56 protein-coding genes and 2 pseudogenes are annotated in these 55,642 nt (G+C 63.2%); 32 read left to right on the top strand and 26 right to left on the bottom strand.

All coding sequences use genetic code 11. The annotated features are described in order from the left end of the window. The first annotated feature begins 42 nt into the window (after positions 1 to 42). On the top strand, positions 43 to 1,320 hold the full coding sequence (gene sbmA, locus NKI25_RS29225) for a peptide antibiotic transporter SbmA (RefSeq protein WP_352449943.1): 1,278 nt from the start codon (positions 43 to 45) through the stop codon (positions 1,318 to 1,320). A 26-nt stretch (positions 1,321 to 1,346) separates the two neighbouring features. Here the strand turns inward: sbmA and NKI25_RS29220 are convergent, their stop codons facing one another. Further along, positions 1,347 to 2,339 carry a polysaccharide deacetylase family protein gene (locus tag NKI25_RS29220; protein WP_352593213.1) on the bottom strand — a complete coding sequence of 331 codons (993 nt, stop codon included), beginning with the start codon at positions 2,337 to 2,339 and terminating at the stop codon, positions 1,347 to 1,349. Positions 2,340 to 2,543: 204 nt separating this feature from the next. Here NKI25_RS29220 and NKI25_RS29215 point away from each other — a divergent pair, with 204 nt between their 5' ends. Continuing rightward, entirely contained in the window at positions 2,544 to 3,209 is a 666-nt protein-coding gene (locus tag NKI25_RS29215; RefSeq protein ID WP_352593216.1) for a tetratricopeptide repeat protein, read from the top strand. A 6-nt stretch (positions 3,210 to 3,215) separates the two neighbouring features. Further along, positions 3,216 to 4,649 carry a ribosome biogenesis GTPase Der gene (gene der, locus NKI25_RS29210; protein ID WP_352708727.1) on the top strand — a complete coding sequence of 478 codons (1,434 nt, stop codon included), beginning with the start codon at positions 3,216 to 3,218 and terminating at the stop codon, positions 4,647 to 4,649. 14 nt (positions 4,650 to 4,663) lie between these two features. On the opposite strand, the gene NKI25_RS29205 is transcribed toward der, so the two are convergent. Continuing rightward, on the bottom strand, positions 4,664 to 4,879 hold the full coding sequence (locus NKI25_RS29205) for a hypothetical protein (RefSeq protein ID WP_352593222.1): 216 nt from the start codon (positions 4,877 to 4,879) through the stop codon (positions 4,664 to 4,666). After that, complete coding sequence (locus NKI25_RS29200) at positions 4,880 to 5,635, bottom strand: SDR family NAD(P)-dependent oxidoreductase (protein WP_352476622.1); 756 nt, start codon at positions 5,633 to 5,635, stop codon at positions 4,880 to 4,882. 188 nt (positions 5,636 to 5,823) lie between these two features. Between NKI25_RS29200 and NKI25_RS29195 the strand changes: the two genes are divergently transcribed. The 6 genes from NKI25_RS29195 (at position 5,824) to NKI25_RS29170 (ending at position 9,921) form a co-directional block, all read left to right on the top strand. Next, positions 5,824 to 6,420 (top strand): L,D-transpeptidase, encoded by a 597-nt coding sequence (locus NKI25_RS29195; RefSeq protein ID WP_352593225.1) that lies wholly within the window; start codon positions 5,824 to 5,826, stop codon positions 6,418 to 6,420. 199 nt (positions 6,421 to 6,619) lie between these two features. Beyond that, on the top strand, positions 6,620 to 6,760 hold the full coding sequence (locus NKI25_RS29190) for a hypothetical protein (RefSeq protein WP_023722423.1): 141 nt from the start codon (positions 6,620 to 6,622) through the stop codon (positions 6,758 to 6,760). A gap of 137 nt (positions 6,761 to 6,897) precedes the next feature. Beyond that, positions 6,898 to 7,497, top strand: coding sequence for a hypothetical protein (locus NKI25_RS29185; RefSeq protein ID WP_031195118.1), 600 nt, complete (start codon positions 6,898 to 6,900; stop codon positions 7,495 to 7,497). A 159-nt stretch (positions 7,498 to 7,656) separates the two neighbouring features. Further along, entirely contained in the window at positions 7,657 to 8,244 is a 588-nt protein-coding gene (locus NKI25_RS29180) for a protein-S-isoprenylcysteine O-methyltransferase (protein ID WP_031195116.1), read from the top strand. Positions 8,245 to 8,254: 10 nt separating this feature from the next. After that, the gene (locus NKI25_RS29175; RefSeq protein ID WP_352593418.1) at positions 8,255 to 9,034 is read left to right on the top strand and encodes a hypothetical protein; all 780 of its coding nucleotides are present in this window, start codon (positions 8,255 to 8,257) and stop codon (positions 9,032 to 9,034) included. Beyond that, on the top strand, positions 9,031 to 9,921 hold the full coding sequence (locus NKI25_RS29170) for an SDR family NAD(P)-dependent oxidoreductase (RefSeq protein WP_352593228.1): 891 nt from the start codon (positions 9,031 to 9,033) through the stop codon (positions 9,919 to 9,921). Before NKI25_RS29175 ends, NKI25_RS29170 begins: the two co-directional genes overlap by 4 nt. A 402-nt stretch (positions 9,922 to 10,323) precedes the next feature. Here NKI25_RS29170 and NKI25_RS29165 read toward each other — a convergent pair whose 3' ends face one another. Next, positions 10,324 to 11,241 carry a LysR substrate-binding domain-containing protein gene (locus NKI25_RS29165; RefSeq protein ID WP_352593231.1) on the bottom strand — a complete coding sequence of 306 codons (918 nt, stop codon included), beginning with the start codon at positions 11,239 to 11,241 and terminating at the stop codon, positions 10,324 to 10,326. 120 nt (positions 11,242 to 11,361) lie between these two features. Here NKI25_RS29165 and NKI25_RS29160 point away from each other — a divergent pair, with 120 nt between their 5' ends. From NKI25_RS29160 to NKI25_RS29130, 7 genes are all read left to right on the top strand, one after another. Next, on the top strand, positions 11,362 to 12,681 hold the full coding sequence (locus NKI25_RS29160; protein ID WP_352593234.1) for an MFS transporter: 1,320 nt from the start codon (positions 11,362 to 11,364) through the stop codon (positions 12,679 to 12,681). Positions 12,682 to 12,788: 107 nt separating this feature from the next. After that, entirely contained in the window at positions 12,789 to 13,973 is a 1,185-nt protein-coding gene (locus NKI25_RS29155) for a cell wall hydrolase (RefSeq protein WP_352593237.1), read from the top strand. A gap of 257 nt (positions 13,974 to 14,230) precedes the next feature. Continuing rightward, a complete protein-coding gene (locus NKI25_RS29150) occupies positions 14,231 to 14,629 on the top strand; it encodes an AtpZ/AtpI family protein (RefSeq protein WP_023716852.1) in 399 nt (132 codons plus the stop codon). Between the two features lie 70 nt (positions 14,630 to 14,699). Continuing rightward, positions 14,700 to 15,458 carry a F0F1 ATP synthase subunit A gene (locus NKI25_RS29145; RefSeq protein WP_352579870.1) on the top strand — a complete coding sequence of 253 codons (759 nt, stop codon included), beginning with the start codon at positions 14,700 to 14,702 and terminating at the stop codon, positions 15,456 to 15,458. 67 nt (positions 15,459 to 15,525) lie between these two features. Further along, on the top strand, positions 15,526 to 15,750 hold the full coding sequence (locus tag NKI25_RS29140) for a F0F1 ATP synthase subunit C (RefSeq protein WP_006206606.1): 225 nt from the start codon (positions 15,526 to 15,528) through the stop codon (positions 15,748 to 15,750). A gap of 81 nt (positions 15,751 to 15,831) precedes the next feature. Beyond that, positions 15,832 to 16,407, top strand: a complete 576-nt coding sequence (locus tag NKI25_RS29135) for a F0F1 ATP synthase subunit B (RefSeq protein ID WP_352622998.1) — start codon at positions 15,832 to 15,834, stop codon at positions 16,405 to 16,407. A gap of 10 nt (positions 16,408 to 16,417) precedes the next feature. Next, entirely contained in the window at positions 16,418 to 16,909 is a 492-nt protein-coding gene (locus NKI25_RS29130) for a F0F1 ATP synthase subunit B (RefSeq protein ID WP_352593243.1), read from the top strand. Positions 16,910 to 17,089: 180 nt separating this feature from the next. Here the strand turns inward: NKI25_RS29130 and rnhB are convergent, their stop codons facing one another. Both rnhB and NKI25_RS29120 read right to left on the bottom strand, forming a co-directional pair. Next, entirely contained in the window at positions 17,090 to 17,785 is a 696-nt protein-coding gene (gene rnhB / locus NKI25_RS29125; RefSeq protein WP_352593246.1) for a ribonuclease HII, read from the bottom strand. 165 nt (positions 17,786 to 17,950) lie between these two features. Beyond that, positions 17,951 to 19,105: a PA0069 family radical SAM protein gene (locus tag NKI25_RS29120; RefSeq protein ID WP_254818651.1), complete on the bottom strand. Its 1,155-nt coding sequence runs from the start codon at positions 19,103 to 19,105 to the stop codon at positions 17,951 to 17,953. 151 nt (positions 19,106 to 19,256) lie between these two features. Between NKI25_RS29120 and NKI25_RS29115 the strand changes: the two genes are divergently transcribed. Continuing rightward, positions 19,257 to 19,760 carry a glycosyltransferase gene (locus NKI25_RS29115; protein ID WP_352593249.1) on the top strand — a complete coding sequence of 168 codons (504 nt, stop codon included), beginning with the start codon at positions 19,257 to 19,259 and terminating at the stop codon, positions 19,758 to 19,760. A gap of 189 nt (positions 19,761 to 19,949) precedes the next feature. Beyond that, positions 19,950 to 20,924, top strand: a complete 975-nt coding sequence (locus NKI25_RS29110; protein WP_352449928.1) for a phytanoyl-CoA dioxygenase family protein — start codon at positions 19,950 to 19,952, stop codon at positions 20,922 to 20,924. Between the two features lie 33 nt (positions 20,925 to 20,957). Here NKI25_RS29110 and moaB read toward each other — a convergent pair whose 3' ends face one another. The 6 genes from moaB to NKI25_RS29080 form a co-directional block, all read right to left on the bottom strand. Continuing rightward, positions 20,958 to 21,500, bottom strand: a complete 543-nt coding sequence (moaB, locus tag NKI25_RS29105) for a molybdenum cofactor biosynthesis protein B (RefSeq protein WP_353000112.1) — start codon at positions 21,498 to 21,500, stop codon at positions 20,958 to 20,960. Next, a complete protein-coding gene (locus tag NKI25_RS29100) occupies positions 21,487 to 22,389 on the bottom strand; it encodes a 4-(cytidine 5'-diphospho)-2-C-methyl-D-erythritol kinase (RefSeq protein ID WP_352593421.1) in 903 nt (300 codons plus the stop codon). The genes moaB and NKI25_RS29100 overlap by 14 nt, the downstream gene beginning before the upstream one ends. 26 nt (positions 22,390 to 22,415) lie before the next feature. Beyond that, positions 22,416 to 22,601, bottom strand: coding sequence for a membrane protein (locus NKI25_RS29095; RefSeq protein ID WP_023674078.1), 186 nt, complete (start codon positions 22,599 to 22,601; stop codon positions 22,416 to 22,418). Between the two features lie 81 nt (positions 22,602 to 22,682). After that, a complete protein-coding gene (locus tag NKI25_RS29090) occupies positions 22,683 to 23,540 on the bottom strand; it encodes a S49 family peptidase (RefSeq protein WP_352456850.1) in 858 nt (285 codons plus the stop codon). 87 nt (positions 23,541 to 23,627) lie between these two features. After that, positions 23,628 to 24,428 (bottom strand): tRNA1(Val) (adenine(37)-N6)-methyltransferase, encoded by an 801-nt coding sequence (locus NKI25_RS29085; protein WP_352593253.1) that lies wholly within the window; start codon positions 24,426 to 24,428, stop codon positions 23,628 to 23,630. Further along, complete coding sequence (locus tag NKI25_RS29080; RefSeq protein WP_023674082.1) at positions 24,428 to 24,652, bottom strand: putative signal transducing protein; 225 nt, start codon at positions 24,650 to 24,652, stop codon at positions 24,428 to 24,430. Before NKI25_RS29080 ends, NKI25_RS29085 begins: the two co-directional genes overlap by 1 nt. Before the next feature lie 160 nt (positions 24,653 to 24,812). Here NKI25_RS29080 and NKI25_RS29075 point away from each other — a divergent pair, with 160 nt between their 5' ends. Next, positions 24,813 to 25,829 carry a polyprenyl synthetase family protein gene (locus tag NKI25_RS29075; RefSeq protein ID WP_352593256.1) on the top strand — a complete coding sequence of 339 codons (1,017 nt, stop codon included), beginning with the start codon at positions 24,813 to 24,815 and terminating at the stop codon, positions 25,827 to 25,829. A gap of 26 nt (positions 25,830 to 25,855) precedes the next feature. Here NKI25_RS29075 and NKI25_RS29070 read toward each other — a convergent pair whose 3' ends face one another. Beyond that, the gene (locus tag NKI25_RS29070; protein ID WP_352593258.1) at positions 25,856 to 27,289 is read right to left on the bottom strand and encodes an MFS transporter; all 1,434 of its coding nucleotides are present in this window, start codon (positions 27,287 to 27,289) and stop codon (positions 25,856 to 25,858) included. A gap of 104 nt (positions 27,290 to 27,393) precedes the next feature. Here NKI25_RS29070 and NKI25_RS29065 point away from each other — a divergent pair, with 104 nt between their 5' ends. The 4 genes and pseudogenes from NKI25_RS29065 to NKI25_RS29050 all read left to right on the top strand — a co-directional run. Beyond that, positions 27,394 to 27,999: a TetR/AcrR family transcriptional regulator gene (locus NKI25_RS29065; protein WP_352593260.1), complete on the top strand. Its 606-nt coding sequence runs from the start codon at positions 27,394 to 27,396 to the stop codon at positions 27,997 to 27,999. 209 nt (positions 28,000 to 28,208) lie between these two features. After that, complete coding sequence (locus NKI25_RS29060; RefSeq protein ID WP_031211039.1) at positions 28,209 to 29,984, top strand: tetratricopeptide repeat protein; 1,776 nt, start codon at positions 28,209 to 28,211, stop codon at positions 29,982 to 29,984. A 267-nt stretch (positions 29,985 to 30,251) separates the two neighbouring features. Then, positions 30,252 to 30,965: pseudogene (locus NKI25_RS29055) on the top strand (glycine--tRNA ligase subunit alpha); the annotation flags it as partial. A 147-nt stretch (positions 30,966 to 31,112) separates the two neighbouring features. After that, a pseudogene (locus tag NKI25_RS29050) lies at positions 31,113 to 31,295 on the top strand (glycine--tRNA ligase subunit alpha); the annotation flags it as partial. Here NKI25_RS29050 and NKI25_RS29045 read toward each other — a convergent pair. Continuing rightward, on the bottom strand, positions 31,292 to 31,465 hold the full coding sequence (locus NKI25_RS29045; protein ID WP_352593262.1) for a hypothetical protein: 174 nt from the start codon (positions 31,463 to 31,465) through the stop codon (positions 31,292 to 31,294). The pseudogene NKI25_RS29050 and the gene NKI25_RS29045 sit on opposite strands and share 4 nt — an antisense overlap. Before the next feature lie 277 nt (positions 31,466 to 31,742). Here NKI25_RS29045 and NKI25_RS29040 point away from each other — a divergent pair, with 277 nt between their 5' ends. Further along, positions 31,743 to 34,505 (top strand): glycine--tRNA ligase subunit beta, encoded by a 2,763-nt coding sequence (locus NKI25_RS29040; protein WP_352784163.1) that lies wholly within the window; start codon positions 31,743 to 31,745, stop codon positions 34,503 to 34,505. A gap of 29 nt (positions 34,506 to 34,534) precedes the next feature. Here NKI25_RS29040 and NKI25_RS29035 read toward each other — a convergent pair whose 3' ends face one another. Beyond that, positions 34,535 to 34,966: a hypothetical protein gene (locus NKI25_RS29035; RefSeq protein WP_352593267.1), complete on the bottom strand. Its 432-nt coding sequence runs from the start codon at positions 34,964 to 34,966 to the stop codon at positions 34,535 to 34,537. A 159-nt stretch (positions 34,967 to 35,125) separates the two neighbouring features. On the opposite strand from NKI25_RS29035, the gene NKI25_RS29030 reads away from it, so the two are divergent. From NKI25_RS29030 to NKI25_RS29020, 3 genes are all read left to right on the top strand, one after another. Beyond that, positions 35,126 to 36,115 carry an L-threonylcarbamoyladenylate synthase gene (locus NKI25_RS29030; protein WP_352593270.1) on the top strand — a complete coding sequence of 330 codons (990 nt, stop codon included), beginning with the start codon at positions 35,126 to 35,128 and terminating at the stop codon, positions 36,113 to 36,115. A gap of 9 nt (positions 36,116 to 36,124) precedes the next feature. Then, positions 36,125 to 37,555 (top strand): FAD-binding oxidoreductase, encoded by a 1,431-nt coding sequence (locus NKI25_RS29025; protein WP_352593273.1) that lies wholly within the window; start codon positions 36,125 to 36,127, stop codon positions 37,553 to 37,555. 186 nt (positions 37,556 to 37,741) lie between these two features. Beyond that, positions 37,742 to 38,308 (top strand): DUF6101 family protein, encoded by a 567-nt coding sequence (locus NKI25_RS29020; RefSeq protein WP_352593276.1) that lies wholly within the window; start codon positions 37,742 to 37,744, stop codon positions 38,306 to 38,308. Positions 38,309 to 38,566: 258 nt separating this feature from the next. Here the strand turns inward: NKI25_RS29020 and ubiA are convergent, their stop codons facing one another. Beyond that, positions 38,567 to 39,550: a 4-hydroxybenzoate octaprenyltransferase gene (gene ubiA, locus NKI25_RS29015; protein WP_352593279.1), complete on the bottom strand. Its 984-nt coding sequence runs from the start codon at positions 39,548 to 39,550 to the stop codon at positions 38,567 to 38,569. Between the two features lie 155 nt (positions 39,551 to 39,705). Between ubiA and purD the strand changes: the two genes are divergently transcribed. Beyond that, positions 39,706 to 40,983, top strand: coding sequence for a phosphoribosylamine--glycine ligase (purD, locus tag NKI25_RS29010; RefSeq protein WP_352593281.1), 1,278 nt, complete (start codon positions 39,706 to 39,708; stop codon positions 40,981 to 40,983). Positions 40,984 to 41,004: 21 nt separating this feature from the next. Here purD and NKI25_RS29005 read toward each other — a convergent pair whose 3' ends face one another. The 3 genes from NKI25_RS29005 to NKI25_RS28995 all read right to left on the bottom strand — a co-directional run bounded on the left by NKI25_RS29005 (position 41,005) and on the right by NKI25_RS28995 (position 43,088). Further along, on the bottom strand, positions 41,005 to 42,105 hold the full coding sequence (locus NKI25_RS29005; protein ID WP_352593424.1) for a glycoside hydrolase family 25 protein: 1,101 nt from the start codon (positions 42,103 to 42,105) through the stop codon (positions 41,005 to 41,007). Between the two features lie 195 nt (positions 42,106 to 42,300). Continuing rightward, a complete protein-coding gene (locus NKI25_RS29000; protein ID WP_352593284.1) occupies positions 42,301 to 42,804 on the bottom strand; it encodes a GNAT family N-acetyltransferase in 504 nt (167 codons plus the stop codon). Continuing rightward, complete coding sequence (locus NKI25_RS28995) at positions 42,801 to 43,088, bottom strand: type II toxin-antitoxin system TacA family antitoxin (protein WP_352593287.1); 288 nt, start codon at positions 43,086 to 43,088, stop codon at positions 42,801 to 42,803. Before NKI25_RS28995 ends, NKI25_RS29000 begins: the two co-directional genes overlap by 4 nt. Positions 43,089 to 43,299: 211 nt before the next feature. Between NKI25_RS28995 and NKI25_RS28990 the strand changes: the two genes are divergently transcribed. Together NKI25_RS28990 and NKI25_RS28985 are read left to right on the top strand one after the other, a co-directional pair. Continuing rightward, positions 43,300 to 45,057, top strand: coding sequence for an acyl-CoA dehydrogenase family protein (locus NKI25_RS28990; protein ID WP_352593289.1), 1,758 nt, complete (start codon positions 43,300 to 43,302; stop codon positions 45,055 to 45,057). 59 nt (positions 45,058 to 45,116) lie between these two features. Further along, positions 45,117 to 45,869, top strand: a complete 753-nt coding sequence (locus NKI25_RS28985) for a crotonase/enoyl-CoA hydratase family protein (RefSeq protein ID WP_352593291.1) — start codon at positions 45,117 to 45,119, stop codon at positions 45,867 to 45,869. Between the two features lie 72 nt (positions 45,870 to 45,941). Here the strand turns inward: NKI25_RS28985 and NKI25_RS28980 are convergent, their stop codons facing one another. From NKI25_RS28980 to pdxH, 3 genes are all read right to left on the bottom strand, one after another. Beyond that, positions 45,942 to 46,217, bottom strand: coding sequence for a hypothetical protein (locus tag NKI25_RS28980; RefSeq protein ID WP_352593294.1), 276 nt, complete (start codon positions 46,215 to 46,217; stop codon positions 45,942 to 45,944). A 282-nt stretch (positions 46,218 to 46,499) separates the two neighbouring features. After that, positions 46,500 to 47,630 carry an IS481 family transposase gene (locus NKI25_RS28975; protein WP_502897457.1) on the bottom strand — a complete coding sequence of 377 codons (1,131 nt, stop codon included), beginning with the start codon at positions 47,628 to 47,630 and terminating at the stop codon, positions 46,500 to 46,502. 275 nt (positions 47,631 to 47,905) lie between these two features. Beyond that, on the bottom strand, positions 47,906 to 48,523 hold the full coding sequence (gene pdxH, locus NKI25_RS28970; protein WP_352593300.1) for a pyridoxamine 5'-phosphate oxidase: 618 nt from the start codon (positions 48,521 to 48,523) through the stop codon (positions 47,906 to 47,908). A gap of 39 nt (positions 48,524 to 48,562) precedes the next feature. Here pdxH and NKI25_RS28965 point away from each other — a divergent pair, with 39 nt between their 5' ends. Beyond that, positions 48,563 to 49,024: an RT0821/Lpp0805 family surface protein gene (locus tag NKI25_RS28965; RefSeq protein WP_352830121.1), complete on the top strand. Its 462-nt coding sequence runs from the start codon at positions 48,563 to 48,565 to the stop codon at positions 49,022 to 49,024. A gap of 100 nt (positions 49,025 to 49,124) precedes the next feature. Next, on the top strand, positions 49,125 to 50,054 hold the full coding sequence (locus NKI25_RS28960) for a DnaJ C-terminal domain-containing protein (protein ID WP_353000108.1): 930 nt from the start codon (positions 49,125 to 49,127) through the stop codon (positions 50,052 to 50,054). Between the two features lie 133 nt (positions 50,055 to 50,187). Here the strand turns inward: NKI25_RS28960 and NKI25_RS28955 are convergent, their stop codons facing one another. The 4 genes from NKI25_RS28955 to NKI25_RS28940 all read right to left on the bottom strand — a co-directional run bounded on the left by NKI25_RS28955 (position 50,188) and on the right by NKI25_RS28940 (position 55,301). Next, positions 50,188 to 50,889, bottom strand: coding sequence for an adenylate/guanylate cyclase domain-containing protein (locus tag NKI25_RS28955; RefSeq protein WP_353000106.1), 702 nt, complete (start codon positions 50,887 to 50,889; stop codon positions 50,188 to 50,190). Positions 50,890 to 51,056: 167 nt separating this feature from the next. Next, positions 51,057 to 52,604 carry a S8 family peptidase gene (locus tag NKI25_RS28950; RefSeq protein WP_353000104.1) on the bottom strand — a complete coding sequence of 516 codons (1,548 nt, stop codon included), beginning with the start codon at positions 52,602 to 52,604 and terminating at the stop codon, positions 51,057 to 51,059. Between the two features lie 9 nt (positions 52,605 to 52,613). Then, positions 52,614 to 53,636, bottom strand: a complete 1,023-nt coding sequence (locus NKI25_RS28945) for a phosphatase PAP2 family protein (protein ID WP_352449905.1) — start codon at positions 53,634 to 53,636, stop codon at positions 52,614 to 52,616. Positions 53,637 to 53,720: 84 nt separating this feature from the next. Then, entirely contained in the window at positions 53,721 to 55,301 is a 1,581-nt protein-coding gene (locus NKI25_RS28940) for a hypothetical protein (RefSeq protein ID WP_352830456.1), read from the bottom strand. Positions 55,302 to 55,642 lie beyond the last annotated feature (341 nt).

Below are 55,642 nucleotides of genomic sequence, written 5' to 3'. Positions count from 1 at the left end.
TGAACCCCGCTGATTTGCGCATCGACCGAGGATTTTCCCACAGTGTTCGTATCCTTCTTCCCGCAGCCGAAGCTCTTTTTCACCTCGGCCGCCGTCTGGAGTGCGGTCATGGTGGCCGTGTGGTTTCTCGGCGGCGACCAGCTAGGCGCTTTGGTCGGATTTCCCCTCCCTGCAGCGGACGCGGCGCCGATCATTGGCGTTTCCGTTTTCTGGTCGCCTCCGTTCCTTTGGTTCTACATCTATTTTACACTTGGTGTGCTGCTCTTTTACGCCTTCTGGCATTGGTATTCCCCGCACCCGTGGGACCGCTGGTCGATCCTTGGCAGCTCGCTGATCTTGTTCACGACCTATTTTCAGGTTCAGGTGAGTGTAGCGATCAATGCCTGGTACGGGCCGTTCTGGGATCTGATTCAGGGCATTGTGAGCAAAAGTGTGAAGGCGACAGAGTATGATGTTTATGCGCAGTTAATAACTTTCCTCGGCATCGCTCTGGTGGCTGTTACTGTTTACGTTCTGACAAATTTCTTTGTAAGCCATTGGGTGTTTCGCTGGCGGACAGCGATGAACGACTACTACATGTCCTATTGGCCTAGGGTGCGGAGCATCGAGGGAGCTTCCCAGCGCGTGCAGGAAGACACGATGCGCTTTTCAAAGATCATGGAAGATCTTGGGACCAGCTTTATTGATTCGATAATGACTTTGATCGCCTTCATGCCGATTTTGCTTGCCTACTCAAAGCACATTACGGCATTGCCTTTCATCGGTCAGGTGCCGCAGCCGTTGGTTTTGGCTGCGATCTTCTGGGCGATGTTTGGGACGGTATGCATTGCCACCGCCGGCATAAAGCTGCCCGGCTTGCAGTTTCGCAACCAGCGCGTCGAAGCCGCTTACCGCAAGGAACTTGTTTATGGTGAGGACGATCAGTCCCGAGCGCAGCCGCCGACCGTTTCCGAATTGTTCGGAAATGTGCGCCAGAACTACTTCCGGCTCTATTTCCACTACGTCTATTTCAATGTGGTCCGCTATCTCTACTTGCAACTAAATACCATATTCCCTCTTTTTTTGATGACTCCTTCGTTGGTCGCCGGAACCTTAACGTTGGGTCTCGTCAACCAGGTCAATTCCGCGTTCAGCCAAGTGACCAGCTCGTTCCAATATCTTGTTAATTCCTGGTCAACGATCGTTGAGCTCTTGTCAGTCCACAAGCGGCTGCGAGCGTTCGAAGCCACGATCAAGGGCGAGCCGCTGCCGGTGATCGATCAGCACTATCTAGAACGGGAACAAGCCGGGCTGCGTCCTGAGGATCAGCCGGCAAGCTAAGACTGGCGGGCGGCGGCGCTTGCGGCTCAGCCGCCCACCGCCGCCTGCCTTTCGCCTCGCCGCGATACATAGTCGCGAAAACTAATGCACTCGACGTCCGCTTTGACGCAGACCTCGCCGGCAAAGCGTTCCAGCGCGTTCCAGTAGGCGCCGTCATTCATCAGCGTGAAGTGGAAGCCGAGCTCAAGCGGAATGCGCTTGCCCTGGTATTGCGCATCGAAGGCGGCGCGGAACGCGTTATAGGTCCGGTCAGCGAACTCTTCTGCCATGCTCGGCCGCTCGAAGCCGCCGGAATGTCTGACATAGAGATTGTAATCCATGGCGATCACGCGCCTTGAGCTCGGCCCTTCCGGGATCTGCGGCAGCGAAAAGCGCGTGATGCCGTTGACGGTCGGCGGCTCGACCGGCCCACGGGAAACGCCGCTTGCGTCGAGCAGGAAGCCGGCCGCGGGCAGCGCCTCATAGAGCGCCTTGTTTGCCGACAGATAAGGCGCGCGAAACCCGACCACCGATTTGCGGGCGAAATCGCGCCAGCCCTTCGGTTCAGGAGCGATGCCGTTGATCGAATACGCGTTTTCGAGAATATGCTTGAATGAGCCGAACTCGCTCAGCCAGTCGGCTTTGCTCCAGTCCTTGCCGTCGAAATGACCGCAGCCATGGCTGCCGATGTCGTGGCCTTCCGAGGCCGCAAGGTTGATCTGCTCGAGCCGCTCGGCAACTTCCTGTTTGGAGGCGGCAAAGCCGATGTTCGATTTGCCTTCTGTCTTGCCGGGCGCGGTGTATTCCTTGCGTGTCTCGGGCGACAACAGAAACACGCAGGAGACGAAATAGGTGAAATGCGCGCCTGTGCGCCGGGCCAGCGCCCGGCTGCGCTGCCATTGCGAAATGTCGCGGGCGCTGTCGAACGAGATGATCACGATCTGCTTCGGCTTTGCCGGCGCCGCCAGCGGGTCGGCAAAAGCCGCGCCGGCAGCAAGCGCGGCAATGGAAAACGCAATAACGCGGGACAAACGGGGCAAAGGCATCTGACTTGATTAGGGAATGTAGAAGCACCGCCTACCGGTGAAATATGGCACGGGTGCGATCGACCTGTGCGGCCGCCGTTGGCGGTGACTGCCTCGTGAATAGGCGATTTTCCTGCCGAACCCCTTCCATGCCGGCAAAATTTCGCTAAAACGCGGGCTCATCAACCGCCCCGCCCGGGGCATGAATGGTTTTGATCCATGTCGGACGACAGTTTTATCCGCGAAGTCAACGAAGAGATTCGTCGCGACCAGGCGCATGCGCTGTGGGATCGTTTCGGTCCCGCCTTGCTCGTGCTGGCCGTGCTGGTGGTGCTTGGCACTGGCGCTGTCGTCGGCTACCGCTATTGGGACGAGACCCGCGCCAACCGCTCGGGCGATGCTTTTTCGCAGGCGCTCAAGCTCGCCAATGACGGCAAGAACGACGAGGCGCTTGCCGCTCTGGAGGCGTTGGAGAAGGACGGCTACGGCGCCTATCCGCTGCTCGCCCGCATGCGCGCGGCAACCGTCAAGGCGGACAAGGGCGACGTCGACGCCGCCGTCAAGGATTTCGACGAGGTCGCCGCCGACACCAAGATCCCCTCCGGCATTCGCGACATGGCTCGTCTCAGGGCAGCGCTGCTTCTGGTCGACCACGGCTCTTTCGCCGATGTCTCCAGCCGCGTCGAGGCGCTCACCGCCGACACCAACACATTGCGCCATACGGCGCGCGAGGCGCTTGGCCTTGCCGCCTGGAAGGAAGGCAAGGCGGCGGATGCATTGAAGCTGTTCGACCAGATCGCCGCGGATGATGGCGCCCCGCACAACACGCGCGAGCGGGCGACTTTGATGTCCGAGCTGATCCGCGGCTCGGGCGGCGTGTCGTGATAGTCCATGACCTTCAAAGTCGCCATCATCGGCCGGCCTAACGTCGGCAAATCGACCCTTTTCAATCGGCTGGTGGGAAGGAAGCTGGCGCTTGTCGATGATACGCCCGGCGTCACTCGCGATCGCCGCGTCCATGCCGCAAAGCTCTACGACCTGCATTTCGACGTCATCGACACCGCCGGCTTCGAGGATGCGGCTGCCTCGACGCTGCCCGGCCGCATGCGCGCCCAGACCGAGATCGCCATCCGCGAGGCTGACCTGATCTTTTTTACGATCGATGCCAAGTCCGGGCTGATGCCCGACGACAAGACCTTCGCCGAGATCGTGCGCAAATCCGGCAAGCCGGTTGTCGTCGTTGCCAACAAGGCCGAGGCGCGCAGCGCCCAGGGCGGCATGCTGGAGGCCTGGGAGCTCGGCCTTGGCGAACCGATCCCGGTCTCGGCCGAACACGGCCAGGGCCTGCCCGATTTGCGCGATGCGGTAATCGCGGCACTGGGCGAGGCGCGTGCCTTCGGCGAGGACGAAGAGGCCGGCGAGGAGGAGGTCGCCGCCAGCGAGGTGCTGATCGGCGAGGACATCAGCGACCCGGACGCCGAGCCGAGCTATGACGACACCAAGCCGATGCGCATCGCCGTCGTCGGCCGCCCCAACGCCGGCAAGTCAACGCTGATCAACGCGCTGATCGGCGAGGAGCGGCTGTTGACCGGCCCCGAGGCCGGCATCACTCGCGATTCCATCTCGGTCGACTGGGACTGGCATGGCCGCCGCTTAAAATTGTTCGACACCGCCGGCATGCGCCGCAAGGCCAGGATCCACGAAAAGCTCGAAGTGATGTCGGTGCAGGACGGCTTGCGCGCCATCCGCTTTGCCGAGATCGTCATCATCGTGCTCGACGCCACCATTCCCTTCGAGAAGCAGGATCTGCAGATCGCCGACCTGATCATCCGCGAGGGCCGTGCCCCGGTGATCGCCTTCAACAAATGGGATCTTGTCGACCATCCCCAGGAGTTGCTGGCCGAGCTGCGCGAAAAAACCGAGCGGCTGCTGCCGCAGGCGCGCGGCATGCAGGCGGTGCCGGTGTCGGCCGAGACCGGGCGTGGCCTCGACAAGCTGATGGATGCCGTCATCCGGACGCATCGAGTTTGGAACAGCCGTGTGTCGACCGGCAAGCTCAACCGCTGGCTGGAAGGCATTTTGGCGCATCATCCGCCGCCGGCCGTCGCCGGACGTCGGCTGAAGATCAAATATGTCACCCAGGCCAAGACGCGGCCGCCGGGCTTCGTCGTCTCCTGCTCACGGCCGGACGCGATGCCGCAATCCTATGTCCGCTATCTCTCGAACAGCCTGCGCGAGGCTTTCGACATGCCCGGCGTGCCGATCCGCATCGCCTTGCGCACCTCGGACAATCCTTTCGCCAGCAAGGCAAAGAAGCGCCGCTGAGCGCCACTGTCCCTTTACGCTACGTTGCGCAGAACGGGCGCCGGTTGCGTCTGCGGCAACGCTTCCAGCGCCGCCTGCAACAGGATGTCGCCAAGCCGCGCCGCTACCGGGTCGGGCTCGGCCTCCTTGCGATGCAGGAACAGCGCCATCTTGGGCAAGGCGGGCACCCCGGCGATCTCCGGCGTCATCGCCCTGACGGTGGCCGGCGTGAGTGGGGGCAGCCTCTGCACCTAATGGGCGGTGTAAGCTCCGTCCACCAGATGGTAGCTCCCAGTGATAAAGCTGGCCTGGTCGGACAACAGGAAGCATACAAGAGCCGCTACCTCTTCCGGTTTCCCGCGCCTGCCCATCGGCTGAAGACCTGCCATGCGCCGGCTGGCTAATGCCTCCATTTGCTCCGATAAAAGAGGCGTTTCGATCCAGCCGGGGCCGACGACATTGATCCGGATGCCCATCCTCGCATATTCAATCGCCGCAACCTTGGTTAATCCAACGACCCCGTGTTTCGCTGCCGTGTATGCGGACGCAGTTGGCAAGCCGACGGAACCGAGAACGGAGGACATGTTCACGATGGCGCCTCCGCCCCGATCCAGCATCGCGGCGATTTCGTACTTCATGCTGTAGAAAACGCCATTTAGATTGACGTTTATCAGTTTGTGCCAGTTGTCGAGCGGATAGTCTGCCGTTGCTTTTCGAATGCCGTCGATACCTGCATTGTTTACCGCCATATCCAGTCCGCCGCATTTCTGGACAGTGAACTCGATCAGCTTTTCCACGGCTGCGGCATCCGTGACATCTACCGCAAAGTCGTAGGCCCTGCCGCCTTGCGAGCTTATTTCGGCGGCTCTGCAGTGCGCTGCCTCGGCATCAAGGTCGGCGACAACAATCTCGGCTCCTTCTTGCGCGAGTTGCCGTGAAACAGCCGCACCTATTCCGGATCCTGCGCCGGTCACAATCGCGACTTTACCATGGAAGTCAGGCTTCATCGTCTCTGTCCTATGCCAATTTTGACATAACCGAACAGAGGCAGACGGTTATCGCAAGAAGTTTCGCTCCAATTCGCTTGTCAATCCTGTGAATTCATTTTGCCACCACAAAGCGAGACTTGGCCCGCAGGCCTTGGAATGGTAGAGACGAAGGCGGCGGTAGATGACCAGTTTCCTAGCAGGTAGAAATGGAAGAACACCACATTGCGCGCCGGGGGCTCGTGCTGGGTAGTCTGGCTCTGATGGTCTCCGGATGTACGTCGACGTTACAACAGGTGGCGGAGCCGATTTCATCCGCGTTCGGACCAAGGCGTGGCCTGAATCCTCGTTACCGACGGCAGCATGTGCGGTACGACGGAAACGAGCCGGCCGGAACGATCGTCGTCGATACTTCGCAACGTTTTCTCTATGCCGTCGAGACGGACGGGTGGGCGACGCGCTACGGCGTCGGCGTCGGCGAGCAGGGACTTTCGTTCAAGGGTACAGCGACCGTCGGCCGCAAGGCGGACTGGCCGTCGTGGACACCCACCGCCAGCATGATGAAGCGCAAGCCGCGCCTGGTGAAGTATGCAGGGGGGGTCCCTGGCGGACCAAACAACCCGCTTGGTGCGCGTGCCCTTTATCTCTATCGCGACGGGCGCGACACCCACTTCCGGATACATGGTACAAACGAGCCGTGGACGATAGGCACAGCAGTATCGAACGGGTGCATCCGTATGATCGATGACGACGTCATTGACCTCTACGACCGTACTCCTTTGGGCACGACGGTGGTGGTTGTTTGATGGTGGGCAGGCCTGATCTCCGTTGGATGGTGAACCTGCCAGCACGTCACCGCAAAGGTGCCGCCTGGAACCGGGTGCCAACTGTGTCATTTCTGCACTAGGCGTTGATGTAGATCGCGGGTAGCTTGGCGGGGCTGCATATTGTTTTTATTTGTGGCGATTCCATAGGCTGTTCCGCCCTCGGGGAAAGGATTGCTTGATGAACAGGATGTTGATTGTAATGGTTGCCACCCTCGCCGTTGCCAGCCTGAGCGGCTGCGCGAATGGCATGATCGGCAAAGGAAAGGGGAAGGCTCCTCCGCCGGAACCCGCTGCCGTAGAGGAGCCCGTGATTAAATAAGGACCGGCTTTCGGTTATTCGGGAAGGGCCGCCAGGCCCTTCCCAATCGATATGCAGGGGCCAGCCGGATTCGTAGCCTACGTGCGTTAGCGGGCATAGGTTGGCGCTAGGCCTGCGGTTCTCGGAGTTCTGGATAGATGACGCTAGTAAGTGGCCGTTCAACAATTGTGGCCCTGCTCGCACTTGTCGCAGCGTCATGTCAGTCGCAGGACAGCAAGCCCCAGCCGACTTTTGTGTCCAATGATAAGGCACTGAGAACCGCGGCGATGCCGGCGCGCGCGGCGGCGTCAACTCAAGCCCAGCGGTATTTCATCGAGTTCCGCTCCCGGTACGCCCTTACCTACGGCCATTCCTACGTGATTTTTGGACGATTGAACCAGGCCGGACGGATGGTCAACCCCGAAGTGGCGGGCCTCGCTCCGAAGTCCGGTGATCCCAATGTCTATGTTCTCGGCCATTTGGCGCCCGTGCCAGCCTCGACCGGGTGGACGGACGGCGACCTGGAAGATGCTTACCGGTCGGCAAGCTGGCGTGTATTACTTACCGAAGCCGAATATAGGAAAGTCGTCGCGAGCATACGAAGGCTGCAGGCCAGTTCTCCGCTTTGGCACGCGTCGCTCTACAACTGCAACGCATTCGTAGCGGACATCGCTAGATCCATGGGGTATAAGACCCCCGGTATCTGGCTCCGGCCGCAACAATTCATAACCAAGCTTCGGGAGATGAACGCGGGTTGAAATGCGATTGGCAAAACCCGCTTTCGCGCCCATTCGCCCGGTTAAGTGCGAAGGGAACGCGCTCTGAATGTCTACGGTCGACAACTCGGACGGTGACATCGTTGCGACGGCTTATCATCGTCCCAGATCGAGAAAAGGCTCCGGTGACGTGACGTGACCATTGCTGTAGCCTCAGTTGGCGAGATCATATGGGTGATCGGCATCGTTGCTTGGTACGTGATCCGGTATCCGTTCGAGCGCCGGGCAAGGCGCGTGCGAATTGTAGCTGGCGGCAGCTCAAGTTCCGACACCGTCGGGCTTGTATCGGCTCTCCTTGGCCTGGCAATCCTGCCTGGCTTCTATGTCGCTACCGGCATCCCCGGAGCGGCTGATCATCCGGCCAGCGTGTGGTCGGTGGCGCTCGGAACCATCATCTTCTGCTCAGCGCTGTGGATTTTTCGCTTATCCCACAAGGAACTTGGCCGTAACTGGTCGATTACGCTCGAGATTCGCGAACGGCATGAACTGGTCAGCGCCGGGCCATACGCCTTGGTCCGTCACCCTATGTACACCTCTTTCCTGCTTATGGGGCTCGGCCAGCTCTTTCTGCTGCCGAACTGGGTTGCGGGCATATCGGGTTTGATTGGTTTCGCAGTCCTTTTCCTGCTGAGAGTGGATAAGGAAGAGCGTATGATGCTGGAGAATTTAGGCTCGCAATACCGTGTCTATATGGAAAGGACCAAGCGGATATTCCCTTATCTTTATTAGAGGTCGTTTTATGCGAGGCCGAGCCCTCAAGCTTTCCGCGCCCCGGCGCCTTGTTGGCGATCTGATGAGGTTTTCGATCGGCGTGCCACGGGTCGCGGTGCAGCGTCAGATGAATCTCGGCCCACTCGTAAGGGCTAGAATGGCGCAGCAGACCAGGCCCTCGTGGACCGCTATCTTCCTGAAAGGGTATGCGCTTCTTGCCCTAGAGATGCCGGAGCTGCGGCGCGCCTATGTCAAGTTGCCTTGGCCGCAGCTTTACGAGTATCCGGCAAGCGTAGCCTCGATTGCCCACGAGCGCGAATATGATGGCGAGCCGGCCGTTCTGCTGAGCCGCATCAAATGCCCGGAGCGCTACTCCATCACGGAACTTGAGGGATCCATCCACGCGGCTCGATCACGGCCGATCCAGGAGGTCCCGGAGTTTCGGCGTGCCTTGCGGGTGGCAGGTGCGCCCGCGCCAGTCAGGTGGCTGCTTATGTGGCTAGGGTTGAACATCGCCCGGCAAAGGGCAAATTACTTCGGTACCTTCCAACTGTCCGTCTATTCTGGCCTCGGTGCGGAATCACTCAACCCGCTGACACCACTGACCACCCTTCTCAACTACGGTCCGATCGGCAAAGACGGATCGGTGAATGTCCGCATCCACTACGATCACCGGGTCATGGATGGAGCGAACGTCGCACGAGCACTGGAGAGATTCGAAAAGATTCTGAACGGCACTGTCGCCAATGAAGTGGTGCTGCTCGGTCAAGATGTTTCCGCTCCTGCAAGACAGAGGAACGCGACGTGATTTCGCACTGTGAATTCCGGCCAGCTATCGTCGTGATTGGCGGCTCGGGTGGAATTGGCCGGGCGATTGCGTGCGTCGCTGCAAGGGAGCGCGGTGCGGTTGTGCTGGTTGCCCGCTCGCCTGAGGGTTTGGCCGGCGCGGCGTCTGAGGTTAGGGAGGCGGGCGGCGAGGCATTCACGCTCGAGTTGGATCTCGTGGCAGGCGATGCGCCAACGCGCCTGGAGGGCTTTCTGTCCGCACACGGCCTGGTCTGTGATGTCCTGGTCAACAGCGCCGGCTATGGCCTGCGGGGCGCGACGACGGCGCTGCCTATTGATGGTCAACTCGGCATCATCGATCTCAATATACATTCCCTCACAGAACTGACCCTTCATTTTCTGCCGGGAATGGTGGCGCGCCGACGGGGCGGGGTGCTCAATCTCAGTTCCGTGGCCGGGTTCGTTCCCGGGCCTTATATGGCTGTGTACTTCGCTAGCAAAGCTTTCGTGCGCTTCTTCTCAGAGGCGCTTCACCAGGAATTGCGCCGAACCGGCGTGACGGTCACATGCGTTGCACCAGGCCCGGTGCCGACGGAGTTTCTCGCAAGGTCAGGCGCCAATCAGACGGTGCTCTTCAACATCTTGCCCAAGGTGGATCCGGAGTATGTAGCCGAACGGGCGTGGCGAGGGTTCAAATCGGGTCGTCGCCTAGTCGTACCGGGAATCTCGGCCAAGTTGGCTGCCCTTGCGGCAGCGCTCCTGCCTTCCGCAGCGCTGCTGCCCCTGGTTGGCCGTCTGCAACGCCGCGGCAATGATCAATGTCCTTGCGGTTCAGGTATAAAGTTCAAGAAATGCTGCGGTACCCGCCAGATTCAGCTACGCCGGGGCCCTCGGGGAATTATCCCCTGACCGGACCAGCGTGCACCGAAAAACCTCATTGAAGCGAGAGACCGCTCGCCGATGACGGGTGTTAAGCATGTTGGTAGCATAGAGGCGAGGCTTTCGACATGCCCGGCGTGCCGATCCGCATCGCCTTGCGCACGTCGGACCACCCGTTCGCCAGCAGGGCGAAGAAGCGCCGTTAGATCATCATTCGCGGAACCTTGCGAGACGTCGGCGGGACAGCGCCCCCTCTGCCCTGCCGGGCATCTCCCCCATTTGGGGGAGATTGGCCGTCCTCTCCGCTTTAGCCAATCTCCAGCGCCGAAAGACGGGTGGGACGGCGAAGCTGCTAGTCTAATCTCCCCCCTCGTGGGGGAGATGTCCGGCAGGACAGAGGGGGGCGCGAGGGATCGCGAGCGCTCGTCTGCGCTAAGCCGCTTTCCTCAGACCATCCGCGTCGCCACTTCCCGGCAACGCTTCCAGCGCCGCCTGCAGCAGGATGTCGCCAAGCCGCGCCGCTACCGGGTCGGGCTCGGCCTCCTTGCGATGCAGGAACAGCGCCATCTTGGGCAAAGCGGGCAGCCCGGCGATCTCCGGCGTCATCGCCCTGACGGTGGCCGGCAGGCCGATATCGGTGCGGATCGTCAGTCCGAGCCCGGCGGCGACGGCTGCCCAGATGCCGCCAAGGCTCGGGCTGGAGAAGGCCATCCGCCATGCCAGGCCGGCGCGGTCGAGCGTTTCGGTCGCCACGCTGCGCAGCAGGCACGGCGCTTCGAGCGCCACCAGCGGCAACGCCTCGCCATCGCGCAGGCTGGTCTCGATCTGTTTTGCCGGGCCGATCCAGCGCATCTGGACGTCGGCTACATGCCGGCTGTAGGGCAGCGTCGCGCCATTGTGCCAGGCAAGCGCGATATCGAGGCTGCCCGAAATGATCCGTTCGGCAAGCTCATGGCTGCGTGCGATCCTGGCCTCGATCTTGACCTTGGGATGGGCGCGGGTGAAGCGCCCGAGCACCTCCGGCAGCACCGCCTCGCCGAAATCCTCCTGTAGCCCAAGCCGCACCCAACCCTCCAGCTCGACATCGTGGATGGCGGAGGCGGCCTCGTCATTGAGCTCGATCAGCCGCCGCGCGTAGCCGAGCATGGTCTCGCCCGCGTCCGTCAGCACCAGACCACGCCCAGATTTACGGAAGATCGGCGTCGCCGCCTGCTCCTCCAGCTTCTTCAATTGCGCACTGATTGCCGAGGTCGAGCGGCCGAGCCGGTCGGCGGCCTTGGCGAAGCTGCCCAGCTCCATGCCGGTGACGAAGCTGCGCAGGACTTCGAGATCGAATGTCACGCGTCGCATGCCAATAATCCTGATATTCGGGACCTTACGTCAAAAACTTCCTGATATTCAGTACGAAGCTATGGCGGTAGAGAGAGCGCGTCAAGACCGAATGCAGCCGACCCATGCAGGAGCTGAACCATGTCCGCTGTCGCCACACGAGCAGATTGCAAACCGCTTCGCCCGGCCGCCGTTGCCGCCCCGTCAGAAGCGGCGGCACTTCGACCCAATCATCGCTGGAAGGTGCTGGGCATCGGCGTCGCCGCCAATGCCTGCTTTTCCGCGACCTTCTCCGGCATTCCGGCGACGGCGGTGTTCCTGCGCTCGGGCTACCATCTCTCCAATGGCGAACTCGGCCTGGCGCTTGGCCTTCTCGGCCTGGGCGTGGCGCTGAGCGAATTGCCGTGGGGGCTGCTGACCGATCGCTGGGGCGACCGCCGCGTTCTGCTGACGGGGCTCGGCGCAACCGCGGTTTGGCTGCTTGTCATGGCCGCGCTGGTCGTGCCGTCACCGGCCCATATTCCCGGCATCGCGCTTCTCGCCGCTGCCCTGCTGGTCACCGGATTGCTCGGCGGCAGCGTCAACGGCTCCAGCGGCCGCGCCATCATGGCCTGGTTCGGCGAAGGCGAGCGCGGCTTTGCCATGAGCATCAGGCAGACGGCGGTGCCGCTTGGCGGCGGGCTTGGCGCGCTCGTGCTGCCATCGCTCGCTTCAGCCCATGGCTTCACGGCAGTCTTCGGACTTCTGGCGGCTGCATCCGCGGTCTCGACCTCGCTCGCCTGGCGCTGGCTGCATCAGCCGCCGGCGCATGACGATGCCAATTCGGGCAGCATGGCATTGTCGGCCGGCCCGGCGCCGCTGCGCAACCCGGCCGTCTGGCGCATCGCAACAGCCATCGGCCTGCTTTGCTTTCCGCAGGTGGCGGTGCTTACATTTGCTTCCGTGTTCCTGCATGATTTCGCCGGCATGGGAACAGCCGTGATCAGCGCCAGCCTGGCTGCCGTGCAGGTCGGCGCCATGGTCATGCGCGTCTGGAGCGGCCGCTACACCGACCGTCACGGCAACCGCCGGTCGTTCCTGCGTCTGTGCAGCATGCTGAGCGTGGCCGCCTTCACCGTGCTTGCGGCGCTCGTCTTGTTTTCGGCCCAATTCTTGTCAGGCCAAGCGCCGATGCTGTCGCCGGCGATGGTCGCGATGCTGGTCGTGGCCGGCATCTGCGTCTCCTCCTGGCATGGCGTCGCCTACACCGAGCTTGCGACGCTGGCCGGCGCGAGCCAGGCCGGAACGGCGCTCGGCCTTGCCAACAGCCTGGTCTTCATTGCCTTCTTCCTGGTGCCGATCGCCATTCCCGGACTTCTCGTGCTCTGCTCGTGGGCAGGCGTCTGGCTGGGTGCGGCTATTTGCGCGCTGATCGCCTGGCCGATCTTTCTTCCGTCAAGCGATGGCCGCAAAAGCGCCTGACTTCGACACGAGATGGGAAAACAACGTTCTAAGCTGTTAACGCCCCATCAAGGTTAATGCATCATTGTAGCTCTCCAGTGGGGTCCGTTGCGTTTCTGGAGAGTTCCGTGCATCGACGTGTTTTGACGCGGCTTGTCGCCGCCGCCGGTGAGAAAAAGCGTTCCTTCCTGTCTCCGTTTATTATTGGCCTTGGCATCTGGATCGGCTTTCCGACGGTCGCTGCCTATCAGGACATGACCAGCCTGGTCTCCGGCCTGGAGGCGCCGAGCGTCCGCTGGAACGCCTATGTCGAGAAATCCGTCGCCGGCTCCGTTCACGCCGCCGAAATGCCCTTCCTCGATTCCAGCAGCACCGGCTCGCTCTCCGGCTCCGGCGTCCAACTGCCCGGCATCGGCTCCGTCTCGTTTCGCGGCAAGGGCGGCATCGCCGGCACGACGCCGGACGAGAACCGCATCACGCGTGCCGACAAGAAGGGCCGCATCATCCAGGTCTCGCCCGTCTCGCCGCCGAAGAACTTCAACGCCGGCTCGATCTTCGAGCGCACCTCTTCGCTGCTCCGCCCAAGCATGGACAGCGGCCTGAGGATGGCTTTCGCCAAGCCCGAGATCAAAGGCAAGGAAATCCAGATCGCCGCCGCCTTCCACACGCGCATCGACAAGAAGCCGGATTCCGGCGTGCCGGCGATGCTTGCCGCGCTGGTCAACAATGATCATCCTGACGTGCTGGCGACCGCTTACGCCTCGTCGGTCCCCGATTACGCCAAGGCGTCGCCTTTCGAGGCCTTGCTGCAGGACGAGGACGCGAACGATGGCCGCTTCATTCCGCCGCTGAGCAAGGGCGATCATTCTTGGATGCAGACGCCGCTGCCGGCGAGCGTCTTTTCCAAACCGGAGCAGGCCTGTCTCGCCAACGGCATCTATTTCGAGGCGCGCGGCGAAGCCGTGCGTGGCCAGGCCGCCGTCGCCCAGGTCATCCTCAACCGCGTCCGCAACCCGGCCTATCCGAACTCGATCTGCGGCGTCGTCTACCAGAACGACAACTGGTTCAACCGCTGCCAGTTTTCCTTCGCCTGCGACGGCAGGAAGAAGCGCATCGACAACCCCGCTGCCTACCAGACCGCACAGGATGTCGCCATGGCCGTCACAGCCGGCAAGATCTTCATTCCGGAAGTCGGCTCGTCGACCCATTATTACGCCAACTACGTCCATCCGGGCTGGGCGCGGACGATGCAGAAAATGACCAGGATCGGCCTGCACATCTTCTACCGCACCTATGGCGGCGGCTGGAGCTGAGCGCTCGGGCAGCCCTTGCATCTTTCCCGCGAGAGCGGCCGATCGAAGACGCATCGCCGTAGGGATTCGGCCGCAGCCCGCCAGAGGCCGCGTCGGGCACGATGTCGCACCCGAGCAAGTAGCTGATTTATAACAAAAAAATACTTGAGCTTGAACGTCCGCCCGTGGCTTGACGGGCGCGGACCCTCTAACTATGTTGCCGGCGACTTTAAGAAGCGGACGGACGGCGACGGTCTGACCGGGCAGGAGGGGGTTGCGTGGCCGACAAGAATGGGCCAGACGGAACCGGCAAAACCGGCCGCGGCAAGCAGCATGAAGCCGACATCCGCGACGACGATCTTGAGCGCCGCCGGCGCGACCTTGAAGCATCGCTTGCGACAAGGCGGCCTGATCGGCTCGAGGGGAAAGACGACGCGAAAGCGGGCAGTGTGGCCGGGTACGGCCAGGCGCTCAAGCTGTCCAGCGAGTTCATCGCCGGGATAGTGGTCGGCGCGGCTCTCGGCTGGTTTATCGATCGCGTGGCGGGGACATCGCCATGGGGTCTGATAGTCGGGCTGCTGCTGGGTTTTGGCGCCGGCGTGCTCAATGTCCTGCGTTCAGCCGGGCTTGTGTCGGAATTCGGAACGGGCGACAAGCCGCGCGATCCGAAAGAATGAATTGAGGCGCCGCATGCCGGCGCATTGAACAGGATACTGAAGCCGTCTGCGGCTTTGATGGGGATTTAAAGTGGCTGCTGACAAGGTCGATCCGATCCACCAATTCCAGATCCATCCGATCATTCCGATTCACATCGGCGGCTACGACCTGTCTTTCACCAATTCGGCACTGTTCATGCTTGCCACGGTCGCTGTCGCATCGGCGTTTCTCTACCTCAGCACGTCGAGCCGCAGCCTGGTTCCGGGCCGCCTTCAGTCGGTCTCGGAAATGGCCTATGAATTTGTCGGCAATATGCTGAGGGACGCGGCGGGCACGCAAGGCATGAAGTTCTTCCCCTTTGTGTTCTCGCTGTTCATGTTCGTGCTTGTCGCCAACCTGCTTGGCCTGTTCCCGTATTTCTTCACCATCACCAGCCACATCATCGTCACTTTCGGCCTCGCTGCGCTGGTGATCGGAACGGTCGTTGTCTACGGCTTCACCAAGCACGGCCTTGGCTTCCTGAAGCTGTTCGTCCCGCACGGCGTGCCGGTTTACCTGCTGCCGTTGGTGGTGCTGATTGAGGTGATTTCCTTCGTCTCGCGTCCGGTCAGCCTCTCGGTTCGTCTGTTCGCCAACATGCTCGCCGGTCACATCACGCTGAAAGTGTTCTCGGGGTTTGTCGTCAGCCTGAGCGCGCTCGGCGCGGTCGGCGTGGCGGGTTCGGTTTTGCCGCTGGCGATGGCCGTGGCGCTGACGGCGCTGGAGCTGCTGGTCGCGTTCCTGCAGGCCTACGTCTTTGCCGTGCTGACCTGCATGTATCTCAACGACGCCCTGCATCCCGGGCACTGACAAGGTTTCCGGCATTGCCGCCGGATCGAATTTGCAACGGAATTTTAGATCCAAAGGAGTTGAATAAATGGACGCAGAAGCAGCAAAGTACATCGGCGCCGGCATCGCATGCCTCGGCATGGGCGGCGCGGGCATTGGCCTCGGCAACATTTTCGGCAGCTATCTGGCGGGCGCGCTGCGCAACCCGTCGGCCGCCGACGGCCAGTTCGGCCGTCTGATCTTCGGCTTCGCCGTGACCGAAGCGCTGGGTATTTTCTCGCTTCTCATCGCGCTTCTCGCCCTGTTCGGCTGAATGCTTGTTCGGCTGAACATTGGGAAGAATTGAACAGGCCGGCCGCGATCCTGCGGCGGGCCTGAATTTCGGGGATAGTCCATGTTCGTGACATCTGCCTTTGCGCAAGAGCCCGCGCCCGCCGTCGAAGGTGGCAGCGCTGGCACCGGTGTGCCTGCCGAGGCGCACGGCACGTTCCCGCCATTCAATCCGGCGACGTACCCCTCGCAGCTTCTATGGCTGGCAATCACCTTCGGGCTGTTTTATCTCTTCTTGAAACGGGTGGTGATGCCGCGCGTTGGTGGCATCATCGACGTGCGCAACGACCGCATTACCCAGGATCTCGACCATGCTGCCCGGCTGAAAAGCGAGGCCGATGCCGCCGTTGCCGCCTATGAGCAGGAATTGGCGGAAGCCAAGGGCAAGGCCAATGCGATCGGCCAGCAGGCCAACGATGCGGCCAAGGCGGAAGCCGAAGCTGCCCGCAAGACGATCGAAGCCGCCCTCGACCAGAAGCTTGGCGAGGCCGAGGCGCGTATTTCTTCCATCAAGGCCAATGCCATGAAGGAAGTCGGCACGATCGCCGAGGATACCGCTTCAGCCATCGTCGAGGCGCTTGTCGGCGGCAAGGCCAGCAAGGCCGAAATCGCGGCCGCGGTCAAATCCGTGGCCGGGTGAGGAGCGCATCATGGACGCCACATCTCTCGCGACGCTTTGGGCAACGGTTGCTCTCGTAATCTTCCTCGGCATCGCCATCTACATCAAGGTGCCGGGCATGATCGCCAAGGCGCTCGATGCGCGTGCCGACAAGATCAGCTCCGAGCTCGAGGAAGCGCGGCGGTTGCGCGAAGAGGCCCAGCAACTGCTCGGCCAATACCAGCGCAAGCGCAAGGAAGCCGAGCAGGAGGCCGCGGCCATCGTCGCCGCCGCCAAGCGTGAAGCCGACATGCTTGCCGCCGAGGCGCACAAGAAGACCGAGGACTATGTCGCCCGGCGCACCGCCTTGGCCGAGCAGAAGATCGGCCAGGCCGAGCGCGAAGCGATCGGCGAAGTGCGCACCAGCGCCGTCGATATCGCGGTCGAAGCCGCGCGCGCGCTGCTGGCCGGCAAGATCGACGCCAAGGCCGGCGCCGACCTGTTCAACGCCTCGCTGCAGGATTTGAAGTCGAAGCTGAACTGAGCGGAGCGTAATCTCCCCCCTCGAGGGGGAGATGGCCGGCAGGCCAGAGGGGGTCGCCGCGCGTGAAGCGCCAGCCTTCTCTTTCGTCCCGCATGGCGTCGCGCCAGGACGTACCGACCCCCTCTGTCGCCTTTGGCGACATCTCCCCCTCGAGGGGGAGATCACACCATGCCGAATCGCTCAATCCAAACCCGAAAAACCCTCTTCCTCCAGCACCTCGGTGCCGCCGAACCGGAACGGCGCGAAGGAGGCGCGGTGCAGCCGCGCCACTGGTCCATGCAGATCGATCGCCGTGCGATGGCGCACAGTGGCGTAGCCCATATGGAGTTCGAAGCCGTAACGCGCATGATGGCTGCCGCAGCCGCACATCATGCGGTCGCGCATCACCTTGGCGACGATCGAGGCTGCGGCGATCGACTGCGAGCGCTGGTCGCCCTTGATCAGTGCTTTGCCCTCGCAGGGCAGGCCGGGCGGCACGTCGCGGCCGTCGGCCAGTGCCAGCTTCGGCCGGATTGACAGGCCGGCCACGGCACGGCGCATCGCCTCCAGGCTGGCCTTGAGGATGTTGGAGGCATCGATGCCTTCGGCGCTGACCGACGCCATCGATACGGCGAGTGCGGAGCCAAGGATTTTCAGGAACAGCGCCTCACGCTGCAAATGCGTCAGCCGCTTGGAATCGTCGAGGCCGTCGGGGATGTTGGCGGGATCGAGCACCACCGCTGCCGCTACCACCGGCCCGGCGAGCGGGCCGCGGCCGGCCTCGTCCATCCCCGCCACCGGCCACAGGCCTTCGGCCACCGCCTTCGTCTCGAACGAGAAGTCGGGTTTCTCGACGATTTCGAAGAGAAGCGGAGAATCGGAACGCGGGCGAGCCATGGTGCGGCGAGGTTCGCATCGGCTCCGATTCTCCGCAAGTCCCTCCGGGTCGGGCGGGGCACCGGACCAGGAGGGGCTACCGTCTGCAAGCCCGGGGACAGGACAGGCCGGACGGGATGTTTCGCCTGCTGCGGCCGCTTCAAGCGGCTGGCGCGAGACGCTTTGTCACAGCAGCATCAGCTGCTCGGTTGCCTTGGCAGCGGGGACGAACTGGTCGGTCCTGAGCGAGCGCCGCTCGGCGTTGAGGCCGAGCCGTTTGGCGGCGATCTCGAAACGCCGGCCGATCTGCCAGGCATACGGGCCGGAGCCTTTCATGCGCTTGCCCCATTCCGAATCGTAGTCCTTGCCGTCGCGCATCGAACGGATCAGCGACATGACGTGGCGATAGCGGTCGGGATAGTGGCGCAGCAGCCAGTCCTTGAAGATAGGCGCGACCTCCAGCGGTAGGCGCAGCAGCACATAACCGGCCTCGCGTGCGCCAGCTGCCTGCGCCGAATCGAGGATGCGCTCCATTTCCGGGTCGGTCAGTCCGGGGATGATCGGCGCGACCATCACCGAGGCCGGAATGCCGGCGTCCGAAAGCTGCCTGATCGCCTCCAGCCGCTTGGTCGGCGTCGACGCGCGTGGCTCCATGGTGCGCGCCAGCATGCGGTCGAGCGTCGTCACCGACAATGCCACCTTGGCCAGCCCGCGTTCGGCCATGCGTGACAGAATGTCGATGTCACGCGTCACCAGTGCCGATTTGGTGACGATGCCGACCGGATGGCCGCGCGCCTCCAGCACTTCGAGGATCTCGCGCATGATCCGGTATTGCTTCTCTATCGGCTGGTAAGGATCGGTGTTGGTGCCTATGGCGATGGTGCGCGGCTGGTAATTATCCCTGGACAATTCCTTGTCGAGCAGCCGCGCCGCATCCGGCTTGGCAAACAGCTTCGATTCGAAATCCAGCCCCGGCGACAGGCCCATGAAGCTGTGCGTCGGCCGCGCGAAACAATAGACGCAGCCATGTTCGCAGCCGCGATAGGGGTTGATCGAGCGGTCGAAGGAGATGTCGGGCGATTCGTTGCGCGTGATGATGGTGCGCGGCTTCTCGACCTGTACCTCGGTCTTGAACGGCGGCAGCTCCTCCAGCGAATTCCAGCCATCGTCGAACACATGCCTGCTGACCGGCTCGAAACGGCCGGACGGATTGATGCCCGCCGACCTGCCGCGATTGCGGTCCGGACGGACGCGCATGCCGCTCTGCTCGATCATAGCATTCGCCATTTCGGCCCTGCCAGCGCCGAAGGCTGCAATGTCGGCACGCACGATCTGTTCCATCTTGGCCCTTTCCCAGGGACTGTCCGCCCGCTGTCGAATCGCTCTGCTCATGAATGTATTCCTATCGTATTGATGAGAACAAAGCAAGAACTTTCTCGCGGCGCGCCGCAAAAACTGGCGCTGCCCACCGCTTTCCGCTATTCGGCTAAACATGCTCAGCGTCCTGATCGAAACCCTGAATGACGAGGAGGGCCTTGCCCGCACGCTCGCCTCGCTGATCGGCGGCGCGGTCGAAGGCGTGGTGCGCGACGTTCTCGTCTGCGACACCGGCTCGACCGATCAGACGCACCGCGTCGCCGAACATGCCGGCTGCCACTATGTCAGCGGCGGCATCGCCGCCGGCATCAGGCAGGCCAAGGGCGACTGGCTGCTCTTGCTGGAACCGGGCGCGCGGCTGGGAGAGGGCTGGATCGACGAGGTCGTCGCCCATACCGCCAGGCAAACCATGGCGGCGCGGTTCTCGCGGGCACGCGGCAGCCGCGCGCCGTTCCTGTCGCGCGTCTTTGCCGGAAATCGCGCTCTCGCCGAAGGCTTGGTGATCAGCAAGCGTCAGGCCGCGGCGCTGTCGAAGAACGCCCGCAGCGCCGAAGCGATCGCCCGCGGCCTGGCGACCAGGAGGCTCCACGCCGAGATCTGGGTCGCGCCGCGGAATTGACGGCTTACCGTCCCGGTCCGGGGAACCCGCCCCAAAGCAAATTTTCTGGCGGGTCGTCGTTTATTGTGCATTGCACAAAATCTGGCCGGGGGTTACCATTCCCGGCGATATGGGCGAATAGGGTTTGGGGTGTGCCGGAGCGGCGACGACTAACGTCGATGCTGTTCCCTCGATATTGTGAGGACCCCGATGACCCTTTCAAGCCCTGACAAGTCCGGCGCTGCAAGCCTCGAGGCGATCGCACGCAACGGCGGTACGCTGCGCCGCATCGCCGCCCGCATCCCGACCTATCTTTCCGACCTTCGCGAGAATCCGGCATGGCTGCCGATGTTCATGCTGGCGCGCACCATGCCGGCGCGGCGCCTGCACTGGCGCGGCGCGAAGCCGGTTCCGCCGGCGCGCAATGTCGGTGAAACGATGTTCGCCGGCGTCGATCGCGATGCCGTCGTCGGCGCGCTGCGGACGGAGGGGCTCTATTCGGGCCTGATGCTGCCGGCCGCCATCCATGAGGAGATCGCCCGCTTCGCCGAGCGCACGCCATGCTTCGGCAATTTCGACCGCCGGCTGGAATTCCTGCCCGAAAAACACGCCGATGCCGAAAAGCATTTCGGCCGCCCGCTGCTCAGCGGTCACTATTTCGAACGGGTCCTCGACTGCAACGCTGCGGTCGCCGTGCAGCGCGATCCGCTGCTTCTCGATATCGCAGCGCACTATCTCGGCAGCCAGGCCAAGCTGATCACGACCCGCGTCTGGTGGAGCTTTCCGACCGGTGGCGTCTCGGACGCCGACAAGAACATGGCCTCGCTCGGCAAATACCATTTCGACCTCGACGACTGGCGCATGCTGAAGTTCTTTTTCTACCTGGTGCCGGTCGACGCCGACACTGGGCCGCATGTCTATGTCCGCGGCTCCCATAACCGCCGCATCCTGAAGCATCAGCTGACGCTGCTGGTCGGCCATTCGGCGGAAGAGGTGCTGGGCGTCTACGGCGAGCAGAGCCCGGTCACGCTGACCGGGCCGGCCGGCCTCGGCTTTGTCGAGGATCCGTTCGGCTTCCATATGGGCACCGTGCCGACGCGCACGCCGCGGCTGATGATGGAGGTTGGCTTCGGCGTGTCGCCGCCGTCGCGCCGGCGTTTTCACGGCGAGCCGGTCATTCGCTAAACCGAGGTCGCTTGGCTGATACCTCGGTTCGTCTCAGCCGCGCCGCAAATGCTCGTCCAGCCGCGGCATGATCTCGACGATGTTGCAGGGCATATGCCGATAATCGAGCTGCGGCTTCAAGATGCCGTCCCAGGCGTCCTTGCAGGCGCCGGGCGAGCCCGGCAGCACGAAAACGAAGGTGGCGTTGACGACGCCGCCGGTTGCCCGGCTCTGGATCGTCGAAGTGCCGATCTTGTCGTAGGAGATGCGGTGGAACACTTCGGAAAAGCCGTCCATGCGCTTTTCGAAGATCGGCTCCAGCGCTTCCGGCGTCACGTCGCGGCCGGTGAAGCCGGTGCCGCCGGTGGTGATGACGACATCAATCGCTTCGTCCCTTGACCAACCCAGGACCTTGTCGCGGATCTTGTCGCGGTCGTCGGTGACGATGTCGCGGGCGGCCAGGACATGGCCAGCCTCGGCAATGCGGTCGGCCAGCGTCTGCCCGGATTTGTCGTCGGCGAGGCTGCGCGTATCGGAAACGGTCAGTACCGCGATGCGCACGGGAACGAAGGGGCGGCTCTCGTCAATCCTGGCCATGGGCATCAACCTCCGATGTCACGCTTCGCGTCGCCGCGACAAACCAGTCGGGATGGCGGCTGCGAATATCGACGGCCGCGCGCTTGGCCACATTGCCGGTCTCGAACAGCCCGAAGCAGGTGGCGCCTGAACCGGACATCCTGGCAAAACCGGCTCCGGCCTTGTTGAGCACGGAAAGCGCCTTGCCGATCGCGGGCTGGATTGCGCGCGCCGCAGGCTCGAGATCATTGCGGGTGATCTCCAGCCAGTTGCGGATGCTGTGGAAGTCGAGGTTGCGCGGCAGCGGCGGCAGCCCCGCATTGTCGCGGCGGCCAAGCGCCTCGAACACGTCGGCCGTCGAGACGGCAGTGCCGGGATTGACGAGCACCAGACCCAGCGCCGGGAAACCCGGCACGAGCGTCAGCTCGTCGCCGATGCCGCGGGCTATCAGCGGCTTGGCTGCGAGGCACATCGGCACGTCGGCGCCGAGTGACAGGCCGATCCGCGCCAGTTCGGCATCGCCGACATCAAGTCCCCAGGTCTGGACCAGGGCGCGCAGCACAGCCGCCGCATCGCTCGACCCGCCGCCGACACCGGACGCGACCGGCAGGTTCTTTTCGAGCCTGATGGCGACAGCAGGTGCGTGCTGGGGACCGGCCTCGCGCCGCAGTGCATCGCGCGCTCTCACCACCAGATTATTGTCGTCGACCGGCACCGCGGAGGCGTATTTGCCGGACACGGAAAACCCATCGCTGTCGGCAAGTTCCGTCTCGATGCGGTCGCCGAAGCGCGTGAACACAGCCAGGCTTTCGATCGTGTGATAACCGTCGGCGCGCCGGCCGGTGACGTGCAGCGCGAGATTTATCTTGGCGTGCGCGTGCGACGCCCGGATGCTGGCCTCGGAGTTCACTGGCTCGGCCGCGTGGGGGACGACGGTCAATCCTTGGCCAGACGGTATTCGCCGGTCTTCGGGTCCTTGACCAATGTTCCCATCGTGCCGTTGGCGGCCTGCTTTTCGGTACGCCGCACCTTGGCGGTCACACGCTCGGCTTCCCTGACGAAGGAGCGGTAGCCGAAATAGGCGGCAATGCCGACGACGGCGAAGAAAATGATCTGCGGCATGTCAAACTCCTCCCTCGCAAGGCCGGCAAGGCGGCCGGTCGGGTCGGTTGATGATTTATGCTAGACGCTTTCACCAGCTTTTCAAAGCCCGAAGCGCGCCCACAGCGCGCGCTCTTCCGCCGCATCGATGACGCCGCTTGCCGCGGCGGCGGCAATATCGGGCGCCGAAAAGCTCGAGCCGAACAGGCCGAAGCGGCCGAACAGGCCGCGCGGCGCGGTGATCAGCTTGAGCTGGGTTTTCGGCCCGAAACGGCTCTTCAGCACGCTGCGCATGTCGCCGAGCGCATCGACCAGCCCGAGCTCCAGCCCCTTTTTGGCCGTCCAGAAAAGTCCGGTGAACAGGTCGGGATCGTCCTTGAGCTTGCTGCCGCGCCTGTCCTTGACGAGATCGATGAAGGTCTCGTGGACCTCGAGCTGCAGCGCCTTCAGGCGCTCGACGTCTTCCTTCTTTTCCGGCTTGAACGGGTCGAGCACCGCCTTGTTCTGGCCGGCGGTGTGGACGCGGCGCTCGACGCCGATCTTCTTCAACAGCTCCGGAAAGCCGAACGAGGCCGACACCACGCCGATCGAGCCGACGATGGAGGACGGGTCGGCAAAGATCTCGTCGCCGGCGACCGCGATCATGTAGCCGCCCGAGGCCGCCACGTCCTCGACGAAAACCAGGACTTTCTTGTTCTTCTCGCTCGCCAGGTCGCGGATGCGCCTGAAGATCAGCCGCGACTGCACCGGCGAGCCACCTGGCGAATTGATCGAGATGGCGACCGCCGGCGCGTCGAAGGAAAACAGCTTTTCGAGAAGGCCGGCGGTGGAAGCGAGCGACAGGCTCGGCCGGAACTGGCCGCCGCCGGGCATGATCGTGCCGTGCAGCCGGATGACCGGAATGGTGACGACGGTGGAGCGCCAGGATTTCGGCAGCAGGCGGTTGAAAAGGCGTTTCACGAGGGGGCTGTCTCCGGTCGATATGCTTGAGGCATGTAGGAATTCGCCGGCCAACGGCAATGCCGTCACCCCGGCAATCAAAATGGATCAATCTCCGAACAGCGACGCCAGCCCGTTATTGATCAGCTCCGCCCGTTCCGAGGGGCCATTGCCTGAGTAGGCATGCAGCATCAGCGGCGGCCGGATCGACAGTTTGCCGCGTGCGCCGAGAATTGCCCGGACGACGATGCGGATCGCTGCCGCCTCGGGGCGAGGGTGGACGGCCAGCATCTCGGCATCGCCGAAGCGGCCGGCGATGGCATCGAGGATGGCGCCGAGCTGTTCCGGCCTGGCGATGACGGCCAGCCCGCCGCCCGGCCTGACCACCGCGGCCGCGCTGCGGATCCAGCTGTCGAACTGCCCATCCTCCGAGACATGCGCGGCCTTTCTCAGCGGATCGGGCGTCGCGCGATCCTCGGCGGCATTGAACGGCGGGTTCATGATGACGAAATCGAAGCTGTTGTCCTCGAGGCCGGCGGCCGTTCGCGCCCGGCCCGACAGCGCGACATCGGCGACGAGCACCGAGGCGCGGTCGCTGAGATGCGCATTGCGGGGATGGGCAAGCGTGGTGGTGGCGAAGGCCGCCATTTCCGGGGAACGCTCGACAAGCACGGCCTCTGCAGCGGGGCAGCGCGACAGTACCGCCAGGCCGGCGGCACCGGCACCCGCGCCAAAGTCGGCAAGCCGCCCGGCGAACGAGGACGGCACGGCAGCCGCCAGCATCATCGCATCCATGCCGGCGCGGTGGCCCGCCTTTCTCGGCTGCACCAGCCAGAAGCGACCGCGATGGAAGGCGTCGACCGTATGAGCCGGCATGTCCGGGACAAGGGCAGCGGGCGACGCGGACATTATTTTTGGCGGATCTCGTTGGCGATGCCGGCATCCGTCAGGATGCGCCGCGCCGCATCGGCCTTGTCGGCATCCACCATGACACGGCGGGGCAGGATGCCGATCGAGCCGTCGAGGACGCTCATGTTCTGGTCGGCGACGAAACAGCCGATGCCGGCATCGCGCATCAGCGATTCGACAAACGAAATGATGACGGCGTCGTTGGTGCGGATGAGCTCTATCATCGGATGAAACTCGCAGTTTGCGGCGTTGATGTAAACGTAGGCGTGATCATGTACCAGAGCCGGCGCGCCAATTCGCCTCTTGCCGCGCCGGTGGGTGACACCCTAGAGTCTGTCCAGGGACCATGTTGCCGTCGTGCATATCGAGGTTGGGAGTTTTGCCGTGGGTGTCGTTCTCAACATTGAAAACGGGAAGCGCGAAGCCGCCTCGATAAAGGACCTCATCGACCTGACCGTGGCCGACATGGGGCGCGTCAACAAATTGATCCTGTCGAAGGCCGGCTCCGATGTCGAGATGATCCCGGAGATTGCCAACCATCTGATCTCGTCCGGCGGCAAACGGCTGCGGCCGATGCTGACGCTCGCCGCGGCCCAGATGTTCGGCTATTCCGGCGACGGCCATGTCAAGCTCGCCACATCGGTCGAATTCATGCATACCGCGACACTTCTCCACGACGACGTCGTCGACGAAAGCGGCATGCGGCGCGGCAAGAAGACGGCGCGTATGATCTGGGGCAACCAGGCCAGTGTTCTGGTCGGTGATTTCCTGCTCGGCCAAGCCTTTCGCATGATGGTCGATGTCGGCTCGCTTGAAGCGCTCGATATCCTGTCGAGCGCGGCCTCGGTCATCGCCGAAGGCGAGGTGATGCAGCTCGCTGCCGCAAAAAACCTCGAGACCACCGAGGATGAGCATTTCGCGGTGATCAAGGCCAAGACCGCGGCGCTGTTTTCGGCCGCCGCCGAGGTCGGCCCCGTCATCGCTCAGGCGACGCGCAATGATCGCGCAGCACTCCGCTCCTACGGCATGAATCTCGGCCTTGCCTTCCAGCTGATCGATGACGCGCTGGATTACGGCGGCACCAGCAAGGACCTCGGCAAGAATGTCGGCGACGATTTCCGCGAGGGCAAGGTCACGCTGCCGGTGATCCTCGCCTATCGGCGCGGCACCAAGGCCGAGCGCAGCTTCTGGAAACGCGCCATCGAGGACAATGCCGCCGACGATGCCGGGCTGGAGAAGGCCATCGGCCTGATGCTCCGCCACGGCGCAATTGCCGACACCATCGGGCGCGCCCGCCATTTCGGCGAGATCGCCCGCGACGCGCTGGCGCCGCTCGAGGCGACGCCGCAGAAATCGGCGCTGATCGACGTCATCGATTTCTGCATCAGCCGGGTGAATTGAGAGGCATCGGCGCCCCGCGCTTGTTCTCATCGAGCCTTTGCCGGAAGAACCATTGCTGCCAGCAGGCTAACGACGATACCCGCCGCCGCGAGCCAGAAGGCGACCTGGATGCCGTCGGCGACGGCAATTTTCAACGCATTGCCGGACAATTCGCCGATTTGGCTGTTGGCAATCGCAATCAGCACGGCCATGCCGATGGCGTTGCCGACATTGAGCGTCGTCGAAGCCATCCCCGAGGCGACGCCTTGCTGGTCATGGGCAACGCCGGAAGCGGCGGCAATCCACATTGCGGTCCAGACGATGCCTTGTCCGACGCCGGAGACGATCAGGCCGGGTACGAGGGACAGATAGCTGCTGTCGGCAGTCGCGCCTGATACCATCAATGCTGTGCCGACCGCGCCGACGATCATGCCGCCGACCAGGGTGCTGCGCGTCGAAAAGCGCGTTGCCAGACGCTCGCCGGCTTGCGTACCGGTGGCGATGGCGACCGACGGCACGAGAAAGGCGAGGCCCGTCTGCAAGGCAGTGAAGCCGTGCACGTTCTGCAGCAGCACGGTGAGGAAGTAGGGCAGCGCGCCGAAAGTGGCCATGCAGAGGAAGGTTATCGTCATGCCGGCGACAAGGCTGCGGTTGTGGAACAGGCGCAGCGGCATCAGCGGATCGGCGCTGTTGGCCTCGATTACGGTGAAGGCGATCAGGAAGAATGCCGCCAGTGCCGCGCTGGCGATGATTGCGCCAGAGCCCCAGCCATATTCGGGCCCCTGAACCAGGGTGAAGACAAGCAGCGTCGCGCCGGCGGTGACGGTCAGAGCGCCCGGCAGATCGAAGCTGCGCTGCTCGTGCCACTTGCGATCGCGCGGGATGATGGCGAAAGCCGCGATGATGGCGATCCCGGCCAGCAGCACGTTGACATAGAAGACCGACGGCCAGCCGAAGGCGCTGGTCAGAAACCCGCCGGCAAGCGAACCGAGCGTCAGGCCGCTGGCGCCCGCGCCGCCCCAGACGGCGACCGCCCGGTTGCGTTCCGGTCCCTCGGCGAACAGGCGGTTGATCAGCGACAGCGTCGCAGGAAACAGGAACGCGGCGCCGATGCCTTGCACGGCGCGGGCCGCGATGATGATTTCCGGCGACCAGGCGAGGCCGCCGACCAGAGATGAGAGCGCGTAGAGCCAGAGCGCGAAGATGAAGACGCGGCGCTGGCCGATCAGGTCGGCGGCCCGGCCGCCGAACAGCAGGAAGCCGCCGGTGAACACGGTGTAGGCGCTGACCACCCACTGCAGGGTCTGGCCTGAAAATCCGAGGCCGGCGCCGATCTCCGGCAGCGCCACGAAGACGATGTTGAGGTCGAGCGAGATGATGAGCTGCGCGAAGGCGAGCAGCGCCAGCGTTGCGCCATGTTTCGCCGTGCTTGCTCCTTGCGTTATCGCCCCGAGCGGCGCGCCTTGATCGAGTGAACTCATGTCGGACTCCTTGTCGACAATTATTTAATGATCGACAAAGAACTGAGATTTGCAATCCCAAGTCAAGCGGATTATTTGTTGATCGACAAAAATTGGAGACCGCCATGGCAGGCAGGCCAAGGCAATTCGACCGCGACCAGGCGCTGGAGAAAGCCCGCGACGCTTTCTGGAGGCGCGGCTACGAGGGCACTTCGATGGCCGATCTCGTATCGGCGCTTGGCCTCGCATCGGCGCGCATCTATGCCGCCTTCGGCTCGAAGGAGGATCTGTTTCGCGAAGCGGTGGCGCTTTACGAGGCCAATGAGGGCGGCTTCGCCACGCGCGCGCTGGAGGAAGAACCAAATGTCCGGCGCGTCATCGAGCGCATGCTTCGCGAAGCCGTAGAAATTTATACGAGGCCGGGGCGGCCGCAGGGCTGCATGGTGGTGACGGCCGCGACCAATTGCGCCGTGGAAAATGACGCCGTGCTGCAATGGCTGGCGGAGCATCGGCTGGCGCGTACCGCGTCGATCGTCGAGCGATTGAAAAAGGCTGTGCGCGATGGCGAATTGAAGCCGGATACCGATGCCGAGACGCTGGGTGACTATTACGCCACGCTGATGCACGGCCTTTCGGTCCAGGCACGCGACGGCGTGCCGAAAAAGCGGCTGCACGATCTTGTCACCATCGCCATGCAGGCGCTCGATCCAAGCCTTTGGCAAACGTCCTGAGTTCCGGGCCGTGACGCCGGTTTGCCATTGCCGGATTGTCGCAATGCAGTCGCGCGACCTCTTTCGGCATGGTTTATTAATTGCTTGACCCGATTGTGAATTCGGGCCGGGTTGAAGCACGACCCCAAAAAGGCCATGCTTTATCTGTAAAGATCGAGTCTACGGCGATCCCGCTGACGCGGAGATGGCGTTTGGCTGAAAGGGATATGATGCGGCAAGGATATGCGCGCTGGCTGACGGGGCTGGCAATCGCGACGGGCATGGCGATCTCGGCTTTGCCGGCGCATGCCAAACAGACCGCCGAGCCGGTCAGGATCACATCCTTCTCGGGGGCCTATCTTGCCGCCAGGATCGCCGACGGCGACAACGACCTCGACAGCGCCATTTCCTATTACAAGCAGGCGCTTGCGTTCGATCCGAACGATACGGGACTGCAGCAGAGCCTGATGCTGTCGCTGATCGCGCAGGGTCGCTTCGACGAATCCCTGGTCTATGCCGACAAGCTCAAGGCGGTTCCCGACGTCGAGCGCTTCTCGCGCCTGGCGCTGGCCATCGATTCCTTCCACAAGAAGGATTTCTCCAAGGCCGAATACTGGCTCAAGCTGTCGCTCGAATCCGATCTCGACCGGCTGATCTCCGGCGTCATGACCGGCTGGGCCAAGCAAGGTGCGGGTGACGCCGGCGAGGCCATGGCTTCCATCGACAAGCTGCAGGGCCCCGACTGGTTCAGCCTGTTCAAGTCCTTCCACCGCGCCTTGATTGCCGACGCCTCCGGCCTGCCCGACAGGGCGGATGCGCTCTACACCGCCACCGTGCAGGACACGGCGGCAGGCGGTGCGGCCCCCGAAACATGGATGCGCAACGCGCAGGCCTACGCCTCTTTCCTCGCCCGCAAAGGCGACAAGGCCAAGGCGCTGTCGGTGCTCGACAAGGCCGAGGCGTTCGCCCCCGGCAAGGTCGAGATTGCGGCCCTTCGCGACAAGATCAACAAGGGCGAAAAGATCGAGCCCTTCGTTGCCGGTCCGTCGGACGGCGCCTCGGAAATCCTGCTCGATCTCGCCACCGCGCTCAACCGCGGCGGTGGCGAGCCGTTCGTGCGGCTTTATCTGCAATATGCGCTGGCGCTGCGGCCCGACAACGACGCGGCGCTCGTTCAGCTCGCCGCCGTTGCCGAGCAGTTGAAGGACGGCGAGGGCGCCATCGCGCTCTATCGCCGCATTCCCGCTGGCTCGCCGCTGAAGGAGCTTTCGGACCTGCAGCTTGGCCTCAACCTTGCCGATCTCGACCGCAACGACGAGGCGATCGCTCACCTCAAGGCCATCGTCGATGCGCATCCAGACGACATGCGCGCCTATCTGGCGCTCGGCGGCGTCTATTCCTCGAAGGAGGATTTCCGCTCCGCCGCCAATCTTTACGACAAGGCAGTCGAGGTGCTGAAGACGCCGACCGCCGCCAACTGGAACATTTTCTACCAGCGCGGCATCGCCTATGAGCGACTGAAGGAATGGCCGAAGGCCGAGCCGAATTTCCGCAAGGCGCTGGAGCTCTACCCCGACCAGCCGCAGGTTCTGAACTATCTCGGCTATTCCTGGGTCGACAAGAACATGAACCTCAAGGAAGGCCTCGCGATGATCCAGAAGGCCGTCGACCTGAGGCCGAGCGACGGCTACATCGTTGATTCGCTGGGCTGGGCCTATTACCGCCTTGGCCAGTTCGACGATGCGGTGCGCGAAATGGAACGCGCCGTTTCGTTGAAGCCGGAGGATCCGGTGCTCAACGATCACCTCGGCGACGTCTACTGGCGCGTCGGCCGCAAGCTGGAAGCCACCTTCCAGTGGAACCAGGCCCGCGACCTGAAGCCGGACCCGGACGTGCTTGCCGCCTTGCAGCAAAAGCTGATGAAAGGCCTGCCGCCGATCGAATCCAACACAGCGCAGGAAACCCCGAACGTAAAGCCCGTGCCGGCGCCCGCGCCGAAGGGGTGACCCCTTCTTTCCTTCTCCCCTTGTGGGAGAAGGTGGATCGGCGCGCAGCGCCGAGACGGTTGAGGGGTGTTGGACGGATTGCCGTCGGTGCCAAGCTGGAACACCCCTCATCCGACCGAGCTTCGCTCGGCCACCTTCTCCCACAAGGGGAGAAGGGAACACCTTCAAAGGCCTGACCCCTCTGCCTTGACGCTTGCTGGCCAGGCATCTAGGACGTGCCGGCATCCCGCCTTTCCCGCCGAGGCCGCCGTGACCATTCCTGCCCACATGCACCCCAGCCGCTCGTTCCAAGGGCTGATCCTGACCTTGCATAATCATTGGGCGGACTATGGCTGCGTCGTCCTCCAGCCTTACGACATGGAAGTCGGCGCCGGCACCTTCCATCCGGCAACGACATTGCGCGCGCTCGGCCCAAAACGCTGGAACGCGGCCTATGTCCAGCCCTCGCGCCGCCCCAAGGACGGCCGCTATGGCGAGAACCCGAACCGGCTGCAGCACTATTACCAATACCAGGTGATCCTGAAGCCCAATCCGCCCAATCTGCAGGAGCTTTATCTCGGCTCGCTGGCCGCGATCGGAATCGATCCGCTGCTGCATGACATCCGCTTCGTCGAGGACGACTGGGAAAGCCCGACGCTGGGCGCCTGGGGGCTGGGCTGGGAGTGCTGGTGCGACGGCATGGAGGTCTCGCAGTTCACCTATTTCCAGCAGGTCTGCGGCATCGAATGCGCACCGGTGGCGGGTGAGCTCACTTATGGGCTGGAACGGCTGGCCATGTATGTGCAGGGCGTCGACAATGTCTACGACCTCAACTTCAACGGCCGCGAAGGCGCCGACAAGGTGACCTATGGTGACGTCTTTCTGCAGGCCGAGCAGGAATATTCGCGCCATAATTTCGAATTCGCCAACACCGCGATGTTGCTGCGCCATTTCGAAGACGCCGAAGCCGAGTGCAAGGCGCTGCTACAAGCCGGCGCGCCTATCTCCCCCCTCGAGGGGGAGATGCCCGCGAAGCGGGCAGAGGGGGTCGCCTCGGAAGGCACCGCAGGCCAGGCGTCGAGCACTGCACGAGCGACCCCTCCCGGCCAGACCTTGTCTGGCCACCTTCCGCTCAAGGGGGAGGGATATCACCGCATGGTCTTCCCAGCCTACGACCAGTGCATCAAGGCCAGCCACGTCTTCAATCTGCTCGACGCACGCGGCGTCATTTCGGTCACCGAGCGCCAGAGTTATATTTTGCGGGTGCGCAATCTGGCCAAGGCCTGCGGCGAGGCGTTTCTGCTGACGCAGGCGGGCGGAATGGCCGCTTAGCTCCAGGCGGTTTCGGCAGGGGCACTGATTGGCAACGTGCCTTGGCCGCTTGCACCGGCTATTGTCCGCAGCGCTTGCCTGACGCCGGGCATCGAGAACGTGCCGTGCACCTGCGCTGTAAAACAGGCGCTGAGCGCGAGGATCTTCAGGAATGTCGATGCCGTTTTCATGCTCGTTCAGCCAATAGCTCTCTGCCTGAGCGTTGGTCGCTTCAGCGCTGCGTTCGGTTCATGGAAATCTTTGATCCAAGGACGGGCGGACCGGCGTGTGTCCGACAGGCGGCTGAATTTTTTCGGAATTCGCCGTTAGATGTTCCGATCGCGCAGGCCCGATCTTGCTGGGAAGGGTGACAGCAGCCGACCGAGTTGCTATGCCCCGCTTACCTTCGCCTCGATGGGGGAGGACGCCGCGAAGCGGCGGCTGTTTCTTGTCGCGTGAGCTCTTTCAATGCCTGACCTGCTTCTAGAACTTCGTTCCGAGGAAATCCCCGCTCGCATGCAGCGCAAGGCGGCCGGCGACCTCCGAAAGCTGTTGACCGACGGTCTGGTCGAAGCCGGGCTGACCTATGAGGCGGCGCGCGAATATTGGACGCCGCGCCGGTTGGCGCTCGACATCCGCGGCCTGACCGCCCGCTCGAAGGACATCAGCGAGGAGATCAAGGGGCCCTCGACCAAGGCCCCCGAGCAGGCGGTGCAAGGTTTTCTGCGCAAGGCCGGCCTTGCCTCGATTGCCGAGGCGCATGTTCATTCCGATCCGAAGAAGGGCGACTTCTACGTCGCCCATATTTCCAGGCCGGGCAGGCCGGCGGAGCAGATCATCGCCGAGCTGGTGCCGGGCATCATCCGCAATTTCCCCTGGCCGAAATCGATGCGCTGGGGGCCGGCTTCGGCCAAGCCCGGCTCGCTGCGCTGGGTGCGGCCGCTGCAATCGATCCTGTGCACCTTCGGGCCCGAAACCGAGGAGCCGGTGGTCGTCGATTTCGAGATCGACGGCATCCGCTCCGGCAACGTCACTTACGGTCACCGTTTTCATGCGCCGGGCACCATCACGGTGCGCCGCTTTGACGATTATGTCGCCAAGCTTGAGGCGGCCAAGGTCGTGCTCGATGCCGACAGACGCAAGGAGATCATTCTTGCCGATGCCAGGAACCTCGCCTTCGCCAGCGGGCTCGACCTCGTCGAGGACGAGGGGCTGCTGGAGGAAGTGTCGGGCCTGGTCGAATGGCCCGTCGTGCTGATGGGCGAATTCGAGCAGGATTTTCTGGCCATTCCGGCCGAGGTGATCCGGCTCACCATCCGCGCCAACCAGAAGTGTTTCGTGACGACGCGCCAAATCTCCCCCCTCGAGGGGGAGATGTCGCCGAAGGCGACAGAGGGGGTCGCCTCGCGTGGATCGGCGGCATCCCCTGTCCGCGATAGGGAGTCGCGTCAGGTCGTGCCGACCCCCTCTGGCCTACCGGCCATCTCCCCCTCAAGGGGGGAGATCAGCCAATCGCCGCTCTCCAACCGCTTCATCCTGACCGCCAATATCGAGGCCAAGGATGGCGGCAAGGAGATCGCCCATGGCAACGGCAAGGTGGTGCGCGCGCGCCTGTCCGACGCGCTCTATTTCTGGAAGACCGACCAGGGCGACCTGCCGGATCTCGACCAGCTGCAGGCATCGGCGCAAAAGTTCGGACTCGACCTCAACAAGCCACTCGACCAGCGCATGGCCCGCCTCGACCACCTCAATGTAACGTTTCATGCCAAGCTCGGCACGCAAGGCGAGCGGGTGGAGCGGATTGCCAGGTTGGCCGAAGAACTAGCACCAATCGTGGCGCGCGCAATCTCCCCCCTTGAGGGGGAGATGGCCGGCAGGCCAGAGGGGGTCGCTTCGCGTGAAGCGCCGGCGTCCTCTGTCCAAAATAGGAAGCCGCATCAGGACGTGCCGACCCCCTCTGTCGCCTTCGGCGACATCTCCCCCTCGAGGGGGGAGATTATCGCGCTCGCGCGCCGCGCCGCCGTGCTCGCCAAGGCCGACCTCACCACCGAGGTGGTCGGCGAGTTCCCGGAACTGCAAGGCGCCATGGGCCGCAAATACGCGCTGCTGCAGGGCGAGCATCCATCAGTCGCCGCCGCCATCGAGGAGCACTACAAGCCGCAGGGCCCGTCCGATCGCGTGCCGACCGATCCGGTGTCGGTGGCCGTGGCGCTTGCTGACAAGCTTGATACGCTGGTCGGGTTTTGGGCCATTGATGAAAAGCCCACCGGATCGAAGGACCCGTTTGCGCTGCGTCGTGCAGCACTGGGAGTGATCAGAATCTTGGTCGAGAATGAGGTCCGATTGGAGATTGCTATGCAGTTTATCCGTTCAGGGCGTCATCTAATGGCGCAACTGCTTCAAAAGGAGGCCGGCAAAGCCGAGGCTCGGCTTGCACCCATGCGAGCAATGGAAGAACTGTCCGGAAAAGGCTTGTTGAGCCAACTGACCAGCCTATCCGAACGCGCCTCTCAACTGATGTTTAGCGACGCCGATGTACCGCCTCAGGATTGGGAGATTGATCGCGCCCGCGACCTCCTCGCCTTCTTCCACGATCGCCTAAAAGTCTATCTCCGCGATCAGGGCGCGCGGCATGATCTCATCGACGCCGTACTGGCGGCGGGCTCGCGCCCAATCTCCCCCCTAGAGGGGGAGATGTCGCCGAAGGCGACAGCGGGGGGCGCTGTCCCGCCGGCGTCTCATTCTGTCGCGCCCCCCTCTGCCCTGCCGGGCATCTCCCCCTCAAGGGGGGAGATCGGCCAATCGTCCAACGACGATCTCCTTCAAATCGTCCGCCGCGTCGAAGCGCTTGGCTCCTTCCTCGACAGCGAGGACGGCAGGAACCTGCTTGCCGGCACCAAGCGCGCGGCCAACATCGTGGCTGCCGAGGAGAAGAAGGCGACGGCGATTGCAAGCAGCGTTGAGCCGGCTCTGTTCCGGGAGGACGCCGAAAAAACCTTGTTCGCGGCGGTGAATCAGGCCGAGAGGCAAGCCGGCGAAGCAATTCAAAACGAAGACTTTTCCGCCGCCATGCTGGCGCTTAGCGTGTTGCGCGAGCCGGTTGATTCATTCTTTGAGAAAGTCCTCGTAAACGATGAGGACCAGGCGGTGCGCGCCAATCGCCTGGCATTGCTCGCCCGCATCCGCGCGGCGACCGACCGGGTCGCCGATTTCTCCAAGATAGCCGGCTGACGTCTGGGAAAAAATCATCGCTTGTGGCGCTATTTCGGCTGGTCGGGAGCTGCTAGCGGCGCAGGCTGCTGCGCAGCTGCCTCAGGGGTTTTGCTGGCGACCTTTGGGTCGGCTTTGCTGTCCGCGGCGGGCGCGGCAGAATTGGCCGGCGCGGCTTTGGGCGCGGGCGTTGCAAAGGCATCGCCGACGATACCGCCGCGAATGATCATCGGACTTCCGTCGAAGCCATGACTCGGCTGGCTCGGGATTGCCGCGACCTTTTCATCGGTGACGTTTTCATTGACGTCAGGCAGCTTCTCGCCGAGCGCGTCGATCGACGGTGTTTTCGCCCGTTCGAGCGCGCCGGCACTTACAACCGAAGGCGTCGCCGTCGTTTGCCCGAGAAAAACGAGCGACGAGGCCTGTGCCGTGCCGGCCATAAACGCCAGACCAAGCGCTCCAAGGATACGCATCGAAAGCATGATAATTCCCCTTGCCCAACAAGACGGCACCGTAGCCGAGGGCAGTTGATGCCGGCTTGCGGGGAAACAGAGCATTTTAGTGATTTGCGATTCGCCTACGCCCGGACTTGCTCCGTCGGCGTCAGCGTATTAGGCACCCGCATCCGTGAGGTGACGACAGTGGCTGAAATTCGTGCCGTCGGCGAGGCGATGGAAAGGGCGTTGGCGCTGCTCGAGAGCGGCGATGTCGTCGCCATCCCGACCGAGACCGTCTATGGGCTGGCCGGCGACGCGACCAATGGCGTTGCCGTGGCTCGTATCTTCGAAGCCAAGGGCCGCCCTCGCTTCAACCCGCTGATCGCCCATATAGCCGACCCGGCGATGGCCGAGCGCATCGCGATGTTCGATCCGCTGTCGGAAAGATTGGCGCAGGCATTCTGGCCGGGGCCGCTGACGCTGGTGCTGCCGCAACGGCCCGGCAACGGCATTCATCCGCTGGTCACCGCCGGTCTGGAAACGATCGCGCTGCGCATGCCGAAAGGCTTTGGCGGCGAGCTGATCGCCAGGTTCGGCCGCGCGCTGGCGGCGCCAAGCGCCAATTCCTCGGGCAGGATCAGCGCCACGACGGCCGAGGCCGTGGCCGCCGATCTCGGTCCCCGGATCAAGCTTGTGGTCGATGGCGGCGCGACGCCGGTCGGGCTGGAATCGACCATTGTCAAGGTCGAAGCTGGAAAGCTGCGGCTGCTGCGGCCGGGCGGCATTGCCGCCGAAGAGATCGAAGCGGTGGCCGGGACAAAGTTGCTGCGCGGCGCTTCGGGCATCGAGGCGCCCGGCATGCTCGCCTCGCACTATGCCCCAGGTGCGGCAGTGCGGCTCAATGCTGCGGAGGTCGCACCGGGCGAAGCCTTGCTGGCCTTCGGCCGCCGCCGTGCCGAAGGCTGGCGCGATGCAGCCGCCCTGCGCAACTTGTCGGAGACCGGCGACCTGCGCGAGGCGGCAAGCAATCTCTTCGCCCATCTGCAGGATCTCGATGGCAGTGGCGCCAAAACCATCGCCGTCGAGCCGATCCCGTTCGACGGGCTGGGCGAGGCGATCAATGACCGGCTTTCGCGCGCCGCCGCCCCGCGTGACAAGATCGCCCCGCGTGACAAGATGGATTCAGCACCATAGTTTCCACCCATGAACGACATTTCCCCCGATCTCGACCCCGCCGTCGTCGCGCGCTTTGCGGCAATCGTCGGCGACAAATATGCGCTGCGCGACCAGCAGGACATCGCGCCTTACCTCACCGAGCGGCGCGGACTTTGGCACGGCAGGACGGCTTTGGTGCTGAGGCCGGGGAGCGTCGAGGAGGTCAGCAGCATCATGCGGCTGGCGACCGAAACTGGCACGCCCATTGTGCCGCAAAGCGGCAACACCGGGCTGGTCGGCGCGCAGGTGCCGGACGCATCCGGCCGCGAGATCGTGCTGTCGCTGTCGCGGCTGAACCGCATCCGCGAGATCGATACGCTGTCCAACACGGTGACGGTCGAAACCGGCGTCATCCTGCAGACGCTGCAGGAAGCGGCCGATGCCGCCGACCGGCTGTTTCCGCTGTCGCTTGCCGCGCAAGGCTCCTGCCAGGTCGGCGGCAATCTCTCGTCCAACGCCGGCGGCACCGGCGTGCTTGCCTACGGCAATGCGCGCGAGCTCTGCCTCGGCGTCGAAGTGGTGCTGCCGACCGGCGAAGTGTTCGACGATCTGCGCAAGCTGAAAAAGGACAATACCGGTTACGATCTGAAGAACCTGTTCGTCGGCGCCGAGGGTACGCTCGGCATCATTACCGCCGCCGTGCTCAAGCTGTTCCCCAAGCCCAAGGGGCGCGAGGTGGCGTTTGCCGGCCTGTCATCGCCGGAGGCGGCATTGTCGCTGTTCAGCCTGGCGATGGACCGTGCAGGGGCAGCGCTCACCGCCTTCGAGCTGATCGGCCAGAGGCCCTACGACTTCACGCTTGCCCACGCACAAGGCGTGGTGCGGCCGCTTGCCGGCGATTGGCCGTGGTATGTGCTGATGCAGATCTCGTCGGGCCGTTCGGCCGACGACGCAAGGGCGCTGATCGAGGAGGTGCTGGAGGCAGGCCTCGAGCAAGGCATCGTCGGCGATGCGGTGATCGCGGCAAGCATGGCCCAGGGCGATGCGTTCTGGAATTTCCGCGAGGTGCTGCCCGAGGCGCAGAAACCGGAAGGTGCCTCGATCAAGCACGACGTCTCGGTGCCGGTGGCGTCAATCCCGCCCTTCATTGAAAAGGCCGCCGTCGCCGTGCAATCGGTCAGTCCCGGCGCGCGCGTCGTCTGCTTCGGCCACATGGGCGACGGGAACCTGCACTATAACATCTCCCGGCCGGCCGACGGCGATGACGAGGCGTTTCTCGGCCTTTACCACGTCATGAACAAGGCCGTGCACGACGTCGTGCGCGCGTTTCATGGCTCGATCTCGGCCGAGCACGGCATCGGCCAGTTGAAGCGGGACGAATTGATCGCGACGGCGCCGCCGATGGCGATCGAGCTGATGCGCAGGGTGAAGGCCGCCTTCGATCCGGCCGGCATCATGAATCCGGGTAAGGTTATCTGATCCTTTCGCCGGCCTGCGCCGGTTGGCATTCCGATAACCATCCGCCCCGGATCAGCAAAATTTAACCGACTTTCTTAAGCGCGAGGATAAGAAGCCCGCGCTAATGTTTCTCCACAAACGAGGCTGGGAAAACCGGCCCGGAGAACCGGAAACACCGGCTCTCAGGAGAAACAGGAAAGGCACGATATGAACACTGGACTGAAGCCAGTCTGGGCCGGGCGCAATATGCGCCTCGACCCATTCCGCCTGCCGCAAGTGGTGAGCTACGCCACGCGCGACGACTATGGCGACGTCACCTTCACCATCGACCAGCGCGGCGCGGTTATCCGCCGCACGCTGGAGATGAGCGGCGTGCCGGCGATCATCGCTCTGCCCGCCAACGCGTTTCGCGGCGTCGCCGCCCGCGCCATGGAGGATCCGGATGGCAATGTCACAGTGACGCTTGAGCTTCTGCACAATGACCCGACGCTGTCGGTGCCGCTGCTGGTCGCCGACGATCTCGACGACGTCGCCGCCGACTGGCGCGCCTGGGCCGACGCCTACCGCCTGCCGATGCTGCTGATCGAGGCCGACGGCATTGCCCGCACGCTGGAGGAATCGCTCGGCGCCGCCATCAAGGCGCTGCCGGCGCAGGACCGCCGCAAGGGTCGCGTCTCGACCATGCGCCGCCCGCGCTTTCTCGCCCGCCGCCGCGCCGGCGACCTCGGCCTCAGGCTGGTCATCGGCGGCGAGGAGCTTATTTCGCGGGAGTAGATTGAAATCAGCTTGCAAGTTGGCGCTGCCCCTCATCCGGCTGCCGCCACCTTCTCCCCGTATAGTGACGGTGAGAAGGGACACTGGCCGCAATTTCGGCACTCTTTCTGCAAACGCTTGAGATTGGCGAAATCCGTTGCGAAGGCGTGCTTCTCCCCGTCACTATACGGGGAGAAGTGCCCGGCAGGGCGATGAGGGGCGGCATAAGCAGTTGGAGAAAGGTCGATTCCGCAGCTGCCGAATCGATACCGCTGGCTCTTAAACCAGCGGCTTCAGCGCCACCCAGCCCGCGCCGCCGATCAGGCCGAGGAAGATCAGCCAGCCGACCTGGTTGTTCGATCTGAACAGCCTCAGGCACTGGTCCGGGTCGTCGATGTCGAGCACGGCGATCTGCCGCGCCATATGCGCGCCGGCGGCGATCAGCCCGGCCAGTGCAGGCACCGGTGCCTGCGCCGAGGCGAAGGCAATGGCGAAGCAAACCAGCGCTCCGCCATAAAGCCCGGCCAGCCAGGCCTTGGTGTTGTCGCCGAACAGGCGCGCCGTCGAGCGCACGCCGACGATGGCGTCGTCTTCCTTGTCCTGATGCGCATAGATCGTGTCGTAGCCGATCACCCACAGGATCGAGCCGATATAAAGCATGATTGCCGGCCCATCGAGATCGCCGAACTCGACCGCCCATCCCATCAGCGCTCCCCAGGAAAAGGCAAGGCCTAGAACGAGTTGCGGCCAATTGGTGTACCGCTTCATGAACGGGTAGACGGCGACGATGACCAGCGAACCGATGCCGAGCAAGACGGCGAAGCTGTTGAACTGCAAAAGCACGGCAAGGCCGACCAGTGCCTGCACGACAACAAACATCCAAGCCTGCCGGCGCGTGACCTTGCCGGCCGGCAGCGGCCGCGAGCGCGTGCGTTCCACCTGGTTGTCGATGTCCTCGTCGACCAAATCATTGTAGGTGCAGCCGGCGCCGCGCATGGCGAACGCGCCAAGAAAAAACAGCAGCAGATACCAAGGCGACGGCAGCAGAGAGAGAAGCGGGTCCGTCGGACGCGGATAGGCGCTCGCGGCAAGCGCAGCCGACCACCAGCATGGCCACAGCAGCAATTGCCAGCCGATCGGCCGGTCCCACCGGGCAAGCTGCGCATAGGGCCACAACCGCCGCGGCAGCACGCGATAGACCCAGTGGCCGCTCGGCGCATCGGCGACGCGGCCCTGGGCCGCTTTCGACTGGAGGGTTTCCATTTTGCTGGAGTGGCAGCAGAGGCGAATGCCGTCAAGCGTCAAGCAGCCCCGCACGCTCGCCACGCGCAATCGGCGCTTCGGCAGCCAAATGTCTTGACCCGTCGCGCGTGGCGCAATAGCGCAGTCCTGGTCTTGGAATGACGAGGAATCTGGGCATGCGTGTTTTGCTGATCGGCTCTGGCGGACGAGAGCATGCGCTGGCCTGGAAGATCGCGGCGTCGCCGCTGCTGACCAAACTCTACGCGGCGCCCGGCAATCCGGGCATCGGCCACGAAGCCGAACTGGTGAGGCTCGATACTGCCGATCACACGGCGGTGGCCCGGTTCTGCCGCGAGAATGAAATAGGCCTCGTCGTGGTCGGGCCGGAAGGGCCGCTGGTCGCCGGCATTGCCGACGACCTGCGCGCCGAGGGCATCCGCGTCTTCGGACCGTCAAAGGCAGCGGCACGGCTGGAAGGCTCGAAAGGTTTCACCAAGGACCTCTGCGCCAGATATGGCATCCCGACCGCCGCCTATGGCCGCTTCGACGATCTGGCTTCGGCCAGGACCTATGTCGAGAAGACGGGTGCGCCGATCGTCATCAAGGCCGACGGCCTCGCTGCCGGCAAGGGCGTCACCGTCGCCATGACGCTTGACGAGGCGCTGGCCGCGCTCGAGGCCTGTTTCGACGGCTCCTTCGGCCAGGCCGGGGCGGAAGTGGTGGTCGAGGAGTTTCTCGTCGGTGAAGAAGCAAGCTTCTTCTGCCTGTGCGACGGCACCACGGCGCTGCCCTTCGGTACCGCGCAGGACCACAAGCGCCTCAGTGACGGCGACACCGGCCCCAACACCGGCGGCATGGGCGCCTATTCGCCGGCGCCGGTGATGACGCCGGAAATGATCGACCGAACGATGCGCGAGATCGTCGAGCCGACCATGCGCGGCATGGCTGAAACAGGCGCGCCGTTTTCCGGCGTGCTGTTCGCCGGGCTGATGATCACTGACAGCGGGCCGAAGCTGATCGAATACAATACCCGTTTCGGCGACCCGGAATGCCAGGTGCTGATGATGCGGCTGAAGGACGATCTGCTCGTCCTGCTCAACGCCGCCGCCGACGGCCAGCTGGCGCATACTTCGGTGCGCTGGCGCGATGAGGCGGCGCTCACCGTGGTGATGGCAGCCAGGGGCTATCCCGGCACGCCTGAAAAGGGCTCGGTCATCCGCGGCGTCGAGGCGGCGGCAGGCGACGGCGTCGAGATCTTTCACGCCGGCACCGCCATCAACGGCGGCGCACTCGTCGCCAATGGCGGCCGCGTGCTCAACATCACGGCGACCGGCAGCACCGTCGGCGAGGCGCAGAAGAAGGCCTACGCCGCGCTCGACCGGATCGACTGGCCGCAAGGCTTTTGCCGCCGCGACATTGGCTGGCTGGCGGTGGCGCGCGAGCAGGCGAACTGATGCTTCGGGCGGCCTTCGGCCTCAGCGCAAGCCGTGGTCGAATTCAGTCGAGACGCTGCTGACCGCGTCGGCGGTGGAGACAAATCCTGGCACCGATGCCGCACGCTTTTCGTTTCGCGTCCAGGCGACATATTCGGCAATCCCGCGCGGAAGGCCCGGCGCCGCCTTCGCCGCAGGCATTTGAAAGCCGCTGCTGAACCTGGCCAGGCGCGCCCTGAATACCGCGACCATCTCCTCGAAGCTTGCTGGCGTCACGCTGGCGTAAGTGATGGTGCCGCCGGCGAGCCCCGCCTCGCGTGAGAGCGGCACCGGTATCGAGGTGAGATAATCCGGCTGCACGTCGATCAGGCCGCCGAACGGCCACTGCGCGCGCAATTCCGTGGCGTTCATCGGCGCGACGCTGACGTCGATATCGTTGGGTGTGCCCGCGACCCTGTAAGGGCAGCGGAACCGGCCGCAGTTTGCTCGCGCCGAAAACTGCCAGAGCGCATAACCCTGCCAGTTGCCCATCGGAAAATGCACGCCGATGTCTGGCTTGTAGCGCGCATACCACAGCGGCAGCCGGGACAGGAGCGGGTATTTATACTTGTTGTCGGCGATATGCCTGGCTGTCGTGCCGTTGGTGTAGAGCACTGGAAAGCGGCCAACCCGACGATGCACATGGCGCACGAATTCCTCGGCATCCTCGAGCGACATCCATTGGGTGGGGTCATCGTCCTCGATGTCGAGGGCAAGCAGGTCATCCGGCCCGGGTTTCACGAAATTGATGAAATTATTGGCCTGTCCCACGGGGTTGCCGGGGCGGGCGAGATGATAGGCACCCCATTTCAGGCCCAGCGCCTTGGCCACCACCTTGCGCGTCTGGAACAGTTCCTGTGCCATGGCATGGCGCTTCCAAAGCGTCTTGCACAGCCGCGTCTCGGTCTCGTCGCCGAAACAGAAATATGGTGGCGGCATTCCGTCGGATGCCTTGTTGATGAAGCCGACAAGACGCTTGTCGGCGGCTAGCCGGGTCCAGTCGATGGAATTGTATTCGTAGGCGTCGACGACCAGCGCCCGGTCGGCATCCTTCCAAGGTTCGGAGAAATCCGAGGCCTTTGCCGGCGTCAGCGCCAGGGTCATCGCGGCCGCGACGAGGAGAAGCGCTGAGCGGACAAGGGGGCGCGCCGGCGTTTTCAAACAGCACATCCTTGCTGGCCAAAGCCAAATCCTGAACCGCCATGGTTAAGGAAATGCTTCGGGTGCCGAGTGGGCGAGTTGGAGCGCTGGCGAAGCGATCCTTGGTGCTCCTCAAGAGCAAGGCGATGGTTGCGATTGTCAGCCAAATAGCTTCAACGCTGTTGCTATGGGCAGGAACAGTGATAGCGGGCGGCTCTGAAACGAGGTGAAGCCATGCCTGCGATAATACGCGACCGCCTGGTCACCCTTGGCATCGACAATCAACGGGAAGGCTGCTGGGGCAGCGCTAACGCTACGTCGTAGCGCATCCACGATCAGCGCCGACCCGACCCGCCGCCGCTGGTATCGGGCATCGACGGCCAGCCTGCCGACCAATATCGCGGGCAGAACCGGGTAGCGTGGCAGATGTTTTGTCTGTTCGTCAGGCAAGGACGCGATCGGTATGCTCGACGCCGCCAAAGTGTAATATCCGGCGATCGCGCCGACATCGCGATCCACGGCAACGAAGCAGTTGCCGACTCGGCGTTTGACATCCTGGCTGGCTTGCTCCCGTATATAGCGGTCGAGCGCCGACACCCCGCAGCTGAACGCCTTGCGATCATGCGATCCGCCGAGCGGTTCGATGATGATGGTGAAATTCACCGGGATTCGACGACAAGCCGTTTGTGGGCGTCGGCGGTTTTGCGCAGTGCTTCATTGGGCTCGGGCGGATTGAGAATCGCCTCCATCATGGCGCGCTGATCCTCGACGGAAATACGCATGATAGTGGTGTTCTCGATAGTACGCTGCGCCGCCTCTTGAGCGGCGGCGACCACGAAGTCGCTGACGCTGCGGCCCTGGATTTCGGCGGCACGTTTCACCACGTCCAGCATATCCGGCGAAATACGGGCTTCGAGACGGGCGGTGCGGGTCTGTTGGTTTGGCATTATCGTCATCCCTGATGCGCGGCTCTAAGTAATTTTGCATACGAGCCAGCAATTGCAAAATCCGCGTGACAAAGTTTGACGTTTACGTAAAAAGAAGATGGACAGGGAACTCCGAAAGCAGATGATTTTGCATCGGCACAGGTCTTAAGTAGACCTGCCAGACTGGGGAGGGCCAGACTGGAGAGGGCCGGACTAAGGAGGAGCGAGCGCCATGTATCGGGCACCGGTCGAGGAAATCGCCTTCACCCTGAAACATGTCGCCGGCTTGAAGCCGGCGCTCGATGCCGGCACCTTTGGCGAACTCGGCGAGGACCTTGTCGACGCCATTCTGGCCGAGGCCGGCCGCTTCGCCAGCGAGGAGGTGGCGCCGCTCTACACGGTCGGCGACCAGCACGGCGCGGTGCTCAACGGCGCTGCCGTCACTACCCCGCCCGGCTGGAAGGAACTTTATCCCCGCTGGATCGGCGGCGGCTGGAATGCGCTTTCCGCGCCGGAAGCGTATGGCGGCCAGGCGCTGCCGGCCATGCTCGGCGTCGCCGCGCTCGAAATGTGGAACTCCGCCTCGATGGCGTTCGGCATCGCCCCGACGCTGACCATGGCCGCGGTCGAAGCACTCGACAAGCATGGCTCGCAGGCGCTCAAGGCCAAATATCTGGAAAAACTGGTCTCCGGCGAATGGATGGGCACCATGAACCTGACCGAGCCGCAGGCAGGATCGGACCTGAATGCCTTGCGAACCCGCGCCGAACCGGCCGGCGACGGCACCTACCGCATCTTCGGGCAAAAGATATTCATCACCTATGGCGAGCACGATTTCACGGACAACATCATCCATCTGGTGCTGGCGCGGCTGCCGGACGCGCCGGCCGGTACGCGCGGCTTGTCTTTGTTCCTGGTGCCGAAATTCCTCGTCAGCGACGATGGCGCGCTGGGCGCACGCAACGACGTCTTCTGCTCCGGGCTGGAGCACAAACTGGGCATCCACGCTTCGCCGACCTGCACCATGATCTATGGCGATGGCTTCGAAGGTGCTACGCCCGGCGCGATCGGCTGGCTGGTCGGCGAGGAGAACAAGGGCCTCGCCTGCATGTTCACCATGATGAACAATGCGCGCCTTGCCGTCGGCATGCAGGGCGTCGCGGTCGCCGAGGCGGCGACGCAGAAGGCGCTCGCCTATGCAAACGACCGCCGGCAAGGCAAAGCGGCGAGCTATCGCGGTGCCGGCATGGCGCCGATCGTGCATCACCCCGACATCCAGCGTAGTCTTCTGACCATGAAAGCGCTGACCCAGATTGCCCGTGCCATCTGCTATTCCTGCGCCCACGCCATCGATCTCGCGTCACAGAGCGAAGATGCAAAGCACTGGCAGGAGCGCGCCAATCTGTTGACGCCGCTGGCCAAGGCCTTTTCGACCGATGTCGGCGTCGAGGTCGCCTCGCTTGGGCTGCAGGTGCATGGCGGCATGGGGTTCATCGAGGAGACAGGCGCCGCAGCACTTTATCGCGACGCGCGCATCGCGCCCATTTACGAAGGCACCAATGGCATCCAGGCGATCGATCTGGTGACACGCAAGCTGCCGCTCGGCGGCGGCCGGCATGTGCATGGCTACATCGCCGAACTCAAGGCCGTCGCCGATGCGGTGCGAGCGTCGAACCTTGAAGGCTTCGGCCGCACCGCCGATCGCCTTGACCAGGCGCTCGACGACCTGTCACAGGCGAGCCGATTCCTGCAAGACCTGCAAGCCGAAGGCCGATCGGACGAGGCGCTGGCCGGCGCCACACCCTATCTCAGGCTGATCTCGCTTGCCGCAGGCGGCGCCTATCTGGCGCGCGGCGCGCTTGCCGACCAAAACCGCATCGCGCTTTGCCGGTTCTTCGCCGAGAACCTGCTTGGCGAAGTGGGCGCGCTGAAGGAGCGCGTCGTCGGCGGCGCCGACAGCCTTGCCGTTGCCGGCAAGGCGCTGATTTAAGCCTGACGTTCGCACGCGCCGATATTCACAAAGGCCCGAAATTCACAAAGGACCAATCCGTGACAGACCACATCCTCGTCGAACGCCAGGGCGCCATCCAGATCATCCGCATCAACCGTCCGGACAAGAAGAACGCCTTGACCCGCGCCATGTACGCGACGATGTCGGCGGCTCTTGCCGGCGGCGACGCGGATCCGGCGATCCGCGTCCATGTCTTTCTCGGCGTGCCCGGTGCCTTCTCGTCCGGTAACGACCTTGCCGATTTCATGGTCTTCGCCGCGGGCGGCGAAGGCGGTACCGAGGTCTGGGATTTCCTGATGGCGCTGGCCAAGGTGGAAAAGCCGATGGTTTCCGGCGTCGACGGCGTTGCGGTCGGTATCGGCACCACGCTCAACCTGCATTGCGACCTGACCTTCGCCACGCCGCGCACAATATTCCGGACGCCCTTCGTCGATCTCGGCCTTGTGCCGGAGGCCGGTTCGAGCCTGCTCGCGCCGCAGATCCTCGGCCGCCAAGGCGCCTTCGCGCTGCTTGGCCTCGGCGAGGGCTTTTCGGCCGAGAGGGCGAAGGCCGCCGGGCTGATCTACGAGGTGGTCGAGGAGAGGGAACTCGAAGCATCGGTATTGGCGGCGGCGGGCCAGATCGCCGTCAAGCCGCCGCAAGCGCTGAAGATCGCGCGCGACCTGATGCGCGGCTCGCGCGACGCCCTTGTCGAGCGCATCGGCCAGGAAAGCCAGCATTTCCGCGAGCGGCTCAAATCCGACGAGGCCCGCGCAGCCTTGACGGCCTTCATGACCAGGAAGAAGGCCTAGACCTTCTGGCCTTGTCTCGCATCGTGGACCCGCCGGCAGCAACCGGCGGGTTTTCTTGCCATGATCTCTTTGTCACATCGCCATTTTTTTACATTCGGCCTGGGCCTTTGCCGAAGACGTGTCGATCATGAATGTCTTGCCTTTGGCGTCGGTCATCAACATCATGCAATGCTTGATCGGTTTCGCCATTTTCATCATTTCGGCGCTCATCTTCGCGTCGGGCATCATGGTGCCCATATGCCCATCGGGCATGATCGCCATGACCTCCCCACCCTTCATCACCGTCATTGTCCCCATCGCGTCCTCCGCAAAGGCTTGCCAAGCGAAAAGGCAGGCAAGACCGGCCATCGTGACCAACCTGAGTGAATGCATTGCTTCCTCCTGAATTTGCGCCAGCGGCGCGTTGAGCCCTTTCCTGGTTCGTTCCTGCAAGCTGGAACGTTTCACGCACACGAGATCGTGATAATGGGAATTGGAAATCCGGCAGAAGCGGCCCGGCCTTGGCCGCCTTCATGACCAGGAAGAAGGGCTGAAAAATGGGCGCCGGTGCGGAAGCTGCCGATCTCCACCCTGTTTGGACCGGGGACATCGCGAACAGGTGTGCGAAGACATCGCGAACAGTTTCCCACCTTATCTTTTGCTTGCGTTGAGGTCGATGGTTTCTATTTTCTGGTGCCTGAACCAGGCGTCGAAGAGGCCGTCCTTGGCGGTCGGACGGAAGGCAACGGATTTTCCGGCGAAGGCTCTGCACAGGCGCATTTTGCGGCCGAGAATAGAGACGAAGCCATGCTGCTGAACGCGTCGGATAAGATCGTCCTTGGCGTATTCGAACGGCTCGACCGTTTCGCGATACTGACGCTGCGAAGCCCGGTAGCGGTCGAGCGGCACGCCGCCGTCCAGCGCGTCGTGGGGACGCTGGACGTTGTAGACATGGCGCCAGCGATCGAAGGCATCCTGAGCCTTGGCGAGATCGGCGAAGGGTGGCCCCTGCAGCGCCTCGGCCTTGAGCGAGCGATGGAAGCGCTCGTCCTTGCCCAGCGTCTGCGGATGGCAAGGCCTGGAGTGGCTGACGGCGACGCTGGCCTCGATCAGCCAGACGGTGAGCAGCGTGAAGTTGTTGCGGCCACCATCGCCCCATGGCGGGCCATTGTCGGTGGCGATGCGCCACGGCAGACCGTAGCGCCGGAAGGCCGCGATCAGGCGCGTTTGCACGGTTTGGGTAGTCTGGTCGGGGCAAGCTTCCAGCACCAGCGAGAACCGCGAATGATTGTCGAGCACGGTCAGCGGATGCAGCCGGCCGGCGCGCAACGGCACATGGCCCTTGAAGTCCATCTGCCACAGGTCGTTGGGTGCGGCATGCTCGAAGCGGATGAACGCTTTGGCGCCGCCACCGAGCGCACCCAGCTCGACGCCGTTGCGGCGCAGGATGCCCGTCACCGTCGAAGCGGCCGGATGGCCAAGCCCCTGGCGCGAAAGCACCCGCGCGATCTTGCGCCCGCCCCACGCCGGATGCGCCGTGCGCACCGAAAGCGCCGCCGCTTCGACCTCCGGGGCGCTGCGCCGTGGGCTCGAGCGCGGCTGGCGCGAGCGCTCCACAAGCCCGGCTTCGCCTTCCGCTCGATAGCGCGCGAGCAACTTGTGAGCCAACGTTCGGCCGATCCCGAAGCGACGACACAACGCGCTCACATTCGCCCCCGCCGCGCTCGCCAACATGACGAATTCCAGTTTCTGTTTCATCGCGCTGTTGTCCCCGAATGGCATCCCGAACCCCCTCGCGCAAAACGCGCAAAACTGTTCGCGATGTCCTCGCACACCTGTTCGCGATGTCTCCGGTCCAAACACCCTTGTGGGGGAGATGTCCGGCAGGACAGATGGGGGCGCCGTAGAGCACTACCCTTTGGTTCAGCCTGCGAGCCACTGAGAACGGGCGCAAGGGCGCGATTTCGATCAATTGACAGGCTGGCGCGAAGCGCCCCCCCTCTGCCCTGCCGGGCATCTCCCCACAAGGGGAGAGATCGGCGCTCCACCGTCGTGCCCTACGGATAAAGCCTCACCTTGTCCCAGCCGCCCTCGACATTGCGCGAAAACACGACACGGTCGTGCAGCCGGAACGGACGGTCGTGCCAGAACTCGATGGTCTGCGGCACGATGCGGAAGCCTGACCAGTGTTTTGGCCGCGGGATGTCGCCGATCGCATGGCGCGCCGTGTATTCGGCGACCGCCTTTTCCAGCGCGAAGCGGCTCTCCAGCGGCCGCGACTGTTTGGAGGCCCAGGCGCCGATGCGGCTGCCGCGCGGACGCGTCGCGTAATAGGCGTCGGCTTCGGCGTCGGTGACGATCTCCACCGGGCCGCGCGCTCGCACCTGCCGGCGCAGCGATTTCCAGTGGAAGCACATCGCCGCTTTCATGCTGCCAAGAATCTCACGGCCCTTGGCGCTCTCGAAGTTCGTGTAGAAGACAAAGCCGCCCTCGTCGAAGCCCTTAAGCAGCACCATACGGACATTCGGCATGCCTTCGGCATCAACGGTCGCCAGCGCCACGCTGTTGGGGTCGTTGATCTCGCTCTTCGTCGCGTCGTCGAGCCACGCCGCAAAGAGCCGGAACGGCTCCGCCGCCTCGGTAAAGTCACCGCTTGTTAACCCGGTTTCGCTCATAGTTTTCCCAAATTTGTCGCCGGCTGGGGAGATTGCCGATTGTCGCGTATCGCGCAAGCTTTTGACAGTGGGCAATGGAGCGTTATTGCTTCGGCCAGCGCCAAAGCCATGATCGTGACAATCATCCTGCCGCTTGCCGCCTGTGGCGGAGGCGGCTTCAGCCTGGGGCAGGCGGAGGTCGACCGCTCGATACTGACCTCGAGCACGCCGGCCTCAGTCACGCCGCTCGATCAGGACCGCGCTTCCGACCAGGCCACGATCCGCAATGCCGTGTCCTCCGCCGACGTCGAGCAACTGGCCGGGCAGGCCGTTCCCTGGGCGAATGCCGACACCGGCTCGCGCGGCTCCATCACCGAGCTGGCGGAATTCAGGGCTAACGGCGAGACATGTCGTCGCTTCACCGCATCGCGCGAAAGCTTCGACGGCGTTGCGCTGTTCAAAGGCGAAATATGCCTGGCCGGCGGCAGCATCTGGCGCATACAGGACTTCAAGGCGCTCTGATTTTCCGCCGGCGACATGGTGGTAAGCCACTGGAATTCCTTCCTATGCGAGCGCATATAGGAGGCGATTATGGACTCACTCCTTCTCCAGGGCAGTAAGCATGCGCGACCCCTATGAGGTGCTGGGCGTTACCAAGAACGCATCGGCCAAGGACATAAAATCCGCATATCGGAAGCTCGCCAAGAAGTATCATCCGGACCAGAATCCGGATGATCCCAAGGCGAAGGACCGTTTTGCCGCCGCCAACCAGGCTTACGAGATCGTCGGCGACGAGAAGAACCGGGCGGCATTCGATCGCGGCGAGATCGACGCCGATGGCAAACAGCGTTTCCAGGGTTTCGAAGGCGCGGCTGGCGGCGCCGATCCTTTCGCCGGTTTCCGCCGGCAGCAAGGGCCGGGCGGCGCGCATTTCGAATTCCGCACGGGGCGTCCCGGCGGCGATCCGTTCGACGGCAACAGCGACATCTTCAGCCAGATCTTCGGCGATGCTTTCACCCAGCAGCGCGGCGCCGGCACGGGCGGCCGCCGTCAGGCCCCGACCGCCGCAGATCTCAACGTGACGCTGGACGTCACCATCGAGGAAGCCGCCACCGCCGAGAAGGTGACGGCGATGTTCCCCGACGGCCGCAAGATGGCGGTCAAGTTGCCGGCCTATGTCGAGGACGGCCAGACCATCCGGTTGAAAGGCCAGGGTGAGCAAGGACCGGGGCAGCCGGGCGATGCGCTGGTTAAAATCCGTTTCCGCCGGCACCCGCGCTACCGCGTCGAGGGCCGCGACCTGCATGTCGACCTGCCGGTGGAACTGGCCGATGCGGTGCATGGCGCCAAGGTGGCGGTCGAAACCCCGACCGGCAGGATTGCGGTCAATGTTCCCCCTTGGTCGAGCTCGGACAAGGTTCTGCGGCTGAAGGGCAGGGGCCTGCCGGAAAACGCCGGCGGTCACGGCGATCTCTACGCACACGTGCGGCTGATGCTGCCGGAAGGCGGCGACGCCGAGCTCGAGGCGCTGATGCGCCGGCGAAAGGGCTGACGGTCGAAAAGGCTGGCGCTTGATGTCGTAAGCGGGCGCGAGTGGTTTCATGCCGTCGATTATCGACAGGAAACGAGCAACCAGCGCCAGGAGCCGCCATTTGGCCGAAGTAGGTTCAACGTCAGCTAACGACTCAAAGGCCGACATTTGCACGCGCCATAGTTCCGCTTCGCGAACACGGTCGACGCCAGTCGACCGACTGGCGATGAGCCAGTTCGGCGGGGGTTAGCCGCACAAGCTTGTAGGGGTCGATCGATGCAGTCGCCAGGCCAGCAAGGTGGAGGGTCGCACCGCTGACCATCACCAGCGCATCGACGCCTGCGCCATTCTCCCTCTTGCCAGCCTGCTCGACGTGGCGGGCGAAATTTACCTCCGAGCCGACCAGAAAGGAGAAATCCCACTGGTGATCGTTGACGAACATCACCTCGCCGGAGTGTAAGCCGATCCTGATGCGGCGCGACAGGGAGCCCATTGAACGCTTCCAAGCGTTGCCGAGCGAGATTTCCGGTACCAGTTCCGCGACGGCGGCCAGCGCCTTTAGCGCCGTTTCGCTGGGCGTCATTTCGCTCCCCAGCCAGAGAGCTAGCACGCCGTCGCCTGTAAAGTTTTGAACGATCCCCCCATTGGCCACCACGACCTGGCGGGTCAACGTGAAGTGCTCGATCATGAACCGCGTGGTTTCGACCAGGCCAAGCGCGCTCGCCAAGCCGGTCGAGTCCTCCACGTCGGTAAACATGATCGTGGCGATGGCGCGCTGGAATTTCGTTTCACCCATGCCGAATGACGGGAGCACGCGGTCAGTCTGTGGATTCGTATAGGCAGTGATCGGATGCATTGGAGTCCGGCCCCCGAGCGGTTTCAAATGTCGCTCGAATATGACTGGACGGCGTAGGCGGATCGTAAGCCCGCCGTGGCGGGCACGTCAGAATTACGTCAGAAATCCATTCGGGCCCGGCTTTGGCGGCTTGCAGCCGACCTTTTAGTCAAAATTCGGCGGGACCCTCAGCTCAGCAACTTACGGAGGTCAAGCAGCCCCGCTCCAAACTGCTGATCGAACGAAGGCACCCTTCTCTCGCAATTAGGGCTGTCCGGTAGAATCGGAACGTCAGCTTTTTCAAGCCAAGGCCATGAAACCTCCTTTGCGCCTGACTGGGTCATCTTCGCCTTAACCTCTATGCCGTTGAGCGGCCTACCGGTGGAGCGATGTTTCGACTGCAACAAAGCGGCTGCTCCCGCGACGATGGCCGAGGCTGCAGATGTTCCGCCAAATACTGTGTAGAGCCCGGCGCGGTCTCTGCTTTCGACGCGCGGTGGCTGGATCCCTTCCAGCTGTCCGCCGGAATAGCCGTGGTGGCCCGGGATGTCCGTGGTGAGCACGCCCTGCGGCGCGTATTCAACCTGGGGGAGCTTCTCGTAGATCTCGAAATTGTGGTCACGTGAACGCAGCGACTCACGGTCCAGTCGTATTTGGCAGCGCGTACACACCTCCTGGTCGTCGGACGGCGCGGAAATGGTGACGGAATTGTCGGTCGGATCGCCGCTGTAGTTGGAATATGCTGAACGTCTCGCCCGATAAGTGGCGGCCGCCACCCCAACCACGCCATTGCTTTCGCCGGCCTTGCTCGCCGGGTAAATCAGATGGTCGTAGCCATCGTTGCCGGCTGCGCAGATGATGGGGATTTCCTCGCTGATCGCCTCGAAAAGCGTCTCGAAATAATCCCAAATTGGCTTTGCCTGTTCGACCGAAGTATATCTGCTGTCGCCATATCCAGGATAGGAACGGTGCGCTCGCCATGGATCGGGTACTTCCCGGGGAAAGTGTATGACTGAAACCTTCTGGTCGCGGGCATAGAGGAACGCCAGAATGAGCTGCGCTGCGTCGGGCCGTGCTGAAATCTCGATCGGCAGGAGTTCAGCGCCTGGGGCGACCCCCCAATAAGGTATTGCGCCTTCACCGTTGCTAAATTGCCTCAACTTCGCGGGCGGGGCCGCAGGGGCGCCGACCATCAGCCCAGCGCAGGCGGTCCCGTGCGCTGAGTAGCGCATACGCGAGGTCTCAGCAGTCTCCTGAATTGAGCCGCGCCCATCCTTCAGTGCTCGAAGCAGCGATTTCTGAACCTCGACTTCCTGCGCATTGTTCCTCGATTTGATCAGGCTTGCCGCCCACGCCCAGGTATCGTCGCCCACAAAGCTCTTGCTCTGCTTTTTTTCCGGCCCTCGCAAGACGAGCGGTTGCTGCTTGTGTGTGACGTAACTCAACCCGAAAGGGTGAGCGGCGAAGCTGACCGCAGAAAGAATACGAGGCTCGAGATTGGGATGGCTTGAGTTCACCCCCGTATCGATCTGGGCAATGACCTCTCCGTAACCGGGCTTGTCAGTACCCAACAAATCCCAGGCGTCGGCCTCCAGCAGGTATGCGGCCTCGTGCGGCAACCGCGCTTCAGGGATGCGCGGACGATCGCGTAAGGCGCCGATTGCGATCAGGTGCCACAGGTAGTGATACCAGTCATAACAAAGATGGCCTTCGCCCTTCTTGATGTCGTCCATCATGGCACCCACCTACCATTCGCTCTGGGCGCGTCGGATCGTTTCATCCATCGCGTCCACCAAGTACGGAGAAATGCGCGCAGCCAGTTCCTCGCCGGCATCGGTGTCGCTGGCGTAGTGCAGCCCGGCCCATTCCCTGTTCTCGGCCACCCGGCGGGCGCGCTCATAAACCGCGGTTACGCCGGCGTGCTCGGGCAGCATCCGTTGCAGAACGTTCGCCACTGCAAATGACTGAAATGAATGGTTGGACGGGTAGGAAGCGTGCGAAGGAACCGGAAGCGCCGGCCGCAGCCTCGGCTCAATGATGTTGGGCCGTGGCCGATTGAAGCGATCTTTGTAGTTGAGCCCGATCTCCTCCGTGAGTTCGAGGATCGCAACGATCAATGCGCATGTCCCCTCGAAGCCCGCGAGAGTGTCTATTCCGAGCGGCGCCGTGTAGTCCAAAATCCCGAACGATGCCTGGCGGACGATCTCCTCGCGCCGCAGCGGGTCACCTTCCCTCCTCTTCTGCAGATCGATAAGCGCTTCTGTCTCCCTGAGGCTCTCTGAAGGTCCGGGCGGGGGATCGATAAGAATGTCCTCCCAGATCGCACCGAGATATTTGTTGGCGACGCTTAGTCCGATCCTGTGCAAGGCACGCTTGTCGTGCCACGCCGGCAAAGCCTCCTCGCCAGTTTCGAAAGCCGTTTGCCCCCTGCCGCGTCCCCGTCCTCGTCCGCGCCCTCTGCCCCTGCCCCGACCTCGACCTGCGCTCGGCCCCGCCAGGAAGGCTGGCGAAAGGCGCATGGCACCCTCCACAGGGTCATCAGAAATCGTTATCACGATCTGCTCTTCTTGAATCGACAGAACGCTGCTCTTGGTCATCATAGACGCGAAAGGATGCAGTTTTTCGCCGCCTCTATTTTTGATGTATTCCTCAAGAGATTTTTCAGGACTTGCGTCACCCAATATCAGCGGATATTGCCTTATGGCCGATCCACTTACTAAGAATCGGGCGCTAAACAACTTGTTATTGAGATCAATTGTCGACATCATGTCCACCCCTCAACTAAAGCTTCTAAATTTGATCCGCGCCAACTGGTGGTCGGAGCCTCGACGTAACGCCTGCGGTGCGCAGCGCTAGGGTGCGTACCTTGGCAGCGTTATCCGCGACAACCCGCTCTTGATAACCGAAACTCCGAGTACGCCTGCAATTGGATAATTCTCCTCCGAAAGCAGCTCGAGCGAGAAATCCGGCTCCCAGGCGCGCAAGCGTTCGATAGTTCGAACTGCCTCCACAGTCTGCCCCAAATGCCCGTGGCAGGCAGCCGAGTATCTCAAAGCGGGTAGGTATGTGGGTTGCTGCGCAAGGACACGCTCGCCGTGACGTATCCCCTCCTCGAAGCGCCCGTTCAGAGTTGCCAAGATGCAGCACGTGGTATCGATGCAGTAACGATACAGGGGAGGCCCGCCCAGTGCACGTGCGCGCATCGCATCCTCATAGCCACGCTTCACTTCGCCGAGATAGCCGAGCGTCAAGGCACGCATGTCCCAGCAAATGGCTTGTAGCGGGTTAGCGGCTATCGCTCGATCGGCGAGTTCCAGTGCCTGTGCGTATTCACGAAAGACGAACGAATGGGCATGAGCGGCCAACGCCAGGGTGATAGGATTGAAGGGGGCCACTTCGACGGCGCGACTGGCGCATTCCCGAACCTGATCGTGAAAGGTGCCCGAGCGGCCGACCCGTCTCTCGCCAAAGCGGGTGACAAACACAAACAGCTGCCACCCCAGATACGTGCTACGCGGGTCGAGCTCATATGCTTCGGCGAGCATGCGCTCCGCCGAATCCAGGTCCGTATCGCGCATGCGGAATACCTGTCGCAGCGCTGTCAATGCAAGCCGACACGCCCGGTGTCGGGGCTCGTCGCGGATGGACTTAGGATCGAGAACGAATTCGAGGATCGAAAACACGATCTGATTGACCAACGACATCAGCTTCAGGCTCGCCGGGCCAGTCAGGTCGGCCGGCTCGAGAAAATCCGTATGCGACCACAAGAGCCGGCTGTCACCGGGCGCAATTAATGCAAATGTCAGGCCCACTCTGTCGCCCACCACCGTTGCCCTGGTTTGCAACAGCCAGTCTGGCAGCGCAGTGTCAGGCGCTTGGGTCAGCGGTCCCTGCGCTTGAAAATCCACGACGTCGACCACTTCGAAATTCAGGATCGATCGAACCACCAGATCCAGGACAAGGTCGCTGACGGCCCTGTTAGCGGAGCCCTCCGTCCACCTGGCATCGCGAACCAGGCCCAAGCATAGCCGCGACGAATTCAGAAGTGAGGCGCTTCGCTGTCCGGACAACTGATCTGCCGCGGCAACAGGAAAGACGTTTGCTGGCACTGTGCGAGGCCGGGGCCATTGGCTTCTTTGCTCACGAAGCCAATCCTCGAACTCTGGATCGCGGATATCGAGGCCCTCAAGCAGATCACGCGTGGCAGAGCCTTCGGGTGGATCGTTCAAATCGATGCCGATCGAAGCGACGTCGAGTCGAACCACATCACGATCGGTCGAGATTAGATCAATGCCGGCGCTGCGGAGCGACTTCCGAACCTCGGACAGCTCCTGCCGCAAGCTTGCTGCACCCTGCTCCTCGCCGCGAGTGCTCCAGAGCTTGCTTTGCAGCCATTTTCGGCTCCGCGTACCGTTGGGTGCCAGGGCGAGCATGGCCAAGAGCGCTTTAGACCGTCTGCCATGCGGCGTGACGTCCGCGCCATCCGCGCTCTCAATCGCGAATGGCCCAATCAATCTAAGGAAAGGACGGCAATCCGAGTACACTAGCGCCCCCTCGCGTCCCCGCACCCTAATATAGCATCCACTAATATAAGTCTATCTGCAATTCTCGGCTTCCGTGAGGTCAAACCTACACGTGGCAAAGGATTCGCGATAGTGTGCCGAAGGTTCGGCAAAAAGTTTTGGAGAGAGAACGGCGCTTGCTCTGAGGGGCGAGCGGCCATGGCACGGTGGTGACGTTGCGATCACCGATTCCCGTGGAAGGGGAAGTGCCA

It is taken from the genome of Mesorhizobium sp. M0808 (genome assembly GCF_040320025.1).
In the GTDB taxonomy this organism is placed as follows: Bacteria; Pseudomonadota; Alphaproteobacteria; order Rhizobiales; family Rhizobiaceae; genus Mesorhizobium.
Note: the sequence above shows the minus strand (reverse complement) of the source record. Positions and strands in the feature narration are given on the sequence as shown.

Coding starts and splice junctions, on each gene's coding strand:
- NKI25_RS29215 (WP_352593216.1), top strand. CDS start 2,544: ATGTCGGACGACAGTTTTATCCGCGAAGTCAACGAAGAGATTCGTCGC.
- der (WP_352708727.1), top strand. CDS start 3,216: ATGACCTTCAAAGTCGCCATCATCGGCCGGCCTAACGTCGGCAAATCG.
- NKI25_RS29200 (WP_352476622.1), bottom strand. CDS start 5,635: ATGAAGCCTGACTTCCATGGTAAAGTCGCGATTGTGACCGGCGCAGGA.
- NKI25_RS29195 (WP_352593225.1), top strand. CDS start 5,824: ATGGAAGAACACCACATTGCGCGCCGGGGGCTCGTGCTGGGTAGTCTG.
- NKI25_RS29190 (WP_023722423.1), top strand. CDS start 6,620: ATGAACAGGATGTTGATTGTAATGGTTGCCACCCTCGCCGTTGCCAGC.
- NKI25_RS29185 (WP_031195118.1), top strand. CDS start 6,898: ATGACGCTAGTAAGTGGCCGTTCAACAATTGTGGCCCTGCTCGCACTT.
- NKI25_RS29175 (WP_352593418.1), top strand. CDS start 8,255: ATGCGAGGCCGAGCCCTCAAGCTTTCCGCGCCCCGGCGCCTTGTTGGC.
- NKI25_RS29165 (WP_352593231.1), bottom strand. CDS start 11,241: ATGCGACGCGTGACATTCGATCTCGAAGTCCTGCGCAGCTTCGTCACC.
- NKI25_RS29160 (WP_352593234.1), top strand. CDS start 11,362: ATGTCCGCTGTCGCCACACGAGCAGATTGCAAACCGCTTCGCCCGGCC.
- NKI25_RS29140 (WP_006206606.1), top strand. CDS start 15,526: ATGGACGCAGAAGCAGCAAAGTACATCGGCGCCGGCATCGCATGCCTC.
- NKI25_RS29135 (WP_352622998.1), top strand. CDS start 15,832: ATGTTCGTGACATCTGCCTTTGCGCAAGAGCCCGCGCCCGCCGTCGAA.
- NKI25_RS29130 (WP_352593243.1), top strand. CDS start 16,418: ATGGACGCCACATCTCTCGCGACGCTTTGGGCAACGGTTGCTCTCGTA.
- rnhB (WP_352593246.1), bottom strand. CDS start 17,785: ATGGCTCGCCCGCGTTCCGATTCTCCGCTTCTCTTCGAAATCGTCGAG.
- NKI25_RS29120 (WP_254818651.1), bottom strand. CDS start 19,105: ATGGAACAGATCGTGCGTGCCGACATTGCAGCCTTCGGCGCTGGCAGG.
- NKI25_RS29115 (WP_352593249.1), top strand. CDS start 19,257: ATGCTCAGCGTCCTGATCGAAACCCTGAATGACGAGGAGGGCCTTGCC.
- NKI25_RS29110 (WP_352449928.1), top strand. CDS start 19,950: ATGACCCTTTCAAGCCCTGACAAGTCCGGCGCTGCAAGCCTCGAGGCG.
- moaB (WP_353000112.1), bottom strand. CDS start 21,500: ATGGCCAGGATTGACGAGAGCCGCCCCTTCGTTCCCGTGCGCATCGCG.
- NKI25_RS29095 (WP_023674078.1), bottom strand. CDS start 22,601: ATGCCGCAGATCATTTTCTTCGCCGTCGTCGGCATTGCCGCCTATTTC.
- NKI25_RS29085 (WP_352593253.1), bottom strand. CDS start 24,428: ATGTCCGCGTCGCCCGCTGCCCTTGTCCCGGACATGCCGGCTCATACG.
- NKI25_RS29080 (WP_023674082.1), bottom strand. CDS start 24,652: ATGATAGAGCTCATCCGCACCAACGACGCCGTCATCATTTCGTTTGTC.
- NKI25_RS29070 (WP_352593258.1), bottom strand. CDS start 27,289: ATGAGTTCACTCGATCAAGGCGCGCCGCTCGGGGCGATAACGCAAGGA.
- NKI25_RS29065 (WP_352593260.1), top strand. CDS start 27,394: ATGGCAGGCAGGCCAAGGCAATTCGACCGCGACCAGGCGCTGGAGAAA.
- NKI25_RS29060 (WP_031211039.1), top strand. CDS start 28,209: ATGCGGCAAGGATATGCGCGCTGGCTGACGGGGCTGGCAATCGCGACG.
- NKI25_RS29045 (WP_352593262.1), bottom strand. CDS start 31,465: ATGAAAACGGCATCGACATTCCTGAAGATCCTCGCGCTCAGCGCCTGT.
- NKI25_RS29040 (WP_352784163.1), top strand. CDS start 31,743: ATGCCTGACCTGCTTCTAGAACTTCGTTCCGAGGAAATCCCCGCTCGC.
- NKI25_RS29035 (WP_352593267.1), bottom strand. CDS start 34,966: ATGCTTTCGATGCGTATCCTTGGAGCGCTTGGTCTGGCGTTTATGGCC.
- NKI25_RS29025 (WP_352593273.1), top strand. CDS start 36,125: ATGAACGACATTTCCCCCGATCTCGACCCCGCCGTCGTCGCGCGCTTT.
- NKI25_RS29020 (WP_352593276.1), top strand. CDS start 37,742: ATGAACACTGGACTGAAGCCAGTCTGGGCCGGGCGCAATATGCGCCTC.
- ubiA (WP_352593279.1), bottom strand. CDS start 39,550: ATGGAAACCCTCCAGTCGAAAGCGGCCCAGGGCCGCGTCGCCGATGCG.
- purD (WP_352593281.1), top strand. CDS start 39,706: ATGCGTGTTTTGCTGATCGGCTCTGGCGGACGAGAGCATGCGCTGGCC.
- NKI25_RS29005 (WP_352593424.1), bottom strand. CDS start 42,105: ATGACCCTGGCGCTGACGCCGGCAAAGGCCTCGGATTTCTCCGAACCT.
- NKI25_RS28995 (WP_352593287.1), bottom strand. CDS start 43,088: ATGCCAAACCAACAGACCCGCACCGCCCGTCTCGAAGCCCGTATTTCG.
- NKI25_RS28990 (WP_352593289.1), top strand. CDS start 43,300: ATGTATCGGGCACCGGTCGAGGAAATCGCCTTCACCCTGAAACATGTC.
- NKI25_RS28980 (WP_352593294.1), bottom strand. CDS start 46,217: ATGGCCGGTCTTGCCTGCCTTTTCGCTTGGCAAGCCTTTGCGGAGGAC.
- NKI25_RS28975 (WP_502897457.1), bottom strand. CDS start 47,630: ATGCCATTCGGGGACAACAGCGCGATGAAACAGAAACTGGAATTCGTC.
- pdxH (WP_352593300.1), bottom strand. CDS start 48,523: ATGAGCGAAACCGGGTTAACAAGCGGTGACTTTACCGAGGCGGCGGAG.
- NKI25_RS28960 (WP_353000108.1), top strand. CDS start 49,125: ATGCGCGACCCCTATGAGGTGCTGGGCGTTACCAAGAACGCATCGGCC.
- NKI25_RS28955 (WP_353000106.1), bottom strand. CDS start 50,889: ATGCATCCGATCACTGCCTATACGAATCCACAGACTGACCGCGTGCTC.
- NKI25_RS28950 (WP_353000104.1), bottom strand. CDS start 52,604: ATGATGGACGACATCAAGAAGGGCGAAGGCCATCTTTGTTATGACTGG.
- NKI25_RS28945 (WP_352449905.1), bottom strand. CDS start 53,636: ATGATGTCGACAATTGATCTCAATAACAAGTTGTTTAGCGCCCGATTC.
- NKI25_RS28940 (WP_352830456.1), bottom strand. CDS start 55,301: ATGCTCGCCCTGGCACCCAACGGTACGCGGAGCCGAAAATGGCTGCAA.